Raw genomic sequence first — 56,547 nt, forward strand, 5'->3', positions numbered from 1 at the left:
GTAGAACGTCGACGCGATGTACGCGCCGATCATGACGACGCTGCCGTGGGCGAAGTTGACCAGGCCCATGGTGCGGTAGACGAGCGAGAAACCCATCGCGACGAGCGCGTAGATCGCGCCCAGACTCATCCCGCCGATGAACGTCTGCAGAAAGACTTGCATACCTCTCCCCTGAACCGCGTGCTGCGACGTCGATGGTCCGGGACGGCCCAGGCGCGGGCCGACCCGGACGGTGCTCAACCCGCCGCCGGGACCAGCTTGCCGCTGGTGATGGTGCCGATCGAGGTGGCGAAGATGCCGACACCGGTGTCGTCGTACGCGAAGTCGCCGAGCAGTCCCTTGTGCTTGACGGCCCGGATGGCGTCGGCGAGCTCCTTGCCCTTCGCCGCGTTGCTGTTCTTCAGCGCGGTCAGCAGGATCTGCGCGCCGTCGTACGCCTTGGCGCCGTGCATCTCGGCCTCTTCGCCGGTGGCCGTCTTGTACGCCGCGGCGAAGGTCTTGGACGCGTCGTCGACCTCGTTGCTCAGGTAGGGCGTGCTGACGATGGTGCCCTCGACGTTGGCCGCACCGGCGGTGTCCAGGAACACCGGGGTGCCCTGCGGGGCGGCGCCGGCGAACGGTGCCTTGATGCCGAGGTCGCGGGCCTGCTTGACGATCAGGCCGGACTGCACCTCCTCGGCGCCGACGAAGATGAGCTGCGGGTTCTTCTGCCGGATGTTGGTGAGGGCGGCGCTGAAGTCCTTCTGGTCGGTGGTGACGACCTGGTCGGCCACCGGCGTGACGCCTCGGGTCGCGAGCGCCTTGGTGAACGAGTCGTGCTCGCCCTTGCCGTACGACCCGTTGTTGGTGATCAGCGCGATGGTCTTGAGGCCCTTCTGGTCGACCACGTGCTTGGCCAACGTCTCGTCGTACGTGAGGCTGGTCGGTCCGTTGAGGAACAGGAACGGGCTCTTGACCGCGATCAGACCCGGCGACTGCCCGGAGGTGATGTTCGGGATCTGTGCCTGTTGCAGGATCGGCGCCATCGCGATGGTGACCGCGCTCTCGGCGGTGCCGAGCATCGCGACGAAGCCCTCGCTCGCGATCTTGCGGGCCACGTTGGTGCCGACCGTCGGGTCGCCCTGGCTGTCGAAGACGCCGATCTCGATCTGCCGGCCGTTGATGCCGCCCTTCGCGTTCCACTCGTCGATGGCGAGTTTGGCGCCCTTGAGCTCCCAGGCGCCCAGCGAGCTGAGCTGCCCGCTCTGCGCGTTGGCAATAGCGATCTTGATGGGTCCGGTGTTCTCGCCGCCGCCGCCGGTCTGCTCCTCGCCGGGCGGGGAGCAGGCGGCGACGAAGAGCACGCCGAGAGCGAGCAAACCTGCGGCGAGGGGGCGCCGCACACGTCCGAGCATGGGGATCACCTCGTTGTCGTAGTCAGTCGAACAGGCCGTGGTAGATGTCCTTGATATTCCAGTGGCCGGGGGTCGGCACCGGTTCGTTGACCATCGGTACGTCCAGCACCGCCGGGCGGCGGGCGGCAATGGCGGCGCGCAGTGCGACACCCAGGTCGTCGGCACTCGCGACGGTGTAGCCGTCCGCACCACACGCCCGGCCGTACGCGGCGAAGTCCGGGCTGTAGGGCGCACCGTCCGGCCCGGTGAAGTCGCAGCCGAAGCTGCGCCCGAAGTTCGCGGCCTGCAGGTCGGAGATCGTGCCGTGCGAACGGTTGTTCATCACGACGAAGATGACCGGCGCGCCCTGCTCGACGGCCATGGGCACGGCGGGAAGCTGCGCGCCCATGCCCCCGTCGCCGATCAGCGCGACCACCGTGCGCTCCGGCTGGGCGATCTGCACGCCGACCGCCGCCGCCGGCCCGAATCCCATCGTCGAGGCACCGCCGGGCGTGATGAACCGGCCGTCGTCGGGAAGCTCGTAGCACTGGGCGACGCCGTTCTTGTTCCAACCGACGTCGGTGACGAGGATGGCGTCGGACGGCAGGGCGGCCCGCAGGTCGGTCAGGATCCGCTCGGGCCGCAGCGGGAACTGGGCACTGGTCCCGCGCTCGCGGCTCTCGGTGAACAGGGTGCGGCGGGTCGTGGTGATGGTGTCCCGCAGTCCCGGGCGGGTCGACGGTGCCGGTTGGCGCTCCCGCACGGCGGCCTCGATGGCCAGCACGGCGTCGGTGACGTCGGCGACCGCGCCGACCGCGACCGGGAAGTTGCGGCCGATCTCGGCGGGGTCGATGTCGATCTGGATGAGCTGCCCGGGCGGGAACTGCCAGGTGTAGCGGGGGTCCCACGAGCTGGCGTCGGTCTCGGCGAACCGGGTCGCCAGGGCCAGGACCACATCGGCCTCGCGCGTGTACTGGTTGGTCAGCTCGAGTCCCCAGAAGCCGGGCATGCCCAGCAGCAGCGGGTGCGTGTCGGGCAGGGTTCCCTTGGCCATCAACGAGTGCGCGACGGGGATGTCGAGATGTTCGACGAGTGCGCGGAGCGCGTCGGTCCCGGCGCCGCGCCGCAGCCCGCCGCCGAGATACACCAGCGGCCGCTGCGCGCCGACCAGCAGGTCGGCGATGCGCGCGGCGACGTCGGCCGGCAGTGCGGGCCGCTCCTGGACGGCCAGGGGGTACGCCGTCGCCGTGTCATCCGGCACCGGGCGCGAGAAGTGGTCCATCGGGACGCTGAGCAGCACCGCACCCGGGCGCCCGGACGTGGCGGTCCAGAAGGCGCGCTCGGTGAACCTCGGGAGGTCGGCGACCCGGTGCACCTGCCACGCCCGCTTCACGAACGGCCGGTAGACGGCGGTCTGGTCGGCGTCGGCGTGGAGGTTGATCTCCTGGTGCGGGTGGCGGCCGTAGTAGTAGGACGGGATGTCGCCGGTGATGGCGACGAGCGGCACCGAGTCCATCGCCGCGGTGAGCACGCCGGTGACCGCGTTGGTCATGCCGGGGCCGACGTGCATCAGCAGGACGCCGGGCTTGCCGGTGGCCCGGGCGTAGCCGTCGGCGGCGTGGGCCGCGGCCTGCTCGTGGCGGGCGATGACGAACCGGATGCTGCTGCGACCCATCGCGTCCAGCAGGGCGATGTTGGTGTGGCCGCAGGTGCCGAAGACGTACTCGACGCCGTACGACTCGAGTTGGGTGACCATCGCCTCCGCCGCGGAGACCGTGTCGCTCATCGGGTTCCCTCCTGATCGCCGAACAACGACATGCCGCGCAGCAGGAGGGTCTTGACCACGGTGTAGTCCTCGACCATCCAGCGCGGCGACTCCCGCCCGAACCCGGAGTCCTTGACCCCGCCGAACGGGACGTGGTCGAGCCGGAAGTTCGAGGAGCCGTTGACCACCAGGCCGCCGACCTCGAGCTCGCGCCACGCGGTCAGGATCCGGCGGATGTCATAGGTGAACAGGCCCGCCTGCAGGCCGTAGCGGCTGTCGTTGCAGGCCGCCACCACGTCGTCGAAGTCGTCGTAGGGCAGCACGCTGACCGCGGCGCCGAACACCTCCTCGCGGACCAGGCGGGCGTCCGGCGGCGGCGACGCGACGACGGTGGGCGCCACCGTGGCACCGTCCCGGTCGCCGCCGGTGGTGATCGTGGCGCCGGCCGCGGCCGCCTCGGCCGCCCAGGTGACCACCCGCTGCGCGGCGTCGTCGTCGACCATCGAGCCGATGTCCGTGGCGGGGTCGAGCGGGTCGCCGAGCCGCAGCCGGCGGACCGCGTCGGTCAGGGCCGACACGAACTCGTCGTAGCGTCCATGGTGGACGTAGACCCGCTGCACCGAGATGCAGCTCTGGCCGGAGTTGCTGTATCCGGTGGCCGCGCAGACGCGGGCGGCGGCCGCGATGTCCGCGTCCTCGCAGACGATCGTGGCGGCGTTCCCGCCCAGTTCCATGACCAGGCGCTTGGCGCCGGCGGCGCGGGCCACCGCGGCTCCGGTCGCGACGCTGCCGGTGAAGCTGATGACGCCGACCTCGGGAGCCGCGCACAACGCGGCTCCCACGCTCCCGTCACCGTGCAGGAGCTGCACCGCCTCGGGTGGCAGGCCGGCCTCGAGCAGGATCTCGACCACGGCGGCGGACGCGGCCGGCGCCTGCGGTGGTGGCTTGACGATCGTCGTGTTGCCGGCGGCGAACGCGGCGGCCAGCTTGTGTGCCAGCAGGTTGGCCGGGGCGTTGAACGGCGTGATGGCCAGCGCCACCCCGACCGGCGCGCGGTGCGTGAACGCCGTGTTGCCCACACCGCGGGCGAAGCCCGCGACCGGCAACACCTCTCCGCCGATCCGGCGGGCCTCGGCGGCCGACACGGTGAACGTGTCCGCGACCCGGTCGGCCTCACCGAGCCCGTCGCGGACCGGCTTGCCCAGCTCGAGTGCCAGCAACCGGGCGATGCGGTCGCGGTGCGCGGTGGTGACGACCGCCGCCCGCTCGAGCACGGCGGCCCGCGCGGCCGGTGACATCCGGGCCACCTGCCTGGCGCCGCTTCGGGCGTAGGTGAGCGCCGCTTCGAGGTCCTGCTGGTCCACCTGGTGGGCCGTGCTGACGACACCGCGGACCCAGGGGCCGATCCGGTCGGCGTGCGGTCCCGCGGTCACCCACTGGCCCGCGACCAGGCTCGGAGCCTCGACCACCTCGGCCGGCGGCGGAGTCCGAATGAGGTTGTCGAGCATCACCGCTCCTCCGCTTGAACCGCTTGGTGGACCTTATGGACCGACCTGCGGACTAGGTGTAACGTACGGGCGGCGAGGTCCCCTGGCAATAGGTGGTTTCAAATCTGTTACGGGGACGGGAAGCCGTGCGGGAGGGCTCGAAAGGGGACCATGGAATCCGTGGCCGAACAACACTCACCGCTACGGCGGTCGTCATCCACCGAGCCGTCCGACGCCGGCGGTGTCCGAAGTGTCCAGCGCGCGATGGAGATTCTGTCGCTGCTGACCGAGACCCAGCCGTCGGTGACCATCCGCGAGATCGTGGACCGCACGGGTCTCGCCAAGACCACCGTCATCCGCCTCGTGCAGACGCTCGAGCAGAACGGTCTACTGTGGGCGACCAGCCGCGGCTACACGGCCGGACCGGGCCTGTGGCGGTGGGCGCACCTGGCCCAGCGGAGCTGGGAGGTCCCGCCGGAGACCCGCCAACTCATGCGTGACCTCGCGGCGGCGCACCGGGAGACCGTCAACCTCTACATGACCCGCGACGTCAACCGCGTCTGCGTCGCGCAGGAGGAGAGCCCGCAGGCCCTCCGCCACGTCGTCCGGGTCGGCGACGAGCTGCCCATGTGGGCCGGTGCGTCGTCGAAGGTCCTGCTCCACGACGCGGGCCCGGCGATGCTGGTCCGCATCGCCACCAACTCGCCGTGGGGCGACGGGCACGCCGACACGCTGCGGGAGTGGGCGCGGGAGGCCACCGCCAACGGCTACGCGACCAGCGCCGGCGAGCGCGAGCCCGGCCTGTCGGCGGTCGCGGTCCCGGTCACGGGACGCTCGGTGTCCGTCGTCGCCGCACTCTGCCTCAGCGGGCCCACCCTGCGGTTCACCCCGGAGCGGGTCGCCGAGTTCATCCCGGCGCTCCAGGAAGCCGCCGCCCGGATGTCCGAGAAGGGGTTCGACCACCCACTCGCCGGCTGAGAACGAGATCCCCCACCACCGACCGAGGGATGCACGCATGGACGATCGACCGCTGCGCGGCGTACGGGTCCTGGATCTGACCAACGTCCTGGCCGGGCCCTACTGCAGTTACCAGCTCATGCTGCTCGGCGCCGAGGTCGTGAAGATCGAAAGACCGGGACAGGGCGACCTCGCCCGCCGGCTCGGCCCCGAGCCGGGTCTCAACCGGGCAGGCGTCGGCGCGTCGTTCCTCGCCCAGAACGCCGGCAAGAAGTCGGTCGAGCTGGACCTCAAGGACCCGCGCGACCGGGCCACCTTCGACCGGATGCTGGGCGACGCGGACGTGCTGCTCGAGAACTTCCGGGCCGGCGTCCTCGACCGGCTGGGCTACGGCTGGAAGGTGCTGGAGCGGGCGAACCCGGCCCTGGTCTACTGCGCGATCTCCGGCTTCGGGCAGGCCGGGCCGATGAGCGGGGCGCCGGCGTACGACCAGATCATCCAGGGATTGTCCGGGATGATGAGCATCACCGGCACGCCGGAGACCGCCCCGCTGCGTGTCGGGTTCCCGGTCTCCGACTCGGTCGGCGGGTTGGTCGCCGCGATGGCCATCTGCGCCGCGCTCGCCGGCCGGGCCCGCACCGGCAAGGGCTCCTACCTGGATGTGTCCATGTTGGAGGCCTCGATGTCGGCCATGGGCTGGGCCGCCTCCAACTATCTCGTCAGCGGCGTGCCGCCCGAGCCGATGGGCGACCAGAACGCCACCGCCGCACCGTCGGGAACCTTCGACACCGCGGACGGGCCGCTCAACATCGCCGCCAACCGGCAGGAGCAGTTCGAGGTGCTGTGCCGCCTGGTGCAGCGCGAGGACCTCGTGGTCGACGACCGCTTCGCGGACCGTGAGGCGCGGAAGGTGAATCGGGCGGCGCTGAACGAGGAGCTCAACGCGGCGCTGCGGCGGCGGCCCGCACTGGAGTGGGAAGAACTGCTCTCGGGCGCCGGCGTGCCGGCCGCACGGATCCTGACCGTGCCCCAGGCGGTCCAGCTCGAACAGCTCCGGGCCCGCGGCTTCTTCACCGACCTGCCCTTTCCCGGCGACACCGCCCGGACGCTGCGGGTCAGCGGCAACGGTGTCCTGGTCAACGGCGCCGCGCTGCGACCGGAGTCGCCACCGCCCGTGCTGGGCGAGCACAACACCGAGGTCCACCTGGCCGCCACCGACGAGGTGGCGGCGCCGTGACCGGGGAGCCGACGGTCCAGGAGGTCGCGGACTGGTGGGCGACCGCGGTCTCCCGTGTCGAGCCCGACGTCATCGAGCTGCGGGGACGGCCCATCCAGGAGGTCATCGCCGACACGAGCTTCGTCGGGGTCATCTGGTTGCTGCTGCGGGGGCAGTCGCCGACGCCGGCCCAGGAGCGGTTGCTGGAGGCGGCGATGGTCGCCTCGGTCGACCACGGGCCGCACGCACCGTCGATCGCCGTGGCGCGCATGGCGGCCACGTGCGGCATCGGCCTCAACAACGCGATGGCCACGGGGGTGAACCTCCTGGGCGACTCCCACGGCGGTGCGGGGGAGCAGTGCCTGGAGATGCTCACGGCCATCACCAGCCGGCAGGCCGACGGCGAGCCGCTCGAATCCGCGGCGGCGTCCGTCGTGGACCAGTGGCGGGCACGCTCGAAGTATTTGCCCGGCTTCGGGCACCGCTTCCATCGCGTCGACCCGCGCCGCGCACCGTTGCTGGAGCGGGTGTCGGCCGCCGTCGCTGACGGCGTCGTCGATGGCGGCTTCCTGCGGGCCGCGAACGCCGTGGAGGCGATCCTGGCCGGCGGCCGGCCCCGGCCGGTGCCGATCAACATCGACGGCTGCACCGCGGTCGTATACGGCGAGCTCGGCTTCGCGCCCCCCTTGGCGCGCGGCCTGTTCGTGCTCAGCCGCAGCGTCGGGATCCTCGCGCACGCCTGGGAGGAGGCCGGGCAGGGCCGACGCAACAAGGGACCGATTCCGCCCTCCGTCACCCCGACGTTCCTGCCTCTCTGACAAGGAGCTGCCATGCCCCTACGGCGCAGGTCCATCCTGAGCGCCACCCTCGGCGCCGCGGTCACCGCGGCCGTCCTGATCGCCGCACACTCCTTCGTGAGCTCGCCGGCCACGACCCAGGCCGCCTCGCCCCGCAGCGGTGCCGACCACCTCGGCCGACCCGACTACGGCGTGTGCCGCGGCACCGACCCCGACTGCTACCACGACTGGGGCAACTTCGACCCCGCCACCGACGGCTACCGGGTGCTGGTCTACAGCCGCACCGCCGGACCACGCCACGCCCACCTCGGCCCGGCCCTGCCCGCCGGCCTCAACCCGCCGCTCGCCCCCGCCAACGCCGCGCAGAGCGCGCTCGTCAAGCTGGGCGCGGAGCACGACTTCGCCGTCGACTGGACCGAGGACGTCACCCAGCTCTCGTCGCCGTCGCGGCTGTTCCGCTACAACGCCGTCATCTTCATGAGCACGACCCGCGACGCGCTCGACGACCCGGCGCAGACCGCCCTGCGGCAGTACATCCGTGGCGGCGGCGGTTTCGTCGGCATCCACAACGCCTTCGGCACCGAGTACAACTGGGAGTGGTACGAGGGCCTGCTCGGCGGCACCAACTACTACGACCACGGTCGCAACCAACCGGGGACGGTGGTGACCGGGAGCCGCAAGGACGCGTCCACCAAGGGCCTGCCGGCTCGCTGGGACTTCGCCGACGAGTGGTACAACCTGGTGCCGTTCCCCAGCGATGTCCGGGTCCTGGCCCGGGTCGACGAGGCCACCCTGCCCGACGGCGCCGCCGGCGGCAGCGGCCACCCCGGCCACGGCCGCGACCACCCGGTGTCGTGGTGCCAGTACTACGACGGCGGGCGCTCGTGGGTGACCACCCTCGGCCACGCCGTCGAAGCGTGGACCGACGCGCCGATGGCCGGCGACCAGCAGTTCACGTCGCACGTCCTGGGCGGCATCGAGTCCGCCATGGGCCGCAGCCCGTTCTGCCGCTAGCCCCGACGGTGCCGGGACGCTCCCCTCGGGCGTCCCGGCGCCGTTCGCTAGGCCGGCTTGCTGATCACGGCCTGGAGGTAGTCCATCCGCAGCACCAGGGTGGCGTCGTCGGAGACGTTGAAGCGCTTGACGACCTCGACCATCTCGGCCTTGAGGTCCGCCGCGCGGTCGGGCTCGAGGGCGGCCAGCGCCTTGTGGGTCGGGCCGTAGAAGCTGCCGAAGAACTCCGCCTGGTGTTCGGGCGACGGGAACCGCCACAGGAACTCGCGGACCGGTGCCTCGATGGTGACCTCCGGGCCGAACAGCTCCCGCAACCGGTCGGGGCTGCCCCACAGCGCCGGCGGAAGCAGCCCGGGCGGCGGCGGCACGTAGCGGCCGAGGGTCTGGAAGAGCGTGCCGACGTAGCTGTCCGGGGTCCAGTTCACCATGCCGATCCGGCCGCCGGGCCGGCACACCCGCAGCAGTTCGGCTGCCGTCTTCTCCTGGTCGGGGGCGAACATCGCGCCGCAGGTCGACAGGACCGCGTCGAACGAGTCGTCGGCGAAGGGCAGATCCTCGGCGTCGGCCTCCTGGAACGACGCCTCCAGGCCTTCGGCCCGGGCGCGGCCGCGAGCGCGCTCCAGCAGCGCCGCCACGTAGTCGACGCCGGTGACCTGGCAGAAGCGGCGGGCGGCGGCGAGGCTCGCGTTGCCGTTGCCGCAGGCCACGTCCAGCACCCGTTCGCCTGCGCGCAGGTCGACGGCCTCGCACAACAGCTCCGCGGTGAGCAGCAGGCGCGTGCCCACGGCCGAGTAGTCACCCGAGGCCCAGGTCGCCTGCTGCTTCTGCTTGATGACGGTGGTGTCCATCTGTGGTTCCTCCTTGGTAGTCAGGAGAAACGCTACGAATCCTCGGCCGTGGGCGTATCGGAAACGCGCCCCCAACTCCGGTTCACCGGGTCCCCATCTTTCGGCGGGGCGATCCCCAGCTCACCGGCGCGCGCCGCGGCCTCGTGCCGCGACCCCACGGCGAGCTTGGCGAGGACGGCGGAGACGTGGTGGCCCACCGTCTTGGCCGACAGCGACAGGCGGGCGGCGATCTCAGCGTCGCGGAGGCCGTCGGCGACCAGGACGAGCACCTCGACCTGCCGGGCGGTGAGGCCGGCCGGGTTGGCGGAGGTGGACCGGGTCGGCCCGCGGGGGACGGGCACGCCGCGGGTTCGCAGCTCGCGCCGCAGCCGCCCGGCCGTCTGGCGGGCACCGAGCGCGTCGAGCACGGCCAGCGCCTCCAGGACGGCCGCGTCGTCCGCGCCGTGCGCCAGGGCCAGAGCCCGGTGGTACGGGCAACCGAGCGCCTCCCACGACGAGGCCGCCCCGCGCCAGTCACCGCTGAACAGGAGCCGGTACGGCTCGGCGGCCACCAGGTCGGCCGGCACCGGCGTCCCCGCGCGCAGCAGCCAGTAGCCCAGCTCGCCCGCGAACCACGGTTGACCGGCCTCGACGGCGAGCGCGAAGGTCTCCTCCAGAGCGGCGTCCGCGCCGCCGCGCAGCCACCGGTGCTCGGCCCGCGCCGCGACCGCCGGGGCGATCCACTGCAGGTCGCCGGTCGCGAACGCGAGGTCGGCGGCCTCGTCGAGGGTGGCGTCGGCGGCCGGGTCGCCGCGCCGCGCCTGGAGCAGGCCCAGCGGCACCAGCGCGTCGACCACCCGGGCGCCACCGTGCACGAGCTCTGCGAGGGCCTCGTGCGCGTCCCGCTCCGCGCCCGGCCAGTCGCCCCGGTCGAGGCGCAGGCGGGCCCGATGGCCGAGCAGGTGCTGGGTGTAGCCGGCCAGCTCGCGGGGCCGGGTGAAGGCGAGCGCCCGATCCAGGTCGTCGCCGGCGTGGCGGTAGTCGCGCAACTCGGCGGCGGTGGTGGCCAGGTTGCACAGCGCGCGGGCGGCGTGGTCGTCCAGCCCGGACGCGACCGCGACCTGGAAACCCTCCTCGAGGTCGGCGCGCCCGCCGTCGTCACCGCCCTGGAGCCGGGCCGTGCCGATGTTGGTCAGCGCGTGGGTGAGGATCTCCTGATCCCCGAACCGCCGGGCCAGCTCGATCGCTGGTGCCGCCCACTCCCGCGCGGCCGACAGGCGGTAGGCGAGCATGTCGAGCTGGGCCTGGTTGCTGTAGGCCATCGCGAGGCGCGGGCCGGGCGGCAGCTCGCGCAGCACGGCGATGGCCCTGGCCGCCGCGTCCTCGGCCGCCCGCCGGTTGCCGTCCCACCAGTGCAGGCGCGACAACCACCGCAGCCCGTCGCCGACCTTCTCCCGGTCGCCGGCCGTCTCCCGCAGCGCCAGGGCGGCGCGGCGGGCGGTGACCGCCTCGGCGGAGAGCCCCGACAGGTAGCACTCGACCGAATAGCCTTCGAGCACCTCGGCGGGTACGGGCGCCCCGAGCCGCTCGGAGTGGGTGAGGATCGCGCGGTAGTGCCCGACGGCCTCGCGGTGCGCGGCGACCGCGGCCGCCTGCCGCGCCGCCTCCGGCCCGTAGCGCAGGACGGCAGCGTCGTCGCCGGCCTCGCGGGCGTGATGCATCAGCCTGGCCACGTCGACGCGACCGCCGGTCAGCGCCGCGAGGATCCGCCGGTTGAGCCCGCGCCGGTGCAGGACGGACAGCGATCCCTCGACCGCTCGCCGGAGCAGCTCGTGGCGGAACCCGATCGTGTCGTCGCGGACCACGAGCAGCCCGGCCGACACCGCCGCGTCGACCGCCGCTGCCGGCGCGTCCAGGACCCGCTCCAGCAGATCGAGCTCGGCCGCGGTCGGCACCACGGCGACGAATCGCAGGACCTCGCGCGCGTCCTCCGGCAGGCCGCCGAAGCGGGCCAGCACCAGGTCGCGGATGGTCAGGGGCACACCGGCGTCACCGGCGGCCAGCACCTCGGAGACCAGCAGCGGGTTTCCGCCGGTCAACGCCCGCAGCCCGGTCGCGGGGCGGCCGGCCCGCCGCGCCAGCGAAGCCACCGCCGCCTCGGACAACGCTTCGAGGGGCAGCCGCCGTACCGACTCGGCGGGGAGCCGGCCGACGACGGTGCGAAGGGGATGGTCGGCCGCGAGCTCGTCGTCCCGGTAGGTGACGACGAGCAGCGTCGTGGTGCCCGCAATCCGCCGGCCGAGGAACACCAGCAGGTCCAGCGTGGCCTCGTCGGCCCAATGGGCGTCCTCGACCACCACCACCTGTGGGCGCCCGCCGCCGAGCTCGTCGAGCAGGGCCGCGAAGAGCTGCTCGCGGGACCCGCCCGCGGCCAGCAGCGCGGCCAGCCGGCCACCCGTCTGGCGTCCGAGATCGTGCAGCGGACCCAGCGCGCGCGGGGTCAGCAGCGGGTCACAGGCACCGAGCAGGAACCGTGCCCCGGCCGCGTGCCGCCGCGTGAAGTGCCGGACGAGAGCGGACTTCCCGATCCCGGCCTCACCGGTGACCAGCACGACGCTGCCCCGCGAAGCGGTCGCGGTCAGCGCCTCGCCCAGCTCGTCCAACAGTGCGGCACGCTCGAGCAGCTCCATCAGCAGCGACGCTACCGGCTCACGGAGGCTCGATGCCTCCGTCCGGGCGGCGGATCCGGGTCGACCAGCGTTCGTGTCCGTAGTGCCGGGGCGGGTACTTCGCCGCCGCCTTCTCGTCGAGGTCGATGCCCCAGCCCGGTGCGTCCGACGGTGTCAGGTAGCCGTTCGTGTGCCGCAGCGTGCCGGGGAAGACCTCGTGCACCTCATCGGCGTACACGTGGCCTTCCTGGATGCCGAACGCGTGGCTGGACACGTCGAGCGCCAGGTTCGCGGCCATCCCGACCGGTGACACGTCGGCGGGGGAGTGCCACGCGGTGCGCACCCCGGCCAGCTCGCACAGCGCGGTCAGCTTGCGGGCCGGGGTCAGGCCGCCGATCGCGGAGATGTGCAGCCGCAGCAGGTCGACGCCGCCGGCGGTGACCAGCCGGGCCGCGTCAGGGACCGAGCCGACCTGTTCGCCGGCCGCGATCGGCACCGGCGCCGCCGCGCGCAGCTCCGGCAGTCGGTCGTAGTGTTCCGGCGCGATCGGGTCCTCGACGAAGAACAGCCGGTGCGGCTCCAGCGCGCGGCACAGCACCAGCGCCTGCTTGACGGTCAGCCGGCTGTGCACGTCGTGCAGCAGCGAGATCTCGTCGCCGAGGGCGTCCCGGGCGGCCGCGAACAACCGTGGCGTCGCCGCCAGGTACTGCTCGACGTCCCAGCCGTCCGCGTAGGGCGCGGAGGGGTACGCGCCCGGGATGCCCGGCGCCCCGTAGGTGCCGACGCCAGGGCCGCCCGTCTGCAACCGCACATGCCGCAGCCCGTCGGCGACGAGCGAACGGGCGTGGTCCACCGTGTCGGCGATCGTGGCGCCGCTGGCGTGCAGGTAGATCGGGACCGCTGCCCGGACCCGGCCGCCGAGCAGCTCGTAGACCGGCATGCCGGCCCGCTTGCCGGCGATGTCCCAGAGCGCCATGTCCAGCCCGGACAGTGCGTTGTTGAGGACCGGGCCGTTCCGCCAGTACGACGAGAGGTGCACCATCCGGGTGATGTCCTCGATGTCGGCGGGATGCCGGCCGACGACGAGCTCCGCGATGTGCTCGACAACCGCTGCCACCGCACCCGCGCGCTGGGTGAAGGTCGCGCAGCCCAGGCCGTACAACCCGTCCTCGGAGGTGTCGACCCGCACCACGACGAGCGTCGCCTCGGGCGCGGTCACGATCGCGCGTACCCGGGTGATCCGCAGCCCGTCGCGCCCCGCCCAGGGCGGTTGGGCCTCCGCCATCGTCATGCCGGCTCCTCCTCGATCAACGACCGTGAGCCTAACGGCAGGTGCCGCGTCGCAGTGAAGCCGAGCAACCGCCGGGCCGGCTCCAGCGCGACCGGCACGGTCCGCCCCGGGAACCGGGCCCGCAGCGGCACCCCCGGCAGGAAGGCGGCCAGCAGGTCCTCGGTCGGGTAGGGCGCGAGGGTCTCCGGCGCGGCGACGAACAGCACGTGTGAGCCGGCCGGCGGCGCGGTCAGCCCGAGCAGGCAGGCCGCGGCCGCGTCGTCGACGTGCAGGTAGGACCACAGCTCCTGGGCGCCCGACGCCGGGTCGGCGCGGAACTCCTCGGACCGCCGGGCCAGCCGCTCGACGCCGCCCAGAAAAGGGAAGCGCAGCGCCGTCACCGCCATCCCGTGCCGCCGGGCGACCATCGCCGCGGTCGCCTCGTCGGCCTGTTTCGACAGCGCGTACGGGTCGGTGACCTGCAGCGGATGCCGGAGGTCGACCGGCAGGTAGACCGGCTGGAGCGGGACCTGCGCCCAGGCCAGCCCGAGCACGGACATGCTGCTGGCCAGCACCACGCGCCGGACTCCCGCGAGCGCGGCGGAGTGCAGCACCACGAAGGTCGCCCGGGTGTTGCCACCGAACACCGCCAACGGCGTGTCCAGCGTCGGTGCCGGGATCGCCGCCAGGTGGATGACCGCGTCGACGTCCGCCAGGGCCCGCCGGACCACGTCCGGATCACCGGCGTCGCCCACCACGACCCGGTCCACCGGCAGGTCGCCGGGGTCGACCCGGTCCAGCGCGGTGACCCGGACGCCCGACAGCGCGTCGAGCACGGCCCGGCCGAGCAGCCCCGCGGCGCCGGTCACCAGCACCCGGTCAGTTCTTGACGGCACCGGACAGCCCGTTGACGAAGTAGCGCTGGAGGGCCAGGAACAGCACGATCACCGGAATGACCAGGATCAGCGAGCCGGCCATGATCTCGTTGTACGAGGGCACGGTGCCGGACGCGAGCCGCTCCAGCGCGAGCGGCAGCGTGTAGCGGGACTCGTCGTTGAGCGACACCCGGGTGAGCACGTACTCGTTCCAGGTCGGCACCGCGGTCAGCACGCCGATGGTGACCAGCGTCGGCCGGGCCAGCGGCAGGTAGACCCGCCAGAAGATCCGCCACTCGCCGGCACCGTCGGCGGTCGCGGCGTCGTGCAGGTCGACCGGTATCGCGCGGAACGCGTTGGTCAGCATCAGCACCGCCAGCGGCGCGGTCCCGTTGACGAACGGCAGGATCAGGCCGGCGTGCGTACCCAGGATGCCCAGCTTGTTCTCCAGGATGGTCAGTGGGAGCAGCACGGTGATGCTCGGCACGAACAGCAGCGCGACGAAGAACCAGAACACGAAGCGCCGGCCCGGGAAGTCGATCATCGCGAACGCGTAGCCGGCCAGGCTGTAGACGACCAGCACGCCCAGCACGGTGAAACCGGTGACCTGGAGGCTGTTGAGGAAGTAGTCGAAGAAGTGCAGCCGGCTCCAGGTGTCGACGAGCGTCGCCAGCGTGGGCCGGCGCGGGATCAGGTGCCCGCCTTCGAGGATCTCCAGCCGGTCCTTGAAGGCGCCGGAGACCATCCAGACGAACGGGTAGAGGCTGACCGCCGCGTAGACCGTCAACGCGAGCAAGGGGACGACGCGCCTCATCGTTGGCCCCGCAGCAGCCGGGCGTTGACCACCGCGAGCAGCAGCGCGGCCAGGAAGATGAGCCAGCCCAGGGCGCTGGCGACACCGAGCGTGGGGGACAGGCTCTGGAAGAACGCCTGCTGGTACGCCTTGAGCCCGAGTACGTCGGTGTGCCCGGCCGGGCCGCCGTTGGTCATGATCAGGAAGATCTGGAAACCCTGCATGGTGTCGCGCAGCCCGAGCAGCACGATCGCGACCGTGATCGGCACGAGCAGTGGCCAGGTGATGTGCCGCAGCCGGCGGACCGCGCCGGCGCCGTCGAGCGAGGCCGCCTCGGTCACGGCCGGGTCGATCGCCTGCAGGCCGGCCAGGTAGAGCAGCATCGCGACCGGGACGCTGCCCCAGATCATGATGACGATCAGGGTCGGCAGCGCCGTGTCCGGGTCGGCGAGGAAGCCCTGCGGCCGGGCCAGGCTGCCGAGGCCGACCGCCCGCAGGGCCAGGTTGACGGCGCCGTCGGGTTCGAGCACGTAGCGCCAGGCGTAGTAGACCGCGATGCCGGCCGTCACGTACGGCAGGAAGAAGATCGAACGCAGGGTGCCGCGCAGCCGGGTGATGCTGTTGAGCAGCGTGGCCAGCGGCAGGGCGATCAGGACGGTGCCGAACGAGACGGCGACCATCGCGAGGCCGGTGTTCAGCGCGGCGCCGCGGATCTCCGGTGCCAGCCGGGGGTCGGCGTAGAGCAGGTCGCGGTAGTTCTCCAAACCCACCCAGTCCCAGCTCGGCGAGAAGCCGTTCCACTTGGCGAAGCTGAGCCCGAAGCTGTAGACCAGCGTGTAGAGGCCCATCACCAGGAAGAGCACGACCGCGGGGGCGATGAAGGCGTAGCCCACCAGGGCCCGGCGTCCCCGCTGCCGGGACCGGGTGGCGCGGCGCGGCTCGCGTACGAGCCGCGCCGCCACACTGTCGGTGGTGACGGCCACTTACTTCGCGTCCCACATCGCCTTGATGACCGTGTCGAGCGTGCGGCCGGTGGTGGCCGCGTCGGCCTCGCCCAGGGGCGCGAGCTTCAGCAGCGGGTTGCCCATCTCGACCTCGTCGTAGTCCGGCGGGCGGAACCCCCGGTTGCCGGCGTCGTACGTGTCCTGCGCCGGGCCGGTGAAGAACTGTTGCAGCGCCGCGAGGTCCGGGCCGATCAGCGTCTCGGCCCGCGTGCCTAGGTCGGTGGCCGGCAGGTCGAGCGACCCCTTGGCGAAGATGCCGGCGCCCTCGGGAGAGGTGAGGAAGTCGACCCACTGGGTCGCCGTGGCGGCGTTGGCGCTGGTCGAGGTGACCGACAGGCCGGTCAGCGCCAGGGGCGCCAGGCGCAGGTCGCGCACCGCGCCGCCGGTGGCCGGCGGGATCGGGAAGGCCAGCACGTTCTCGGGCTTCATGCCGTTCTGGGCCAGGAAGGCCAGGGTGAACGTGCCGCCCACGTTGAACGTCGACTTGCCCTGCGCGAACGCGATGTCGGCCTCGTCGATGCCGAGCGCGCTGACGCCCGGGATCCAGTAGGGCCGCAGCTGCGCGTACAGGTCGAGGGTCCGCAGGCCGTCCGGCGAGCCGAAGCCGGCCGTGGTGCCCTTCCCGAACAGGGCTTCGAACTTCTGCTGACCGAGGTACGCGAAGGCGAGCTGCTCGTACACCCAGTTGAACCCGGTCTGGGTCACCTTGAGCCCGAGCGAGACCCCGCCCTGCGCCTTGTCGGCGGTGGTGGTGGCCTTCAGGTAGCTGAGGAACTCCTCCCAGGTGGCCGGCGGCTTGGTCGGGTCGAGGCCGGCCGCGGCCAGCTTCTCCTTGTTGGCGTAGACGATGCCGAACGTGCCGGCGGTGAACGGGACACTGTAGAGGCTGCCGACGGTCGCGCCCGACAGCTCCTCGACCGTGTCCTTGCGTTGCTGGGTGACCCGGCCGGACTCCCGCGTGCTGGGCAGGAACCGGTCGAGCTTGCCGTCGAAGTCGCCCTTGAGGTCGGCGAGCAGCCCGCCGCCGCCGACCCGCAGGTCCTCGCCGCCGGAGTGCAGCTCGAGCACGTCGGGCAGGTCCTTGGTCTGTGCCGCGCTCTGGATCTTCGCGGTGAAGACGTCGTCGGGTGTGAACGCCTCGATCTTCACGTCGATGCCGCTCTTGGCCTTGAACGCGGCGGCGGCCTGTTGCAGTGCCTCGACGTGGGTGCGCTTGAACGTCCACATCGTCAGGCTCTTGCCGGACTCGCCGCTCTCGTCGTCACCGCCGCACGCGGTGACGGTCAGGCCGAGGGCGACGGCGGCCACCGCCGCGAGGAAGCGTCTGTTTCCGATCATGGTCTGGCCCTCCCACTGGACGAAGGGGATCTATCGGGCTAGCAAATCGTTAAGACTGACCGGCAATCTACCCGCAAACAGACGGAAGTCAAGAGGTTCTATATGTACGGGCGTCAGTCAGGTGGACTGGCGGCGGACGAGTTGGGTCGGAATGACGATCTCCCGCGGCGGCCCGGCCACGCCGTTGATCCGGTCGAGCAGCAGCCGCGCGCAGGCCACGCCTATCTCCCGTGCCGGGTTGGCGATCGTGGTCAGTTGCGGTGTGACCAGGCTGGCCGCGTCGATGTCGTCGAAGCCCATCACCGCGAGGTCCTCGGGCACCCGCAGCCCGCGTTCCCGGGCCGCGTCGAGCGCGCCGATCGCCATCATGTCGTTGGCGCACAGCACCGCGTCGGGCCGCTTGCGTTGCCTGATCAGCCTTTCCACGCCGTGCGCGCCGCCGGCGCGGCTGAAGTCGGTGTGCACCAACAGGTTCTGCTGTGGACCGACACCGGCTTCGGCGAGTGCGGCGCGGTAGCCGGCGACCCGCTCGGCGGCCGGCCCCTCGGCGGCGGGGCCGCAGATGAAGGCGATCCGCCGATATCCATTGTGGATCAGGTAGCGGACCGCGTCGCGGGCGCCGCCCTCGTCGTCGCTGTGCACCAGGTCGACGCCGGGCTGCGTCTGGCGCCCGCCGAGCCGGACCACCGGGATCTGCGCGTCGATCACCGGCTGGAGGTCGTCGGTGTGGGTGTTGAAGACGGCGAACGCGACGCCGTCGACCTGCCGCGAGATCATCTTGTCGAGGGCGGCCCGTTCCAGATCGCGGACGCCGTTGGTGTTGGTGATGATCTCGTCGTAGCCGGCCGGGCCGAGCACGTCCTGCACACCTCGGGCGAGCACCGGGTAGAACGGGTTGGTGATGTCGGGGATCACCAGGCCGATCGTCAGGCTGCGGCCGGCGCGCAGGCCGCGGGCCACCACGTTGGGCCGGTAGCCGAGCTCCTCGATCGCGTCCATGATCCGCTGTCGGGTCTGGGCCGACACCGGCCGGCGCCCGTTGAGGGCGTGCGAGACCGTGGTCGCGCTGACCCCGGCGAGCTGCGCGACCTGGCCGATCCGCGGCCGGTCGCCGCGAAACGCCACCCCGGACCTCCTCGGCTCGGCGAGTCCTGCTGGCCGGATCGTACCGCGCTCGCAGTGACGTCCGTCGAACTGAGCCGGACACGCCGGGAGTGTTGATGCCTCAACGTAGTCGGACCGTGACCTAAAGTTATCGGCGTTTGCCACAACAGGGGAGTCACGGGGAATGGGATCGTCGCATGTCGCGCTGCCCTTTGAGGGGCGGCTGCACCTGCTGCGGGAGTGGGGGCACGAGCTGCCCGCAAGCTGGCGATGGGCCGCGGATCGGGACATTCCCGGGGCCGACGACGCCGACCCGCGGGCGATCCGCGCCCTGTTGCGCGCCACCTACCCGCGATTGGTCCCGACGCGGGTCCTGGCGCCGCCGTCGCACGACACCACGTTGTGGCTTCCGCCGTCCGTGGCCCTGCGGCTCGCGACGGGAGTGCGGTTGCCGCACCTCCTGACCGCGCCAGAAAGGCGCCGGCCCAGCTTCCGCCTTCGCGGAGGCCGGTCCGACCCAGAGGTGGCCGAGGCCGCGTTGGCGGCGGCGGACGAGGTCGACGAATGCGCCGTGGTGATCCGGGAGTCGGTCCTGATCGGATACCTGACACTGCTGCCGGGCTGGCACGCCGAGCCGGAGGTGCTCCGCGACTACCTGGCCACACGTCTGGCCGCGCCGCGCGTGCCGCGCAGGTTGCTGGTGCTGGAGCGGTTCCCGCGTACCCCGGACGGCGCGATCGACCGAGCGGCGCTGCCGGATTAGGCCCGGTGCCGGGTCAGGCCCGGTCGCGCTGGGCGCGCAGGGCGGCCGTCGCACGCTCGACGGACAGCGGCGGCGAGAGCAGATGGCCCTGGCCGTAGCCGCAGCCGAGGTCGAGCAGCGCGTCGAGCTGCGCCGGCGTCTCGATGCCCTCGGCGAACGCCTTCATCGACAGTGAGTCGGCCACCGCCATGATGGCGCGGACGATGCCGCGACCGTTGTTCTCGGACTCTCCCATCGCCGCCACGAACGCCCGGTCGATCTTCAGCCCCTCGACCGGGAACCGCTGCAGATAGGCCAGGCTGGAGTACGACATCCCGAAGTCGTCGAGCGCGAAGTGCACGCCCGCGTCGCGCAGCGCCGACACCTGGCTGGAGATGTCCTCCGCGGTGTCCATGTGCTCGGTGACCTCGAGCCAGATGTCGGCCGGGTCCACCCCGGCCGCACGGATCACGTCGAGCAACTCGCCGTGCCCACGCTCGAGCTGCACGGCCGAGATGTTGACGCTCATCGTCAGGCGCTCGGACGGGAACTCGCGCTGCCACGCCGCGAGCTGCCGGCACGCCTGGTCGAGCACCCAGGCGCCGATCGGCACTATCGCGCCGGTCTCCTCGGCGAGCGGGATGAACACGTCCGGCGGCACGTTGCCGCGCTCCGGATGGCGCCAGCGCGCCAGCGCCTCGAACGAGCGGATCGTGTCGCTCTTCAGCTCGACCATCGGCTGGTACGCCACCGAGAGCTCGCCGTGGTCGAGTGCCTCGGACAGGTCGGAGCGCAGGTCGAGCCGGTCTATCGAGCGGTGCGAGGCCTCGTCGTCGAAGACCTCCAGCCGGCCGGTGCCGCGGGCCTTGGCCGCGTACATCGCGGCGTCGGCGTCGCGCAGCATCGCGCTGGCGGAGGCGGTGCCGCGCCGGCCGAGCACCGCGCCGATGCTCGCGGTGACCTCGACCCGCTCGCCGCGCAGCGGGAACTCGTCGGCCAGCGCCACCTGGATGCGGCGGCCCATGTCGTTGACGTCGGTCAGGTCGGTGGCGCCGTTGACCAGCAGGACGAACTCGTCGCCGCCGAACCGGGCCAGCATGTCGCCCGGGCGCACCACCTTGCGCAGCCGCTGGGCCACCTGCTGGATCAGCTCGTCACCGGCCTCGTGGCCGAGCCGGTCGTTGACCGCCTTGAACTTGTCGAGGTCGAAGAAGAGCAGCCCGGCCGCGCCGGTCGGCGAGTTGGCCAGCGCCTCGTCGATCCGCTGGGCGGCGGTCATCCGGTTGGCCAGCCCGGTCAGCGGGTCGCGCGAGGCCCGCCGGTGCAGCTCCTGCTCGCGGGCCTTGAGCCGGCGGTAGTGCTCGCCGTTGCTCATCGCCACGCTCAGATAGCTGGCCAGCACCTGGGCGACCTCGACGGACGACTTGCCGAACGACCGGGCGCGCCGGCCCCTGGCGGCCAGGACCGCGATCACCGTGCCGTCGCGCATCACCGGGACGAGCAGCATCGGGTCGTCGTTCGTGGTGCCCGGCCCGACGTACGCCTCGCCGGCCGCCAGCCGAGGCCAGCCGGGCAGCTCGGCAGCGGGTCTCGGCCACCGTGTTCCCGTGTCGACGTTGGTGTCGGCCGCCGCTGCCACCTCGGCGAGGTCGTCGCGCACCGTGAGCACCCAGGCGGAGTCGGTGCCGGTCAGCTCGCGCAGCAGCACCACGGCCTCGTCGAGCAGCGACCCGACGTCGAGGTGGCGGGCCAGGCCCGGGCCGGCCTGGGCGAGCCGTTCGATCGCCGCGCCGCGCTCGCGCGACTCGACGGCCGAGTACATCCGGTAGGCCATCGAGAGCAGCACCTGCAGGTCGGCCGGCGTGAACAGGTCGCCGCCGCTGCGGTAGAGCACGAGCATGTCGCCGGCGAACTCGGTGCCCACGCCGGACAGCGGAATCCAGGCCGCCGACGTGCTCTCGACGTCACGCAGCGGCGGCGGACGGTCGTCGACCGGCACGCTGTGGCGGGCCGCGGCGCTGCCGGAGGTGATCACCCGGCGGGCGGTCGGGCCGACCGGCCAGCCGGTCGTGAACGCCGGGTCGTCCTCGGGTAGCCCGCAGGACGCGGTGACGAACAACCGGTCGTCGATGGCCTCGGCTATGCAGACCACGTCGGCGGCGAACACCTCGGACAGCACGGTCAGGGTGCGGTCGATCAGCCGGGCCGGGGACGACGGCGTGCCGATGACGGTCAGCAGCCGGATCAGCCGGGCGGTGTCCCGGTACGCCGCCGCGGCAGCGCCCTCCGCACGGGAGAGGGCGGCGCGGAGGGTCTCCGCCTCGGACTCGAAGCGGGGTGTCTGTGCGTCCCCGTAGGCCACCACGGCCGGTCAGAGCGCCATCGCCGCGATGGTGGCGTTGTGGTAACCCGCGACGCCGGTGGTCCGCGCGAACTCGCCGTACGTGTAGTAGCCGAACGTCGGCGCGTTGCCCGCCGCCCGCTGAAGCCGCCGGGCCTCCTCATGCCCGCGCTCGCCCAGGATGTCGAGCCGGGCGACGCAGTCGAACACCAGCACCACCGCTGGTTCCTCGTCGTCGACGACGCCGGCCACCACCTGCTCGCCGACCTCGAGGAGGTCCTCGGTGTCGCAGGAGACCACCTGGACGGCTGAGAAGGGCGGCAGCGGCGAGAAGGTGCGCAGGTCGCCGTCGCTGTCGATGAACGCGCCGCGGATCAGCAGCGATCCGTCCGGCTGGATGAGCCCGAAGGCGTGCTCCGAGTGGTATCCGCCAGCCCGCGGATAGAGCTTGTGGCCGGTCTGGACGGGCCGGAAGTTCTCCCTGTAGACCTCCAGCGCGGGCCGGCCCCCGAGCTCGCGGACTATCTGGCCGTCGACCCCGCTGAGCATCAGCGGCAGGCTCGTCGGCTGCCAGCCGTGCCCACCGATCACCCGTAGCGGCCGGTCCGAGCCGATCCAGATGGCCACCGCGGCGTCCCGGAGCACCTTGTCGCCGGCGAACACGAACGTCTCGGCGAGGTTGCGGTCGTCGGCCGCCGCTCCGCCGATCACCGGAATCTGGAACCCCGTGACCTTGTGGATGCCGTTGAGTAGCTCCTGCTGGTCACCGGCCAGACCGTCGGAGAAGATCAGAACCGCCTCGTGCGGGGAGCGCACCGGTCCCACCGCGTCCAGCGCGGCCCGCGCCAGCGAGCGCCCGGCCCGGGTGGCGTCGGCCTCCACACCGGTGGCGTGCCCGAGGCCGAAGCGGTAGCCGCCGCCGGCCAGGGCCAGCACGGCGATGCCGTCACCGGGCTCGGTGAGCTGGCCGTTGTGTAGTTGACCGGAGCTCGTGGCACCGGCGATCACGGCCGAGCCGGCGGCCGCGTTGACGGTCTTCAGCATGGTCTCGAGGTCGTACCGGACAGAGGCGTACACCAGGACCAGATCGGGCTGGTGGCCCTCAAGTGGGCGCAATGCCTCGTTGACCGCCGTCTCGGCGGCCAGTCGCGTGTCGGCGCCGCTTCCGGTGCCGACGCCGCGGACAACGCGGTTGCTGGTCAGAACCCTCACCCCCACACGAATGCGTGGTCAGACAACCACCGATTGTAGTGGTGAGGTCAGTTCGCCTTCAGGGATGAGTGGCGATGGTCATAACGCGTTCTGGGGCGGGTGGCACCCGGTGGTCCCCGAGGGGCGGGAACCACCGGGTGCCGTGACTCACCCTACGACCGACTTGAGCGAGATCCCGGCCGCGCGCAGGTCACTGACCAGATCGCGCAGGTACGGGTGCTCGTCGGCCTGCAGGCCCTCGGGGTTGGGGATGACCAGCCAGGCCGAGCCGTCGGCCTGGCTGACCCGGGCGGTGTCGGTGTAGCCGTCGACCACCGACTCGGCGCGGGCCAGATCGGCCGAAGCGACCTTGATGGTGATCGGGCGCCACTCGCCGCCCAGGTTCTCCGGTGTCGGTGCGGCCGCCGCGGCCGCTCGGGCCGGGTCGACCGTCGCCGACGCCGACCTGCGCGCCACCGACTGGCCCGCCGGGTAGAGCACCGAGTTGGCGAGCATCTGGATGCCGCTCTCGTTGTACGCCCGGAACAGCGGGTTGAAGGCGAACAGCACCGCCCGACCGGCACCGGTCGGCTCGTCGACCACGGCCGCCGTGCCGGCGAGCAGGTGCTCGTCGACCGTGAAGCCGTTGTGCCAGAAGGTGTCGTCCGTGGGGTAGGTGACCACGTTGGTGCCGGTGGTGCTCGGGTTGAGGATCGGGTCCTCGTTGTTGAACTCGAAGTCCTCGGCGGGGCGACCGGCGCCAACCGGGCTGCTGCCGTCGACGTCGACCCGGAAGTGCGAGCCGATCACCGTGTAGTCCGGCGTCTGGGGCTTCTCGGTGGTCGAGGTGAGCCCAGCCGCCCGAGCGACCCGGGTGCCTTCGTTGCGCAGGCCGATGTAGGTGTTGCCGGCGGCCACCCAGTTACGCAGGTTCTGCTGGCCGGCGGCGGTCAGACCACCGGTCGCGCTGCTGCCGTCCGGCACCAGCACCACCGTGCGGCCGGTGAAGGCCGCGGTGTTGTCGTTGATGTCGGCCGTGGTGACCGGCTTCAGGTCGAGGCCCCAGCGGGCGCCGAGCACGTAGCGCGCCTCGCCGTAGGAGCCGGAGGTGGTGGAGATGCCGGTGCCCCGGAACAGGCCGACGTCCGGCAGATTGACCGCCGCGCCGACCGGCGCCTTGCGGCTGGCGCTGAGCGTCACGCCCAGGCCGAGGGCCCGGTCGTTGAGCGCACCGGTCAGGCCGGCCTCCGGGAAGGTGGCCACGTTGGCGGAGTCGCGGCTGACCGCGACGCCGGCACCGAGCAGCGCGAAGGTGAGCTCCGCGGCGCCGGCCGAGTCGAGCCGGAACTGGTAGGAGCCGCCCTCGGGTGCGGTGGCCGCCTTGCCGCCGGCCGGCCGCGCCACGCGCTGCACCTTGGGCTTGAGCTCGTCACCGGTGTAGATGGTGTCGATGCCCATCAGCAGCGGGTTGCTCCAGGAGGACACGTCGTAGAAGTACGGGAACGGCACGTACGGGTCCTCGCCCAACGTCGCCTGGATCCAGTGCTTCTGCGGCTGCGCCATCGGGATCCAGTAAGCGCCCTTCGGCACGGTCAGGTTGTCGGCGTCGCGGCCACCGAACACGTGCGCCTTCGGCACCGTGATCGGCTCCTTGACCTCGTACACCTCGACGTCCATCCCACGCAGCCGCTCGACCAGCCGGCGCACGTCGGCCTGCTGGCGGTCGGGGAGCAGGAAGTACGACTTGATGTTGACGTCCGGCACCGGGAACTGCACCGTGTTGTCGGGCTGCACGACCTCGTTGGGGGAGAGCGTGCCGGCCTTGCCCTCGGCGAGGGCGTCGGTCCAGACCTTGAACCAGCCGTTGAGCACCTCGCGCTTGTTGGCCGAGGTCCAGCCGATCGTCGACCACTGGGTGTTGAACTGCTGCTGCACCCGGTCCTGGACCGCCGACGCGCTGCCCTTCTCGTAGGTCATGCCGGCGGCACCGAAGCCGGCTGCCGGCACCGTGTCGCCGTAACCCATGTAGAAGAGGTCGTAGGTGTCGTAGTTGAAGTAGCACTCGGTGGTGACCGCGCCGGCGCAGGCGCCGTTGTAGCCGAAGCCGGCCTTGTTGGCCTCACCGATGCGGTTGATCCAGTCCACCGGCTCGCTGGCGATCTCGTGGTGGATCGGGTCGGCGTTCGGCGGGAAGAAGTACCGCCGGCTGCCCATCTCGTGCGCGTCGATGAAGACCTGCGGCGGGTACTTGCGCAGCAGGTCGATCTTGCCGTCGGTCTCCGGCTGGGTGCGGGCGAACCAGTCGCGGTTCAGGTCGAAGCCGTACTCGTTCTGCCGGCGGCTGGCGGCGCGGCCGTCCGGGTTCTGGGTCGGGATGATGACCGTGACCAGGTTGTCGTTGCGGTCACGCACGTCGCAGGACAGGCCGGCGGCGAGCTCGTAGAGCGACTTCAGCGAAGCGTCGGCGCCGCTGGTCTCACCACCGTGGACGTTGCCGGCGATGTAGACGATGGCCGGACCGTCGTGCGCGATCCGGGCGGCCTTCGAGGGGGCCATCGTGCGCGGGTCACGCAGGTCGCGGATGTTCTCCGCGATCTCGGCGAGACCCGCCTTGGTGACGTGCGAGCTGTCGGAGACGATCGCGTACGGCAGCGGTTGGCCGGTGACGCTGGTGGCCATCGTGCCGGTGACCACGCGGTCGGAGGCGTTGTCGACGGCCGCCACGTACCGGCGGATCTCGTCGTTGGTGACGACCCGCTGCTGACCGACACCGAGCGGGAAGCCGAGGAAGGCCTCCGGGCTCGGAACGTCGGCCAGGTGGGCCTGGGGGTTCGGGTCACAGGCTGGACGAGGGGGGTTGGCGCTTGCGGGGACGCCGTTGAGCATCGGCAGCGTGCCGGCGAGCAACAGCGCTGTCGCTGCACCCGCAAGCCGTTTTGCGCGGTTCGGTAGTCGCATTAAACCCGCTTCCCTTCCCGGAAAGGTGGAGTGAAAGGCAAAACGAGCCTAGGACCTGGCATTTCCCATGGTCAAGATCCGAATGGCGGATCCCATTTACTGTGGCGAATACCAGGAAATCCGGCCGAACCGGACGAAGTCTATCGTGGACCGTCCGGCCGGCAGGACGCTCGAAAAAATCTTCCCGCCGGATGTCGAAACCAGGCCGGCCCGTTCGCAGCACTGGTGAGGACCGCCCGCGGCGTGCGGGTGGCGTCGACGCAAGGAGACCGACATGTCGTTCCAGGCCTACCTCGACGCGGCGGAGGACAAGACCGGCAAGACCCCGCGCGAGCTGGTCGACGAGGCCCGCGCCCGGGGCTTCGACGCGGCTTCCGTGAAGGCGACCACCATCGTCGAGTGGCTGCGCGACGACTACGGCCTGGGTCGCGGGCACGCGATGGCCCTGGTCCACGTCATCAAGAAGGGCCCGCGGATCTCCACCAAGCACGTCGGTCGCGCCGGCTCCCACGGCGACGCCTCCGACCTGCTCTGGCTGGACGGGAAGGCGAGCCGGCCGGCATAGTCGCGGCATGTCGCTTGAACCCATCGAGCGGGCCTCGGTCGACGAGCTGCGCGCCCTCCAGTTGGACAGGCTTCGCTGGTCCCTGCGGCACGCCTACGACAACGTCCCGCACTACCGGGCCGCGTTCGACGCGGCCGGCGTACACCCGGACGACCTGAAGTCCCTCGACGACCTGGCGGCGTTCCCGACGACCAGCAAGGACGACCTGCGGGCCAACTACCCCTTCGGGATGTTCGCCGTGCCACGCGAGCAGGTGGTCCGGGTGCACGCCTCGTCGGGCACCACCGGCCGGCCGACGGTGGTGGGCTACACCAGGGACGACATCGCGACCTGGGCCAGGCTGATGGCCCGCTCGATCCGGGCCTCCGGCGGAAACCCCGGCGACATCGTGCACGTGGCGTACGGGTACGGCCTGTTCACCGGCGGCCTCGGCGCCCACTACGGCGCCGAGGAGCTCGGCTGCACGGTGGTGCCGGTGTCCGGTGGGATGACCTCACGCCAGGTCATGCTCATCCAGGACTTCCAGCCGTCGATCATCATGGTGACGCCCAGCTACCTGCTCGCGATCGTCGACGAGATGGAGCGGCAGGGCGTCGACCCGCGGAGCACCTCGCTGCGGACCGGCATCCTCGGCGCGGAGCCGTGGACGGAGGACATGCGCCGCGAGATCGAGGAGCGGCTCGGCATCGACGCGGTCGACATCTACGGCCTGTCCGAGGTGATGGGTCCGGGCGTGGCCAACGAGTGCGTGGAGACCAAGGACGGCCCACACATCTGGGAGGACCACTTCTATCCGGAGATCATCGACCCGGTCACCGGTGCGGTGCTGCCCGACGGCGAGTTCGGCGAGCTGGTCTTCACGTCGCTGACGAAGCAGGCGATGCCGGTCGTCCGCTACCGCACCCGCGACCTGACCCGGCTGCTGCCCGGCACCGCCCGCCCGATGCGCCGGATGGCGAAGATCACCGGGCGCACCGACGACATGATGATCGTGCGCGGAGTCAACGTGTTCCCGACCCAGATCGAGGAGCTGATCCTCGGCACCGCCGAGTTGTCGCCGCATTTCCAGTGCGTGCTCAGCCGGTCGGGGCGGCTCGACTCGCTGACCGTCCGGGTCGAGCGCCGACCCGGTGTGGACGCCTCCACCGCCGCCGCCGCTCTGGCCGCCGCGGTGAAGGACCGCATCGGCGTCACCATCGCCGTCGAGGTGCTGGAGCCGGACGGCGTCGAGCGCTCGATGGGCAAGATGAGGCGGATCGTCGACGAGCGCCAGGTCGTTTAGGTCGGGAGCAGGCGGGGTCTGCGGCGGGCGGAGACGTCCTCGACCCAGCCGAAGTGGATGACCGCCATGGCGAGCAGCCAGAGCGCGATCGCGGTGTAGCCGACCTCGGCGACCGTGTCGCCGAACACCCAGACGTGCAGCAGGTCGCCGATCGGGAAGGCGGCCGTGATCGCCGCGTTGTGCCACAGGTAGATGGTCACCGCCCGCGAGTTGAGCAGGGTGACCGCGGCGTCGGCGCGCCGGCGCTTGGTCAGCCAGTCCATTCGGGGCGCCAGCCGCAGCAGCACGAGCACGAAGCCGATCGAGTAGACGGCGTACGCCAGCGGGCTGTCCGCGAGGTCGATGCCGTCCGCCCCGTGGTGGGTGACCACCCAGCCGACCGCGCCGGAGGTGGCCACGACCGAGATGGCGAGAACCACCGGGAACCGAAGGCGGCGCAGGTCTCCGTCGCGGTGCGCGAAGCCGAGGACCCAGCATGCCGCGAACGTCAGCACGTCCTCGATGACGGAGGCGGACCGGTCGCCGAAGGGCCAGGGCACGAAGTCGAACAGCGGCAGGAGCGCCAGCGGCGCCAGCACCGTCAGCAGCCTGGCCCTGCGGTAGAGCGCGAGCAGCAACGGCGAGAGCAGCACCAGCCAGAGGTACGTGACCAGATACCAGAGCACGCCGCTGACCGGCTCGGCCCACGCGGCGGCCTGCGGCTCGGCGATCGGCAGCAGCCACAGCAGCAGCGCCGGCCAGCCTGGCCGGTCGTCCCAACCGAGCACCAGCATCGCGGGTACGAGCACCGCGGCGAGCAACCACAACGCCGGCAGAAGGCGTCGCAACCGGCCGCGGACGGCGCGCGTGGCCGACCGGTCGACGGATCGGGCCATCAGGGAGCCGCCGAGCGCGAACATCACGCCCATCGCCGGGAATCCCAGGCCCAGCCAGGCGACCGGGAACATGTGGTAGAGCACCACCCGCACGATCGCGGCGGCCCGCAGCAGGTCGAACCAGCGGTCGCGGCCGTTGCCGGCAGCCGTGGCGTTGGTCGCCGTGGTCTCGGCCGGGGTGGGCGCGGTGGCTTCGGCCATGGTGATTCCGGGCGCCGTGGCCCTGGCCCAGACGGTGGGCTGTGGGTGGGGTGCGGGCCGTGCCGGCGCCGGTGCTCGTGCCGGTGCCTGTGGTGCGGGTGGCGTGGCGGTCGCGGTGTGGTAGCGCGGCGGCCCGACCCAGTCGTCTTCCCTCGCGGTCACCGGCCGACACTAACCACGGCCGGTGCCGCGCGGCGGGTGTGCGTACCCCGCCCGGGGGATGGCCTTCCGGTCGGTCATCGCACCCGATAGAGCCGTAACTGTTCCTAGAGTGCCGAGATCGTCTCCGGCGCGCGCTCCCGGCGGCTCAGCGCCCGCACGATCGCGACCTGGCCGTGCCGGGCGACCGCCAGGTCGGTCAGCAGCCCGAGGACCGGCCGGAGCACCGCCGGCGGGAACTCCGGCGTCGGCACGCCGACGCTGACCGCCAGGTCGTCACTGTGGACGGTGAGCTCCATCATGCGGGTGAGCAGCAGGTCGTCGAGGGTCAGCGCCCAGCCCGTCCAGGGCAGCAGCACGCTGGTGTCCGCCGGCACCGCGGGCAGCGTGCCGCGGAGGGCGACGAGGTCCGTGCGCAACGTCTCGACCATGTCCGGGTGACCGGCGGCGGCGAACGCGTCGCTCTGTGCCCTGATCCCGACGTTGGCCGGCGTGTCGATGTCCTTGCCGAGCCAGGGCGACTCGCCGTAGTGCGCCATCAGGTCGCGCGGCGGCTGGTCGGCGTGCGGTGCGCTGAGGATCTCGACCATCATGTGCACCTGGCGCCCGAGGTGCCCGGCCAGGCCGCCGACGGAGAGCTCGGCCAGCGCGCTCGGCTCGGGCCAGCGATCGGCGACAGCCGGGTCGGCGAGCAGGTCGACGGCGATCGCCGCCGCGTCGAGATAGGCCTCGCTGTGCATGCGGCGGAGCCTATCGGTCAGTTGATCGCGACGCTGACCTCGGTGGCCTTGACCAGGGCGAGCACCTCGTCGCCCTCGCTGAGGTCGAGGTCGTTGACGGCGTCGTTGGTGACCACCGCGGTGAGCGCGCCGCCGCCGTCGACCGCCACCTTCAACGTGGTCATCGCGGCGCCGCCGGTCAGCGAGGTGATCCGGCCGGGAAGCTGGTTGCGGATGCTCACGTCGCCGACCGCTCCGGTGGCCAGCGCGACGTCGGTCGCCTTGACCAGCATCGTCACGGGCAGCCCGGCGATGAGCTCGAGCTCGTCGGCGCTCTCCCGGGTGATCGCGGCGGTCACCTCCTGACCGCTGGCGAGCTGGGCCTTCACAGCGGCCATCGCGTCGCCACGGGACACCGACAGGATCGTGGCGTCGAGTTGGTTGCGGATGCTGAGTCGCATGGGCCTGTCCATTCGCGATCATTTGGTACGCGTTTGTCCTCAACCATCCTGCCCCCGCCTCCGGACCCTCCACCGCGCGACACGCGGCGGGATGGACCTCGGCCGGCCCGTGGATGGCGTCGGCGCCGGTCGGACCAGTAGATTGCAGTCCGAGTGCAAATTCTTCTGGCACGTTCCTGACTGAGGGGGGACGCGATGGCGTCGGTGATGACCGAGGCCGACCTGCGGGCGCGGATCTCGGCTTTCCTGGCCGAGCACGATCCGGCCGCGGCGGCCGGCGGCGGCGACGCGGATCGGCTGGCGTTCCTGCGTGCGCGGTTCGACGCGGGGCTCGCCTGGGTCCACTTTCCCACCGGCCTCGGCGGGCTCGGCGCCGGCCGGTCGCTGCAACCGGTCGCCGACGACGCGTTCGCCGCGGCCGGCGCGCCCGACAACCGGCCCGGCCGCATCGGCATCGGCCTCGGCATGGCGGCGCCGACGATCCTCGTCCACGGCTCCTCGGAACAGCGCGAGCGCTTCCTGCGTCCGTTGTGGACCGGCGAGGAGGTGTGGTGCCAGTTGTTCAGCGAGCCCGGGGCCGGCTCCGACCTCGCCGGGCTGGGCACCCGCGCCCGCCGCGACGGTGACGACTGGGTGCTCGACGGCCAGAAGGTCTGGACGTCGATGGCGCACGTCGCCCGCTGGGCCATCCTGCTCGCCCGCACCGACCCGGACGTGCCCAAGCACGCCGGACTGAGCTACTTCGTGCTCGACATGACCGCGCCCGGCGTCGAGGTCCGGCCGCTGCGCCAGCTCACCGGCGAGGCCGAGTTCAACGAGGTCTACCTGACCGGCGCCCGGATCCCCGACACCCAACGGCTCGGCGACGTCGGAGACGGCTGGAAGGTCGCGCAGACCACGCTGATGAACGAGCGGGTCTCGATCGGCGGCGGCGCACTGCCGCGCGAGGGCGGCATGATCGGCGTGCTGGCTGCGGCGTGGCGGTCCGACCCGGGCGCGCGTACTCCCGGGATGCACGACACGGTCATGCGGCTCTGGGTGCGCGCCGAGGCGGCGCGACTGACCGCGATGCGGGTCCGCCAGCAGCTCGCCGCGGGCGCACCGGGGCCGGACGGCTCCGCCGTGAAGCTCTCGTTCGCCACGCTCAACCAGCAGATCTCGGCCGCCGAGCTCGACCTGCTCGGCGACGAGGGGCTGCGCCGCGACTCGTGGGCGATGGGCCGACCCGAGGAGGTCGACTTCACCGGTCGGGACGCCGGCTACCGCTACCTGCGGGCCAAGGGCAACTCGATCGAGGGCGGCACCTCCGAGGTGCTCCGCAACATCATCGCCGAGCGGGTGCTCGGCCTGCCCGCCGAGCCACGGGTCGACACCCGTGTCGCGTGGAAGGATCTGCCGCGATGAGCGACCTGGTTCTGGTGGAGTCGCCCGACGAGCAGGACCTGCGGTCAGGTGTACGCGCCATGCTCGCGGCCGAGTGCACGGGGCAGTCGGTGCTGTCGTTCGTGTCGGGCTTTAGCGACCCGTTCGACGAGAAGCTGTGGCGCACCGTGGCCAGGGGCATGGGGCTGGCCGGGTTGCTCGTGCCCGAGGCGCAGGGCGGCGCGGGCGCGCAGTACCGCGCGGCGGCGGTCGTGGCCGAGGAGCTGGGCCGGGCGGTCGCTCCCGTGCCGTTCCTGTCCAGCGCGGTCGTCGCGACGACCGCCCTGGGCTCGTCGGCCTCACACGAGCTGCTCGGGCGACTGGCCTCCGGCGAGCGGACCGCCGCGCTGGCGGTGCCCTACGGGCTGTGGTCCGCGCCGGCGCTGCTGTCCGCCCAGGACGGTGCGGTGACCGGGGCCGTCCGCGGCGTCGCCGACGCCCTGGGCGCCGACGTGCTGCTGGTGCCGGCCGACGACGGCCTCTACGCCGTCGAGGGCTCGGCCGTCCGGCGCACCCGGATCGCGTCGCTGGACGAGACGCGGCCGCTGTGCGACGTCGAGTTCAGCGCTGCGCCGGCCCGGCTGGTCGCACCGCTGGCGACCGTGCCGTGCGCGCTGCGCACCGCGGCCACCATGGTCGCGGCCGAGCAGGTCGGCCTGGCGTCGTGGTGCCTGGACACGACGGTGGCGTACCTCAAGGAGCGCTACCAGTTCGGCCGCCCGGTCGGGTCCTTCCAGGCGCTCAAGCACCGGCTCGCGGACCTGTGGGTGGAGCTGACCCAGGCCCGCGCGGTCGTCGCGTACGCGGTGGCCGACCTGGCCGCCGGCGGCGACGACGGCCTGGTGGCGGCGTCCCTGGCGAAGATCGTCGGCTCGGAGGTCGCGGTGCGGGCGGCCGAAGAGTGCGTCCAGATGCACGGCGGCATCGGCTTCACCTGGGAGCACCCCGCACACCTCTACCTCAAGCGGGCCAAGGCCACCTCGGTCGCGTACGGTTCCCCCGACCGGCACCGCGCCCGCCTGGCCACCCTCGTCGACCTACCGCTGGAGGCGTCGTGACCGCATCCCTGTCCGGCCGGGTGGCCCTGGTCACCGGCGCCAGCCGGGGCATCGGCCTGGCGATCGCGACCCGGCTGGCCGCTGCGGGCGCCCGCGTCTGCGTCACGGCCCGCAAGCCCGAGCCGTTGGCCGAGGCGGTGTCGCTGCTCGGCGGACCGTCGGTCGCTCTGGGTGTGGCCGGCCGGGCCGACGACCCCGCACACCAGGCCGCGGCCGTCGCGGCGACGGTCGAGGCGTTCGGGCCGATCGACATCCTGGTCAACAACACCGGGATCAACCCGGTCTTTGGGCCGCTTCTGGAGCTGGACCTCGGCGCGGCCCGGAAGATCTTCGAGGTCAACCTGCTGGCCGCACTGGGCTGGGTCCAGGCGGTGTACGCCGGCGACCCCCGCCCCGGCGTCGTCGTCAACGTGTCGTCGGTGGGCGGCCGCGTGCCGCCGCCGGGCATCTCCTTCTACGGGGTGACCAAGGCGGCGCTGGAACACCTGACCCGCTGCCTGGCGGTGGAACTCGCGCCGCACGTGCGGGTCAACGCGGTCGCGCCCGCGGTGGTGAAGACCAAGTTCGCGACCCTGCTGTACGAGGGCCGCGAGGACGAGGTCGCGTCCGCGTACCCGCTCAACCGGCTGGGCATCCCGGACGACGTGGCCGCGGCGGTCGCGTTCCTGGCCTCCGACGAGGCCGCCTGGATCACCGGGCAGACTCTGGTCATCGACGGTGGGGTCACGCTGACGGGACGGGGAGCATGACTTCTTCCGAGGAACGGGTCGACGGGCGCACGGCGCGGGCCGAACGCACCCGGGCCGCGATCGTCGAAGCCCACCTCGCGCTGATCGGAGAGGGCGACCTGCGTCCGACGGGCGAGCGGATCGCGGAGCGGGCCGGGGTGTCGCTGCGGGCACTGTGGACCAACTTCAAGGACATGGAGACGCTGTTCGAGGCGAGCGGCGCACGGGTGCTCGCGGAGTACGACGCCGCGTTCGCCCCGGTGCCGCCGTCGCTGCCGCTCTCTGAACGGGTCGCCCGTTACTGCCATCAGCGGGCCAGGCTGCTCCAGCTCATCTCGGCGCCGGCACGGGCGGCGGCGATGCGCGAGCCGTTCTCGCCGCAGCTACGCCGCAACCGCCAGAAGCACATCGAACGCCTCCGCGAGGAGGTCGAGGTGCTCTTCGCCACGGAGCTCGCCGCCCCGCCCGGCGGCGCGACCCTGCGCGACGCGGTGATCGCCGCGTCGATGTGGCCCGCCTGGTCGATGCTCCGCGAGGGCCTGGCCCTGTCGGCGCCCGAGGCCGAGGCCGTGATGACCCGGACGATCACCGCCCTGTTGTCAACCGCCGACGACTAGCCGGGCGGCCTCGCGGGCGCAGCCCCAGGAAAGGCTGACCCCGGTGCCGCCGTGCCCGTAGTTGTGCACGACGTGCACCTGGTTCCTTTGTTCCGTCTCCACCCGCACGGCCGGGCGCTCGGGCCGCAGCCCGGTCACGACGCCCTGAACTTTGGCGTCCGCGAGTCTCGGCTCCAGCGCGCGGCAGCGCTCCAGGATCCGGTCGGTGATGTCGTCGTCGGGCGTGCGGTCCCAGCGGTCCTGGATCCGGACGCCCCCGCAGACCACCCGCGTCGGGTGGGCCATGAAGCTGGTCCACTCGCCGTCGCGGCCGAGCTCCATGAACGCGTGGGTCAGGCCGGGGTTGTCGAGGATGACGTGCTGGCCGAACACGGGTCGGACGGTGTCGTCGCGGGCCAGCTCCCGGGCGCCGACGCCGGTGCAGTTGACGACCCGCTCGCCGGCGTGCTCAAGGTCTTCGACGCGCTGTTGCTCAACGCGCGTGCCGGCCGCCGCGAGTCGTCTCGTCAGGTAGTCGAGGTACGTCGGCATGTCCACGACAGGCATCCAGCCCCACGAGCCGGAGTCATAGCCTGCCGGCAGCTCGTCCGGCGTGGCCCTGCGCAGGCCGGGGATCAGCGCGACCTGGGGAGGTAGCTCGTCGGGCAGGTCGCCGCCGCCCACGGTGAGCACGTCGGAGATCCGTACACCTGTGCCCGGCTCGGCCGCGAGATCCTGAAAGTCCAGGAGGGACCGGGCGGTCCATTCGAGCGTCTTGTCGTAGGGCTGCTGGAACGAGGGCCCCCAGAGCGCACCGGCGGCGACGGAGGTGGTCTCCTGTGGCGGCTCGGCGGCCAGCACGCGGGTGGGCACGCCGCTTTCGGCGAGCACGATCGCGGTGGTCAGCCCGCTGACCCCGGCACCGACGACGGTGACCATTCCGGCTCTCCTCCCGCGGTTGACCTCCGAGAAGGCAGCGCAAGCGTACGTGGGCCGGGACGCCGTCGTGGTTCATTCCGTGCCGGTCACCTACGCGATCGCAGGCGGGTGGCTCCTCGCGGCCGTATCGCGTGGCTGGACAGCGGGGCCTTGGACGGCTGGCCGTCGTGACGGAGCGGCCGTCACCCGGTCGCGGCACCCACGCGGTGGAAGACCCCGTCCGGGTGACGCCGGGTTACCCGGCGGTCCCAGGCTTTGCCGCTAGAGTGCGCCAGTGCGCATGACCAGCCGACTGCTGCAGACCCTGCCTCCACCGCTGCGCAAGCACGTCTTCCGGCGCAGGGAAGCGGTCAAGTTCCTCGCCGTCGGCGGCTTCTGCTGGGTGCTGACCGCGGTGATCAACTATGCACTCAAGGTGACCTGGTTCGAAGCCAAGCCGGTCACAGCGCTGACGGTGGCCACGATCATAGCCGCGTTCGTCTCGTACGCCCTCAACCGCGAATGGACCTTCCGCACCCGCGGAGGCCGACGAGCCCACCACGAACTGGCGCTGTACATCGTCATCAACGCCGTCGGCATCGCACTCAACTCGGCGCCGCTCTACCTGGCCCGCTACGCGTTCGCGCTGCAGACCCCCCACATCTCCCGCGCCGCACAAGAGGTCTCGGACTTCCTGTGGGGCATGATCCTGGGCACCCTGCTGGCGATGGTCTTCCGCCTGTGGGCCTACCGGAAGTGGGTCTTCCCGGACGCCAGCGCACGCGCATCCCGCCCCTCCCGCCGCGCCCGCGTGGCCGCACAGACGCGAGTAGCCGTAAGCTCCGCGACGGACGACCGGGACCGCAAGGTCGCGTAGGACCTCACCATCGGCGTGGCGACACGCCGGGATTCCCCCGTGTGCCGAGCCGGTGGCAGCACGAAGAGGCCGCTGGTCGGCGGGTCACCCAGGTCGGCTTGGCCGGCCCGCCGCCGCGTGTCATGTCGTGCCGCTGGTGAGCACCGCCCTGGCCGACATCCGCGGCGGTCCAGGTCCCCGGCCTGCTCGGCCGCCGTCTTCGTCTGTGCGGTGGTTTGGTTTGGCGGCCTGCTCGGTCGCCTTGTTCATCTCTGCGGCGGTCCGGTTCGGCGGCCCGCTTGACCGCCTTCTTCGTCTCCGCGTTGGCCCCGCCCTGCGGTCTCCGCGGCCGTCTCCTCGCCTAAGTCGCTGTTTGGCCGTGGTCGCTCACGTCGCTGTTTTGGCCGTGGTCGGCTGCGTCGCTGTTTTGGCCGTGGTCGGCTTGCGTTGCTGTTTTGGCCGTGGTGGCCTGCGTTGCTGTTCTGGCCGTGGTGGCCTGCGTCGCTGTTCTGGCCGTGGTGGCCTGCGTCGCTGTCTTGGCCGTGGTGGCCTGCGTCGCTGTTCTGGCCGTGGTGGCCTGCGTCGCTGTTCTGGCCGTGGTGGCCTGCGTCGCTGTTCTGGCCGTGGTCGCCTGCGCCGCCGCCTTGGCCGCGGTCGCCTACGGCCACAACCACGATGAAGCTCGCGGCGCCGTCGCCGGCCCAGACCGCGCTAGGGCGAAGGTCCGTCGGGCCCCGCGCGGACAGGTCAGTCGAAGAGGACGACCGAGCGGGCGCCCTCGCCGCGCGCCATGCGGGCGAAGGCGTCGGGCGCGGCCTCCAGCGAGATCCGGTCCGTGATCAGAGGCTCGAGGTCGAGGGAGCCGGCCCCGACCGCGGCGGCCAGCACCGGTAGGTCGCGGTCCGGGTCGGACGAGCCGTAGACCGACGACCGCAGCGTGCGGGCCGAATGGAAGATGTCCAGGGCGCTCAGGCTGACCAGGTCGTCGTGGGCGCCCATGCCGACCACCGTGACCTGGCCGCCGCGCCGGGTCGCACGCCAGGCCGCGCCGATCGTCGCCGAGCGGCCGACACACTCGATGGCGTGGTCGGCGCCGCGGCCGCCGGTTAGGGCGCGGACCGCCTTGGGCATGGTGTCGTCGGAGACGACGAAGTGGGTGGCGCCCGCCGCCAGCGCCAGGTCGCGTTTCGCCTCGCCGAGGTCGACGCCGATCACCGGGTCGGCGCCCGCGGCCCGGGCGGCGATCAGGGCGGCCAGGCCGACGCCGCCGAGGCCGATCACGACCACCGACTGGCCCGGGCGGACCTCGGCGGTGCGGTTGACCGCGCCGGTCGCGGTCAGCACCGCGCAGCCGAGCAGGGCGGCGACATCCGCGGGTAGGCCGGCCGGGACCCCGACGACCGCGTGGCCGGGCACGACGACCTCCTCGGCCAGCGCGCCGAGGCCCAGGGTCACGTGGGTCGCCTCGCCGGAGGCCAGGTGACCGCGCGGCGCCGACGGTCTGCCGTTGCCGGCGCACAGCCACGGCTCGCCGTGGGTGCAGTGCCAGCACTCCCGGCACGGCGGTGCCCAGTTGAGCACCACCTCGTCGCCGACGCTGACCCGGGTGCCGGCGCCGACCTCGGTCACCACACCGGCGGCCTCGTGGCCCAGGACCAAGGGGAAGGAGGGCGCGAGCGTGCCGTTGACCATCGACAGGTCGGAGTGGCAGACCCCGGCCGCGCGTATCCGGACCCGCACGTCGCCTGGACCGACCGGCGGCAGCACCACGTCGGCGACGTGTGGAACCTCGCCCTTGCCCGTGACGACCAGCGCCTTCATGAAGAGGTCCTCATCGTTGGATCGACTTGGTTTCCAGGAACTCGGAAAGGCCGTGCTGGCCGAGCTCGCGTCCGACGCCCGACTGCTTGTAGCCGCCGAAGGGCGCCAGCGGGTTGAACGCCCCGCCGTTGATGTCGACGGCGCCCGTGCGCAGGCGGCGTGCGACCGCCATCGCCCGGTCTTCGTCGGCGGACCAGACGGCGCCGGCCAGGCCGTAGCGGGAGTTGTTGGCGATCTCGACCGCCTGGTCGTCGTCGGAGAACGGGATGATCGACAGGACGGGGCCGAAGATCTCTTCCTGGGCGATCGTGTCGTCGGGGTCGACGTCGGCGAAGACGGTCGGCGCCACGAACCAGCCGCGGGCCGGTACGGGTGCGTCGGGGCCACCGGACACCAGCCGGGCTCCGTCGGCCAGGCCCTTGTCGACGTAGTTGCGTACCCGGTCGCGTTGACGCTCGGAGACCAGCGGCCCGAGCCGGGTCGCCGGGTCGAACGGGTCGCCGGTCACGTAGCCGGCCGAGGCGGTCGCGGCCAGCTCGACCGCGTCCTCGTAGACGGAGCGGTGCACCAGCATCCGGGTCCACGCGGTGCAGGTCTGGCCGGCGTTCAGGAACGCGTTGCCGACGCCCACCTTGACCGCCTTGGCCAGGTCGGCGTCGGACAGGATCACGTTGGCCGACTTGCCGCCCAGCTCGAGGGTGACCCGGGCGATGCGGTCGGCGGCCAGTCGGCTGATCGCGGCCCCGGTCGCACCGGAGCCGGTGAACGAGACGATGTCGACATCGGAGTGGGCAGCCAGGGCCGAGCCCGCGACCGGGCCGGAGCCGGTGACCAGGTTGACCACCCCGTGTGGCAGGCCGGCCTCGTGGATCGCGTCGAAGAGCAGGTAGGCGGTGAGCGGGGTGAGCTCGGCCGGCTTGAGCACGACCGTGCATCCGGCCGCGAGCGCGGCGCCGACCTTGGCGACCACCTGGTGCAGCGGGTAGTTCCACGGCGTGATGGCGCCGACGACACCTACCGGCTCGCGTACGACCAGGGAGTTTCCGATCGTCTCGGGCTCGAACCCGGCGCGCGCCCGGGCCGCGTAGTCACGCAGCACCAGCAGCGGTAGGCCGGTCTGCACCCGCTGGGCCACCTTGATCGGGGTGCCGACCTCGATGGACACGGTCGCCGCGATCTGCTCGGCCCGCGAGCTCAGCGCGGCCAGCAGCCGGTCGAGGTGGTCGGCGCGGGCGCTGGGGGACAGGCCGGCCCACGGGGCGAACGCCGCCCGGGCCGCTGCCACCGCGCGATCGACGTCGCCACTGCCGGCGGCCGGCACGTGTGCGACGACCTCCTCGGTCGTCGGGTCCTGCACCGGCATCGGCAGGGCGTCCAGCGGAGTCATCCACTCGCCGTCGATGTAGAGCCGGTCGCGGTCGGCCACTTTGGCGGCGGCGCGGGCCTCGGTCTGGTCCATGCGGTTACCTCCCGGTGGAGCGGGTCGTGCCGTGGAATCGGTGGGTGGTGTCAACGACCACCTCTTCATACGTGATCTCGAGGCCCTTGATGACCGCTTCCAGCCCAAGCTCGAACGCGCCCTCGTCGACCTCGCGCTGGTGTGCCGCCAGCCGGTGGGCCTGCCCCAGGTGGGGATAGTCGGAAGAGACGTAGATCGCCGGGTCGGACGCGAAGCCGCGGGCGAACGACCCGAGTGCCGAGCCGGCCACCAGGTAGCGCATCAGCGCGCCGATGTGGGTCGCCCGCGCCGGCGGCCAGCCAGCCCGGACCAGGCCGCCGTAGACGGCGTCGGCCATCGCTAGGGCCCGCGGCCGCCGGCCGGGGCCCCTGGCTAGGTGGGGAACGATGTGCGGATGCGCGGCCAGTGCCGCCCGATAGGACCGGCCCCAGATCAGCAGCGCCTCGGGCCACTCGTGGGTCGCGAAGCAGTCGATGTCGACGTCGGCCGTGATCTCGTCGGCGACGGCGTCGAGGATCGCGTCCTTGTTGGGGAAGTGGTTGTAGAGCGAGGGGCCGCGGACCCCTAGCTGCGCGGCCAGCCGCCGGGTCGACACCGCCTCGAGCCCTTCGGCGTCGATCAGCTCGGCGGCCGTGTCGACGATGCGCTGCCGGGTGAGCAGCGCCTGACGCGGTCGGGGCATCTCGGCACTCCTCTCCCGGGTTGTGCACAACTCGCGTGGCGGGGTGGACAGAAGAAAACTACCACCGTTAGTTTATTCGCGTGGACCTCATGTTGTCACCCGAGCACGAAGCGAGTCGTTCCCTCGCCGCGGAGTTCGTCGCCCGCGAGGTCACGCCGCACGCCGCCGAGTGGGACAGGCGCGAGGCGGTCGACCAGTCGATCATCAAGCGGCTCGGTGACCTGGGCTTCCTCGGCCTGACCATCCCCGAGGAGCTGGGCGGCTCGGGCGGCGACCACCTCACGTACTGCCTGGTGCTCGAAGAGCTGGGCCGGGGCGATTCGTCGGTGCGTGGCATCGTCTCGGTCTCCCTCGGCCTGGTGGCGAAAACCATCGCAGCACACGGGTCCGACACGCAGCGGGCGTCCTGGCTGCCCCGGCTCTGCGACGGCACGGCGCTGGGCTGCTTCGCGCTGACCGAGCCCGGCACCGGCTCCGACGCCGCCAACCTGGCCACCCGAGCCGTCCGCGACGGCGACGACTGGCTGCTCACCGGCACCAAGCTGTTCATCACCAACGGCACCTGGGCCGACCTCGCGCTGGTCTTCGCCCGCACCGGCGGCCCCGGCCCGCGCGGCGTCACCGCGTTCCTCGTCGAGACCGACACGCCGGGCCTGACCCGCCGCGAGATCCACGGCAAGCTCGGCCTCCGCGGGCAGGCAACGGCAGAGCTGACCTTCGACGGCGTACGCGTCAGCGACACCGCCCGCCTCGGTCCCGAGGGGCACGGCTTCAAGATCGCGATGTCCACCCTCGACAAGGGCCGCATGTCGCTCGCCGCCGGCTGTGTCGGGCTCGCACAGGCGTGTCTCGACGCGGCGGTCCGCTACGCCGGCGAGCGCACCCAGTTCGGCAAGCCCATCGCGGGCCACCAGTTGGTCCAGCGCCACCTGGCCCAGATCGCCGTCGACACCGCCGCCGCCCGACTACTCGTCTGGCGCGTCGCCGACCTCGTCGACCGCGGCCAGCCGTTCGGCACCGAGGCGTCGATGGCCAAGCTGTTCGCGAGCGAGGCCGCGGTCCGGGCCGCCGACCGGGCGCTACAGGTGTTCGGCGGCTACGGCTACATCGACGAATACCCGGTCGGCAAATACCTGCGCGACGCCCGGGTCACCACGCTCTACGAGGGCACCAGCGAGATCCAGCAACTACTCATCGGGCGGGCGCTCACCGGCGTCACCGCCTTCTGAGAAAGGTCAGGCAGAGCATGCGACCGGTCTACTTCGCCGCGGCACGGCGTACACCCATCGGACGGCTGCGGGGCGCGTTGTCGGCGGTCCGCGCCGACGACCTCGCCGCGCGGGCGCTGTCGGGTGTCCTCGCCGACCTACCGGCGCTCGACCCGGCGAAGGTCGACGACGTCTACTGGGGCGCGGCCAACCAGGCCGGCGAGGACAACCGCAACGTCGCCCGGATGGCGGTGCTGCTGGCCGGCCTGCCCGAGACGGTGCCGGGCGCGACCGTCAACCGGCTCTGCGCGTCCGGCCTGGAGGCCGTCACCAGCGCCGCCCGGGCCATCGCCGCCGGCGACGCCGACGTCGTGGTGGCCGGTGGCTCCGAGTCGATGAGCCGGGCGCCGTTCGTGCTGCCCCGCCCAGAGGAGGGGCTGCCGCGTGGCATGGAGATCTTCGATACCCGGCTCGGCTGGCGGCTGGTCAACCCCCGGATGCGTGAGCTGCACGGCGTGCTGAGCATGGGCGAGACGGCCGAGGAGGTGGCTCGCCGCTACGGCATCGGGCGCGACCGGCAGGACGCGTTCGCGCTGCGCAGCCACCAGGCCGCGGCCGCGGCGACGGCGGCCGGAGACTTCGCCGCCGAGCTGCTGCCGATGAGCCTGCCCGACGGCGCCACGCTCGAGACCGACGAGGGCATCCGCGCCGACACGTCGCTGGAGAAGCTGGGCCGGCTCAAGCCGGTGTTCCACAAGGACGGCACGGTCACGGCGGGCAACTCGTCCCCGCTCAACGACGGCGCCGCCGCCCTGGTGCTGGTCAGCGAAGAGGCGCTCAGCGAGCTCGGCGTGGAACCCCTCGGGCGTTGGGTCGGTGGGGCCAGCGCCGGCGTACACCCGGACGTGATGGGCATCGGCCCGGTCCCGGCGACCCGGCGCGTGCTCGACCGGCGCGGCTGGACGCTCGACGACATCGAGACCGCCGAGCTCAACGAGGCCTTCGCCGCACAGGCGCTCGCGGTCGTCGACGAGCTTGGCATCGACGAGAAGCTGGTCAACCCGTCCGGCGGCGCCATCGCCATCGGGCACCCGCTGGGCTGCTCCGGCGCCCGCATCCTCACCACGTTGCTGCACCGCATGCGCCGCACCGGCGCCCGGCGCGGCCTGGCCACCATGTGCATCGGCGTCGGCCAGGGCACGGCCGTGCTCGTTGAGCGCTGAGACAACCACCTGAGCAGGGAGATTTGAGATGAGCGACAGGTTCGCCGATCGGGTCGCGATCGTGACCGGCGCGGCGCAGGGGATCGGTGCCGCGACGGCCCGCCGGCTCGCCGGTGAGGGTGCCCGGGTGGCGGTGGTCGACCTCGACGCCGACCGCAGCGCGGCCACGGCCGACGAGATCAAGGGCGCCGGCGGCGTGGCCACCGGCTACGGCTGCGACGTGACCGACCCGGAGGCGGTGACCGCCATGGTCGACGCGGTCGTCGCCGAGCACGGCCGGCTCGACATCCTGGTCAACAACGCCGGCATCACCCGCGACAACATGCTGTTCAAGATGCCGGCCGCCGAGTGGGACTCGGTGCTGACCACCAACCTGAGCAGCATGTTCTACTGCTGCCAGGCGGCGCAGAAGCACATGGTCGCGGCCCGCTACGGCAAGATCGTCAACCTGAGCAGCCGGTCGGCGCTGGGCAACCGGGGCCAGGTCAACTACGCGGCGGCCAAGGCGGGCGTCCAGGGCCTGACCGCGACGCTCGCCATCGAGCTAGGTCCGTTCAACATCAACGTCAACGCCGTCGCACCCGGCTACATCGCGACCGCGATGACCGCCGCGACCGCGACCCGCGTCGGCGCCGCGCCCGAAGACCACCAGAAGATGGCCGCCGAGCTCACCCCGCTGCGCCGCGTCGGCCAGCCGGAGGAGGTCGCGTCCGTGATCGCGTTCCTGGCCAGCGACGACGCGTCCTACGTAAGTGGCCAGACGCTCTACATCAACGGCGGCGCGCGCTAGCCGGCGTCTCGTGGACCATGGCGGCGCCAGACCCGAACGCGGCACCTGATCCTCGAGAAACGCACTAATCGCTTTTGCCGACGACGGTCGGGCGCCGCCACGTGTGACGCCCGATCACTAATCCGGACGCCAATGGCCCGGATCAGCGCGTACCACCGGCCGGTTCTGGGGAGGACCATCGTGGACTTTTCGCTCAGTGACGAGGAGAAGGCGGTCCGGGAGACCGCCCGGACCTTCATCCGCAAGGAAGTGATGCCGCTCGAGCAGGAGGTGCTGCGCCGCGAACGCGCCCACGAGCACGGGCTGCGCCTCGACGAGCTGCGCGAGCTGCAGACCAAGGCGCGGGCGTTCGGCTTCTGGGGTCTGGCGACCCCGGAGGAATACGGCGGTATGGACCTGCCGGCCGTCATGCAGTCGCTGATCTGGACCGAGATCGGCCGCTCCTGGGTGCCGTTCCGGTTCGGTGGCGAGGCCGACAACATCCTGTTCTTCGCCAACGACGAGCAGAAGGCCGAGTTCCTCCGCCCCACCATCGAGGGCGACCGGATCTCCTGCTTCGCGATCACCGAGCCCGGTGCCGGCTCGGACGCCGCCAACATCCGGATGACCGCGCGCCGCGACGGTGACGACTGGATCCTCGACGGCGAGAAGACCTTCATCACCAACGGCAACGACGCCGATTTCGCGATCGTGGTGGCGGTGTCGGACCGTGACCAGGACGTACGCGCCGGCGGCAGCACCGCCTTCCTCGTCGACCGCTCGATGGGCTGGCGTTCGGAGTTCATCCAGACGATGGGCGAGGGCGGGCCGGCGTCGCTGGTCTTCGACTCCGTCCGCGTCCCGGGGCGCAACGTGCTCGGGGAGGTAGGGCAGGGCTTCGCGCTCGGCATGCAGTGGATCGGCAAGGGTCGCTACATCATCCCGTCGCACGCGGTCGGCGTCGCCGAGCGCGCCCTGCGGATGGCGATCGACCACGCCAACACGCGCGAGACGTTCGGCAAGCCGCTGGCCACCAACCAGGCGATCCAGTGGATGATCGCCGACTCCGAGACCGAGCTCGAGGCCGCGCGCTGGCTGATCCTGCGCGCGGCGTGGACGGTCGACCAGGGCGCCGACGCCCGGCACGCCTCGTCGATGTCCAAGCTGTACGGCGCCCGTATGGTCAACGACGTCGTCGACCGCGTGCTCCAGATCCACGGCGGCATGGGCTACACCCGCGAGCTGCCGATCGAACGCTGGTACCGGCAGATGCGCCTGCTCCGCATCTTCGAAGGCACCGACGAGATGCAGCGCCTGATCATCTCCCGTGACCTGCTCCGCGGCTTCACCGAAATCGGAGGACACCTGGCATGAAGCGTGAGTTCGCATCCGTCGACGAGCTGGCCGCCGCCGTGGGCGAGACTCTCGGCCCCGGCGAGTGGTTCGAGGTCGACCAGTCCCGGGTCAACCTGTTCGCCGACGCCACGGACGACCACCAGTGGATCCACGTCGACCCGGAACGCGCCGCCGCCGGCCCGTTCGGCGGCCCGGTGGCGCACGGCTTCTTGACCCTGTCGCTGCTGCCGTCCCTGGTCGGCGACCTCTACACGGTCAAGGGCACCCGGATGGGCGTCAACTACGGCCTCAACCGAGTCCGCTTCCCGGCCCCGGTCCGCGTCGGCACGTCCGTCCGGGTCCACGCCGAGATCGCCTCGGTCGACCCGGTCCAGGGCGGCGTCCAGCTCGTCGCCAAGGTCACCGTCGAGAACAACGCGAGCGAGAAGCCCGTCTGCGTCGCCGAGACGGTAAGCCGCCTCTACGTCTGACCGACAGCTCAGACCCGCGCCACCCCCGCCACGCCGGGGGTGGCGCGAGCACAGCAGCCCGACCCTCCGCGACCACGATCACAACGACGCGGCTCGTGAGGGGGCTGCGTTGCGATGAGCGACGGCGGCCGAAGTCCGAACGCGTTCGAGAGCAGATCCGCATCGGTCGTCGCGACGCGTGGGCTTCGCCGTCTGCTGTGACTCGGGCGCGGGCACCAACTCCGCGACGTCGCGGTTCTCAACGACCTGGGTCTGGTTCCGGGGCAGCCGGCTGGTGCGCTGGAGGATTGCGCCCGGCCAGGGCGCGACTCGCGGAGGTGCCCTTCCCCGGCGATCCTGGCCGTCGACCGCGGTCCGCGAGATCGCCCTTCGGTTTGTGCAGGCGACCAACCCTCGGTTCGAGCGGCATTCTCCGTTGCCTTTGGATCATCTCGACATAGTTCGATTGCTCGATGTCTCAAGCGAAGTTGATCGAGAACAATTCGGTCCGAGCGCTGGAGCACCACGTAGGGCACGAACCTACCCCGTCGAGTCATCGCATCCGGAGGAAACGTATGCACGTGAGTCGCCCGAAGGTTCTACTCGGCACCACCATGGCGGTGGTGCTGACGTCGTCGATTATCGGTGGTGCCCCCGCCGCCGCACGTGCGGCTGATGCCGACCTCGCCCCGCTGGCCGGGCCGGCCGCTATGGCCGCCCCAGCGGACCTGGGCCAGGTGGGAGCCGAGCTACTCGACGGCCTGGCCCCTTCGACGCACGGCGGCGTTCACATCGACTCAGCGGATCGCTCGATCACGCTCATGGTCACGGCCGGCGCCAGCGCCACCGCGGTTGGTGCCCGCGCGGCGCGGATCAACCGACCCGGCGTGACGGTCAAGGTCAAGAAGGTCGACCGGAGCCGGGAGGTGCTCGAGCATCTCCGTGACGACGGAGTGTGGAACAACCTCCCGGCCGATCTCGCGGGGCAGGTGACCAAAACGCAGATCGACACACTCGACAATCGAGTTGTGGTGGAGGTCGCCAACCCGACGAGAGAAGTCCGACGGTCGTTGAAGAAACGCTTCGGGGACGCCGTCTCCGTCCGGGCCGGCTCCGCGCGCACCGCGATGACCCGTTACGACGACTTCTCGCCGTACTTCGGAGCGGATCGAATCTTGATGCGTTTCCCGAACGGGCAGCACTACGGGGCCTGCACCGCTGGATTCGGCGCGACGTACGCGGGAACTCAGGTAATGGTCACCGCAGGTCACTGCGCGCCGTACGGCAACATGGCCACGCCGACGTCGGTCACCAACGGCCGAATGAACGGCGAGAATGGTTGCACTGCGGTCGGCGGCTGTAGCACCGCTCCGATCGGCTCCTTCGGTAACGTCTGGCAGACCCGCATGCGTACCCACGACACGCAGGCGCAAGCCAACGCCGGCCCCCTGAGCGTCGATCTCGCCTTGATCGCCACACTGACCGTTCCGACGATCTGGCGTGCGGACTCAGACAACCTGACCAGCCCGGTTCTGAGTTTCCCCGGCGCCGCTACCCTTCCCAGCCAGAGTGGGGCGGTCATCTGCCACTCTGGCGCGACGTCGTCGGGAGACTGCGGGTTCTCCCTGCAGGCCGAGATCGCCACCGTGACGATCGACCTTGATCCTGGCGCGCCGGGACGGTGGGCCCGGTTCCAGAACTGGGATGCCGTTTCGACGAACCGACAGGTCTGTGGCGGCGACTCGGGCGGCCCGGTCTATACGCAATTGGGCAGCGGAGTTTCAATGATGGGCGTCGTCAGCACGGGGTGGGGGCCGGTCGCGGGAACTGTCAAGGGGCAGCCGTGCAACCGCAATCTCGGCTTCGTCTTCTGGGGCCAGGGTCGGGCGGTCTTCCCCAACTACACGCCACGGATCCAGTGACTCTCGACCGCGCTTCCAGGTAGGGGATCGGCCTGCTTCGAGGACGCGCCTCGGAGCAGGCCCTCTCCGTTACCGGCCAGCACCGGAGCGATCCTCAGCGGTCGCCTGCGATGTAGTGGCTCATCGCGGTCCGTTCGGACTCCAGCTCGTCGATCCGGTTCTTGACGACATCGCCGATGCTGACGATGCCGACCAGCCGGCTCTCGTGCACCACCGGCAGATGGCGGATGCGGCGCTCGGTCATCAGCCGCATCAGGTCCTCGAGCTCGGCGTCCGGACCCAACGAGTAGACGTCGCTCGTGTGGATCGCGGCCACCGGTCCGAACAGGGCCGCCTCGCCCTGCGCGGCCAGCGCACGCACGACGTCACGCTCACTGGCGATCCCGTCGACCGTGGTGCCGTCCCGCGACACCACGACCGCGCCGATCCGGTGTTCGGCCAGCACCTCGAGCAGGCGCCGAACACTCGTATCGGGGGTCACGGTGATGACGTTGCTGCCCTTGACACGGAGCACATCGCTGATTCGCATGCGGTCTCCCGAAACGTTCGACGGCGTTGCCATGCGGCCAAACCGACGGTTAAGCCCCCATCAGGGCCCGATGCGGTCAATCCCCGCGCCCCACCCCGAACAGGCTAGCGTCTTCCGCTGGTTTCACCAGCCGGCCAATGCCTGGTCAGTCATCATTTCCATCTTGCGACTTCGACCCGGTCCGAAGTCAACCCTCGACGACCCTGCGGGCAGGACTCGACTTCGTCACCGGGATCGTCATCGACTGGAACGCTGCCGTTGTCCACAGGCGAAATCGAAGATCCCAAAACTTAACGTACGACTGTCAGACTGACCGCATGTACGACTTCGACGTGCTTGTGCTGGGGTCGGGGCCTGGCGGACAGAAGGCGGCGATCGCGGCGGCGAAGTTGGGCCGGCGGGTCGGGGTGATTGAACGCGACAACATGATCGGCGGCGTGTGCATCAACACGGGCACCATTCCGTCGAAGACGTTGCGCGAGGCGGTGCTCTATCTGACAGGTCTGAGCCAACGGGAGATGTACGGGCAGAACTACCGGGTCAAGGAAGACATCACGGTCGCGGATCTCGCGGCGCGCACACAGCACGTCATCGGCCGTGAGATCGACGTGATCCGCAACCAGCTCACCCGCAACCGGGTCTCGCTGCTCAGCGGCTTCGGCAAGTTCGCCGATCCCAACACCCTGACCGTCACCGACTCGCGGGGCCGCGAGTCACACGCCAGCGCGGCCAAGGTCGTCATCGCCTCCGGCACCAGGCCGGCGCGGCCGAGCACGGTCGACTTCGACGAACGCACGATCATCGACTCCGACGGCATCATCAACCTCGAACGCGTGCCGCGGTCCATGGTGGTCGTCGGCGCGGGTGTGATCGGCATCGAGTACGCGTCGATGTTCGCCGCCCTGGGCACCAAGGTCACCGTCGTCGAGCGCCGCGACCGGATGCTCGAGTTCTGCGACCTGGAGGTCATCGAGGCGCTGAAATACCACCTACGCGACCTGGCGGTCACCTTCCGCTTCGGCGAGTCGGTCGCGTCGGTCGAGCGCTACGCCGAGGGGGCCGTCGCGGTGCTGGAGAGCGGCAAGAAGATCGCCGCCGACACCGTGATGTACTCCGCCGGCCGCCAGGGCACCGCGCCCGAGCTTGAGCTGGCCGCCGCAGGCCTGTCCTCGGACGCGCGCGGCCGCCTCTCGGTCGACGAGCATTTCCGCACGTCGGTCCCGCACATCTACGCGGTGGGCGACGTGATCGGCTTCCCGGCCCTCGCGTCCACGTCGATGGAACAGGGCCGCCTGGCCGCGCACCACGCCTGCGACGAGCCGGCCCGGGCGATGCCGGCGCTGCAGCCGATCGGCATCTACACGATTCCCGAGATCAGCTTCATCGGCCGCACCGAAGACGAGCTCACCGAAGCCAAGGTCCCGTTCGAGGTCGGCATGGCCCGCTACCGCGAACTGGCCCGAGGCCAGATCATCGGCGACTCCTACGGCATGCTCAAGCTCCTGGTCGCCCCGGACGACGGCCGCTTGCTAGGCGTCCACATCTTCGGCACGGGCGCGACCGAGCTCGTCCACATCGGCCAGGCCGTGATGGGCTGCAACGGCACGGTCGACTACCTGGTCGACGCGGTCTTCAACTACCCGACCTTGGCCGAGGCCTACAAGGTCGCGGCCCTGGACGCAATGAACAAGATGCGCCACCTGTCGCGCCTCCAATGACCGCGGCGGCGGGGATGGATCTCATCCCCGTGGCCCGGGCGTTCATTCGATTCGCCCGGGCCAGCCGCGGCATGCCCGCTGGCCCGGGTAAGACAGGAGGCAACGCGCCCCGCGGCGGGCATGGCGGGGCCAGCCCGAGGTGAGCTTGGCCGGCGTCGCGGTCTGCGGCGGGCCGGGGGCACGTTCTTCTTCTGCGGTGACGGTGGCGAGGAGATGACGTCCTCGGCAAGCAGGTCGGGAACCTCCATCGCGGCGAAGAGCGAGCTGATCAGAGTCAGTACGGCGGTCACCCCTGAAGCCGTGCCGACCATTGTCCTAGGACGCCTTGCGGGAAGTGATCGCTGTCGAGCAGCGCGGTGCCGCGTGCGGGCCCCGGGGCCGGCATCAGCAGCGGTGGTGAGCACGCCACGGAAATGCGTTGCTGGGGTGGACGCCCGCCTTTACCTTGGATGCAGACGTTCGAGGACGACCGAGGAGCTCGACATGTTGTGGCAGCCCATTTCGCAACCGCGGCGGTTCAGGCCGTGCGGTTTCGTGGGCGTGCCCTTCGCCGGGCTATCCATCGATCCCTTCGTCGGCGAGAAGCGCCCCGGGCGGCGGCCGACGTAAGCGCTCACTGACGCGCTGACGCCGCCCATCCGGACAGGATCGGGCGGCGTTTTTTGTTCTCTTGAGAACTCCATAGTGGATGACGTGAGACAACCCTCGGCGGGCGGCCGCGGGATTCGGGAACGACCGGCTTGGTGACCGGACCTGCTTTGGGTGCAGGAAGCGCGGGGTTCGATTCCCCGGTTCCCGACGTGTTGATGGGGCTGTAGCTCAGCCGGGGAGAGCGTCGGTTCGGCAGACCGAAGGCCGCGGGTTCGAGTCCCGCCTGCTCCACCAACGACCGGTCCGCCTGCACGCACTGTGATCAGCGACGGGAGGGCGTTGCCCGAACGCCCGTGGTCACCTGTATCCGACTACCGCGCCGGGGTGAGGACGTCGACGGGCCGGTGCCCCAGGCGCAGCGACTCCGCGAGCTCGTCACGCCGACGCAGCGCCGCGCGCCAGCCCACGACCTCTGCGATGGTCCTCTCGCCGTTGACTGCCGTCGCCTCCACCGTCCAGGGCCGGCGGAACAGCACTCGCCCTACAAGCGTCACGACCAGCAGCACGAGCACGATCATGAGGTCGATGGCGATCAGTAGCAGCGGAAGCAGCACCCACCAGAACAGCGCGGCGGCAGCGATGAGCGCGAAGAAGACAAGCACGATGACGATGATCGCGTCGCCAAGGTCGAAGCCGTCCGACCCGCCCCCGCTCCCGCCCGAACCCGACGTTGCCGCGTCACCGATCCGCAAGGCGCCGTCGACGACATCACCGGAACTGCCATCCCGGTTGTTCTTTCGCTTACGGCGCCAGCCGCCGAAGCGTCGGGCGAGCGCTCGCCAGCGTGGTTCCCAGACCACCCGCACCGTCCACCGTGTGTCGTCGGGAGCCACTACCTGAACACTTCTCACGGCGACAAGATATCTGCCGGCACCAAGGTGCGGGCTCAGCGGCGCAGAGCGGTCTCGCGCCGCAAACGCGACAACCTCAGCGGATTGCGTACGGAGTAGAGATCAGTGACGAGGCGTACCGCCAGGACGGTGTCGAGCTCCATGAGCAGTGCCGGATAGCCGTTCACCTGTGCCAGCCGCAGCGACCTCGCGGCAAGGTTGGTCAGCGCTGCGGTCAGCACGCTAGCCACCGCGTCGGCCCCGACAGCGGGCGTCAGCGCGGCCTGCGCGGCTCCGCCACCATCCGCGGCAACCCGTTCCGGGCCAGGCGGGCCGCCAAACATCGGCACCCGCGCCATGATCGGCTACAAGCGCCGGACCCGGACGGGTGTGACGGTTACGAACTGGCCCTGAGCTGCTGGACTGCGGTTCGGATCCTGCTGCCACATTGGATCCGCTCCACGCCCGTCGAGCTCGGTTGGTCGAGCGTCCGGTTGAAGCCCGGAAGGTCGCTGGTTCGAATCCAGCGGCGGGCACGTTCGTCGGCGACCCACCCCGCATCTCGCCGAGCAGGCAACCGGCCGCCGGCCGGTCCCGAGCGGATCGAGCCGAACGCCGCGCCGACGCGGCGAGTCCAGCGCGGCTCGAGCCGAACCCGGATCTCGCCGAGCAGGCAGCCGGGAGCCGGCCGCCGGCCGGACCCGAGCGACTCGAGCCGAACCAGAAACGCCGCGTCGACGTGGCGAGTCCAGGTTCATCGCGGTTGACCGACATTCCGGGTTACGGCGCTGGCGTCCGTGGCCGCGCTTTGGACGCGGAGCCCGCAGGTTCGATTCCTGCACCCGGAGCGGATCCGCACCAGCGTCCCGAGAGAGCAAAGCGCCGCCATGACTCCCGCTAGCTCATCGGACAGCCCGGCGCGGTCCTAACACGACGGCTCGAATCCCCGGCGGGAGACCAGCAAAAACATGAGCGGCGCGGTGGGTCGCGGCCGTCGTGGCCGGGGAGTACACCCACTGGTGATCCAGCAACCACCGGGGGAGCACCTTTGTCGCATCATCTCGACTCCGACCTCGCGCGGCAGGACAGCCGGCTTGATCTGACCGACCAGTATGTGTTCCGGGGCACTAGCGGCACCGTGCTCGTCATGAACGTGAACAGCACCATTCTCGGCGACGACTACCGGGAGGGGTTCCATCCGGAAGCCCGCTACGAGTTCAAGGTGCACCTCGACGGCCACGCCGTCGAGGACCTGACCTACCGGGTCACTTTCGGGCCCGTCGAGAACGGCCGCCAGGCCGTGACGCTGTGGACCCTGACCGACAAGGACGCCGAAGACGACGCCGCGATCGGCCAGCAGGTCGCTCAGGGACGCACCGGCGAGACGATCTCCGGACCAGACGGCCTGAAGATGTGGGCCGGCAAGGTCCGCGAGCCGTTCTACAACGACCTCACCCTCCTGCCTGCCCTGGCCGCGGCGGTGCAGAACGGCACCCGGCCCGACCTCGGGAAATGGCGCCCGGACCAGGCGAAGAACGCCTTCGAGACGGTCAACGTCAACTCGATCGTGCTGGAGATCCCCGACGGCGGGCCGCTGCGACCAGGGCGCGACATCGCCGTCTGGACCGTCACCAAGCTCGCCACCGACGCGGGCGGCTGGCAGCAGGTCAACCGGCAGGCGACTCCGATGCTCTGGCCGCTGATCCGGACCGCCCATCGCGACTGGGCCATCGCCGCCAACCGGGCTCATCCCCAGAACGACGTCCGCGACGATGGCGCGCGGCTCGCCGGCATCATCGCCGCCGTGGTCGAGGCCAGCGGGACGGCGCAGGATCCGGCGGCCTACGGCAAGACCTTGGTCAAAAGGCTTCTACCGGACCTGATGCCGTACTCGGTCGGCACCAAAGCCAGTTTCGCCCTCGCCGGCGTCAACGGCCGCAACCTGGCCGACAACGCCGTCGAGGTCATGTTCAGCCTGGTCTTCAACGCGGCGATCCCGCTGGGCCTGCGCCCCGAGCAGACGGCGGCGACCCGGAGCGCCGACTTCCCCTACGTCGTACCAATATCATCCTAGGACGGGCTAGGCGATGTGCCGAACTGGGCAAGGCTGGTAAGACTTTGGGGATGGGCATCGTCTCACCGGGGTTCTTCGGCCGCAGAGGGTCCGGGGACACCAAACTGCCGCCTGGGCAGTACCAGACGCGCGACTTTCCCGTCCTCTCCGCCGGCCCGACGCCGCGGGTCGATCTCGACCGCTGGCAGTTCACCGTCAGCACCGAGACCGGGCAGCGCAAACAGTGGTCCTGGCAGGAGCTGACCAGCCTGCCGAGCGAGGACATCACCACCGACATCCACTGCGTGACCAAATGGTCGAAGTTCGGCACCCACTGGAAGGGCGTGCCGGTCGAGACGCTGCTCACCGACATCGAGACCGCGGCCGACTACGTGATGGCGCACTCGTATGGCGGCTACACCACGAACCTCCCGCTGGAGGACCTGCTCAACGGGCAGGCGTGGGTGGCCTACCAATATGACGGCGAGCCGCTGGCGCCCGAGCACGGTGGCCCGGCCCGGCTCCTCGTACCCCACCTGTATTTCTGGAAGTCCGCCAAGTGGGTCAACGGCCTCGAGCTGATGCTCGCCGACGAACCGGGCTTCTGGGAGACCGCCGGCTACCACGATTACGGGGACCCATGGCGCGAGCAGCGGTACCAAGGCGACTGACCGGCGGCCGGCTGCTGTGGCGGGTCGCCACGCTGACCGATCGCCGCCGGGAGTCCGCGACAGCGAGCACGCTGGTGTTCGACGTGCCTGACTGGCCCGGCCACCTGCCGGGGCAGCACGTCGACGTCAAACTCACGGCCGAGGACGGCTATTCGACCGAGCGCTCCTACTCGATCGCCAACCCGCAGGACGGCGACCGGGTCGAGCTCACCATCCAGGCGGTGCACGACGGGGAGGTGTCCCCGTATCTGCTGGAGGGCATGAACGTCGGCGACCCGATCGAGATCCGCGGGCCGATCGGCGGCTGGTTCGTCTGGCGGGACACCGACACCGACCCGGTCGTGCTGATCGGCGGCGGCTCCGGCGTCGTGCCGCTCATGGCGATGGTCCGCGCCCGCGCCGAGGCGCGCAGCCGGGTGCCGTTCCGCCTGATCTACTCGGTGCGCACGCCGGAGGACATGCTCTACGCCGCCGAGCTCAGAACACGGTTGCGGGACGACATGGGGCTCGACATCGCGTACGCGTACACGCGTGAGGCCCCGCCCGAATGGCCCGGCGAGGTGGGCCGGCTCAAGCTCGCGTCCGTCGCGACCCACGGCTGGCCGCCGGACCTGCAACCGGCGTGCTTCGTCTGCGGGCCGACCGGCTTCGTGGAGGCCGTGGCCGACATCCTCGTCGCACAGGGCCACGACCCGCGCAAGGTCAAGACCGAGCGCTTCGGTCCTAGCGGCACCTAACCAGGGGAGAGCCCCATGTCTGACCTGTACACCGACGGCAACGCCATGGCCGGGCCGCTCACCGAGATCTTCTCGGTCGACATGTCGATGGCGAAGGGCACCTGTGCCTCCTGCGGAGACCAGGGCATGCTCGCCCAGCTACACGTGTACGACCACGCGCCCGGCATGGTCGCCCGCTGCCCGAACTGTCAGGAAGTGAACATGCGCCTGGTCCGGGGTCCGGATCGCGCCTGGCTCGACCTGCGCGGCATGGTCGCGCTCGAAATACCGCTGGCGGCGCCCACCGATCGGGCGTGAAGGGCCGTACGATCGGCGTGATTGGTGGGTGAGCACGCGTTGAAGCAAGGCGAGGTGTGGACGATCGGCCAGCGCGCCGATCTGCGCTACCGCGTAGTGGTCCTCTCCTCTGAAGCCCACAACGACCGGCCCAGCGCCGCACCGTTCTGCGCGCCGGTCGTCCGCCAGCGCGGCTCCGCCGACGACCTGCCGCCGTTCGCGATCGCCCTCGCCGAGACCGACCCGATCTCCGGCGTCGTCGTCCTCAACCGGATGCGCCGCCTGCCCGCCAGCATCGGCGCCGAACGCCTCGGCCTGCTCACCGGCGCCAGCATGGCGAAAATCAACGCCAGCCTGCGGGAACTCTTCGATCTTTAGAACCTTCTTGCCCGGGTTCGTCGGCGGCACGACCGTCGCTCCCGCCGGGGAAATCGACGCTTCGCGTCGAGCCAGGTCCGCTGTGACAAAGGCGAAAACCGGTCGTGCGGGGGAGCCGGGACGGGTTTACTGACCGGCGAATCTGTAGCTCGATCGAGGAGTGTCGTTTGTCGGACATCCGTGCCGTCGTCGAAGGAGCCGGTTCGCCGGTCGTACTCATGCACAACGGGGTCTCGGACCACCACTGTTGGGATCGGGTAGCCGCCGGGCTGGCCGAGCAGCACACCGTCATCCGCTATGACATGCGCGGGTTCGGGCAGACCCCGGCCGCGAGCGCGGGCTTCCGGCACCGCGACGACCTCGCCGCGGCGCTCGACTCGCTCGGCGTGCAGCGGACCGCGGTCGTGGGCAACTCGCTCGGCGGCTACGTCGCGCTGGAGTTCGCCACGCGCTGGCCGGAGCGGGTCTCGCACCTGGGGATGCTCGCCGCGCCGCTGGGCGGCTGGGACTGGAGCCCGGTGGTCCGCGACTACGGCGCCGCCGAGGGCAAGCTGCTCGAAGCCGGCGACCTCGACGCGGCCTTGGCGCTGAACCTCGACATGTGGGTGCGCGGCCCGGACCGCGAATGGACGCCCGAACTGCGGGCGATGGGCGCCGAGCTAGCCCCGGCGATGCGGATCGCGCTGGCCAACCAGACCGAGAACGAGTCGTTCGAGCTGCCCGACGACACCGCCCTGCCATCGACGCTGCTCGACCTGATCCAGGTTCCGGCGCTGGTCGCGGTGGGTGACGCCGACGCGCCCGACTTCGTGGAGATCGCCCGCACGGTCGCCGGGGGCATCGCCGGCGCCCGGCTGCTGGAGCTCGCCGGGGTGGCACACATCCTGCCCGTCGAATGCCCGGAACAGATCACCGCGGAGATCGGCGAACTGCTGGCCCGGTGAGCGTGGCCACGGTGGGCTCGGCGTGTCATGCCATGGCCGATATAGTGGCACGGCCAATGATCAGGGGGTTGGTCCGCGCGCCCGCCGCGTTCGTTCGCGGCCGCCGGTGGCGGGCGGCACTGCCTAGCCAGTGCCAAACAGGCCCGTCGCGGTGGAGGAGGCAGCGGTGTCGAGTACGCCCGCCGTCGCGTCGGATCGTGTCCTCACCCTGCCCAATCTGATCAGTTTCCTGCGCCTCGTGGGCGTCCCGATCTTCCTCTGGCTGATGCTCGGGCCGCACCACGACGTCGCGGCTGTCATCGTGTTGGCGGTCGGCGGCAGCAGCGACTGGATCGACGGCTGGGTCGCCCGCCGGCTCGGCCAGGTCAGCCGGCTCGGTGAGCTGCTCGACCCCCTGGCCGACCGGCTCTACATCCTCGCGGTCCTGGTCGCCTTCACCTGGCGCGAGATCGTCCCCTGGGAGTTCACCGCCGCCCTGGTAGCCCGCGAGCTGATGATGATCGTCTGTCTCGCGGTGCTCCGGCGCAACGGGTTCGGCCCGCCGCAGGTGCACTACCTGGGCAAGACGGCCACCTTCATCCTCCTCGCCGCGTTCCCGGTGCTGCTGCTGGCGAAGGCGGTCCCGGCCATCGAGACCGGCGCCGCCGCGGCCGGCTGGGGCCTGGCCTGGTGGGGCATCGTCCTCTACTGGATCGCCGGTTTCCTCTACGTCGGCCAGGCGTCCCGCGTCATCCGCGCGGGCCGGGCGGAGAGTGCCGCTGCCGCCCGCACGGGGGAGCCGGCATGACCGAGCGGGCGGACAAGCCGCCCCAGCGGCGGTGGATGTCGCCGGACTTCCTCTCCGAACTGTTCAGCAACCCCCTCGATCCCGGGTACGCGGACGCGGCCGCCCGCCGTGCGAAGTCCGGCCCGCCGACCGGCTGGCGGCAGTCCACCCGGCGGACTGCCGCGGTGCTGGTGGCCGGGCTGATCGGCCTGCTGTTCGCGGTCGCCTACCGGCAGACGATGGCCGACGAGCCGCGCCGCAGCCAGGCCCGGGCCGACCTGGTCAGCCAGATCAAGGCGCGCCAGGAGACCACCGACAACCTGCGCGGCCAGGCCGACCGGCTGCGTGACGAGGTGGCCCGCGAGCGCGACGCCGCGCTCGGCGCCAACCAGGCCGCCCAGCGCCGCGAGACCGAGGCGGCCACCGGACTGCGCCGGGTCACCGGGGACGGCCTCATCGTCCGGCTGACCGACGCCGCGGACGCCGCCGAGGACGGTGGCGAGCACGAGCTCGGCCGGATCTTCGACCGCGACCTGCAGCTCGT

The 56,547-nt window shown here is 71.4% G+C and carries 52 protein-coding genes and 4 tRNA genes (2 of these 56 only partly in view); 31 read left to right on the forward strand and 25 right to left on the reverse strand.

The genetic code is table 11. The annotated features are described in order from the left end of the window. From BLV39_RS25410 to BLV39_RS25425, 4 genes are all read right to left on the reverse strand, one after another. Positions 1–162, reverse strand: the beginning of a protein-coding gene (locus BLV39_RS25410) for a branched-chain amino acid ABC transporter permease (protein ID WP_090798355.1). It extends 708 nt beyond the left edge of the window; 162 of the gene's 870 nt are visible here — the first part of the coding sequence; its start codon is at positions 160–162; its stop codon lies off the left edge, out of view. A 74-nt stretch (positions 163–236) separates the two neighbouring features. Next, positions 237–1,394, reverse strand: coding sequence for an ABC transporter substrate-binding protein (locus BLV39_RS25415; protein WP_090798357.1), 1,158 nt, complete (start codon positions 1,392–1,394; stop codon positions 237–239). Positions 1,395–1,416: 22 nt separating this feature from the next. Beyond that, entirely contained in the window at positions 1,417–3,159 is a 1,743-nt protein-coding gene (locus tag BLV39_RS25420; RefSeq protein ID WP_090798359.1) for a thiamine pyrophosphate-binding protein, read from the reverse strand. After that, the gene (locus BLV39_RS25425; protein WP_090798361.1) at positions 3,156–4,646 is read right to left on the reverse strand and encodes an aldehyde dehydrogenase family protein; all 1,491 of its coding nucleotides are present in this window, start codon (positions 4,644–4,646) and stop codon (positions 3,156–3,158) included. Before BLV39_RS25425 ends, BLV39_RS25420 begins: the two co-directional genes overlap by 4 nt. Before the next feature lie 150 nt (positions 4,647–4,796). Here BLV39_RS25425 and BLV39_RS25430 point away from each other — a divergent pair, with 150 nt between their 5' ends. From BLV39_RS25430 to BLV39_RS25445, 4 genes are read left to right on the forward strand one after another with little or no spacing between them, the layout of a single operon-like run. Beyond that, positions 4,797–5,603: an IclR family transcriptional regulator gene (locus tag BLV39_RS25430; RefSeq protein ID WP_090798363.1), complete on the forward strand. Its 807-nt coding sequence runs from the start codon at positions 4,797–4,799 to the stop codon at positions 5,601–5,603. A gap of 37 nt (positions 5,604–5,640) precedes the next feature. Continuing rightward, on the forward strand, positions 5,641–6,819 hold the full coding sequence (locus tag BLV39_RS25435; protein ID WP_090798365.1) for a CaiB/BaiF CoA transferase family protein: 1,179 nt from the start codon (positions 5,641–5,643) through the stop codon (positions 6,817–6,819). Next, a complete protein-coding gene (locus BLV39_RS25440) occupies positions 6,816–7,616 on the forward strand; it encodes a citryl-CoA lyase (protein ID WP_090798367.1) in 801 nt (266 codons plus the stop codon). The genes BLV39_RS25435 and BLV39_RS25440 overlap by 4 nt, the downstream gene beginning before the upstream one ends. Positions 7,617–7,628: 12 nt before the next feature. Continuing rightward, positions 7,629–8,609, forward strand: a complete 981-nt coding sequence (locus BLV39_RS25445) for a ThuA domain-containing protein (RefSeq protein ID WP_090798368.1) — start codon at positions 7,629–7,631, stop codon at positions 8,607–8,609. Between the two features lie 47 nt (positions 8,610–8,656). Here the strand turns inward: BLV39_RS25445 and BLV39_RS25450 are convergent, their stop codons facing one another. From BLV39_RS25450 to BLV39_RS25485, 8 genes are all read right to left on the reverse strand, one after another. Then, complete coding sequence (locus tag BLV39_RS25450; protein WP_090798369.1) at positions 8,657–9,457, reverse strand: class I SAM-dependent methyltransferase; 801 nt, start codon at positions 9,455–9,457, stop codon at positions 8,657–8,659. 32 nt (positions 9,458–9,489) lie between these two features. Then, a complete protein-coding gene (locus BLV39_RS25455) occupies positions 9,490–12,126 on the reverse strand; it encodes an ATP-binding protein (RefSeq protein WP_090798371.1) in 2,637 nt (878 codons plus the stop codon). Between the two features lie 19 nt (positions 12,127–12,145). Beyond that, a complete protein-coding gene (locus BLV39_RS25460; RefSeq protein WP_090798373.1) occupies positions 12,146–13,396 on the reverse strand; it encodes an enolase C-terminal domain-like protein in 1,251 nt (416 codons plus the stop codon). Then, positions 13,393–14,271 carry an NAD-dependent epimerase/dehydratase family protein gene (locus BLV39_RS25465; protein WP_204082640.1) on the reverse strand — a complete coding sequence of 293 codons (879 nt, stop codon included), beginning with the start codon at positions 14,269–14,271 and terminating at the stop codon, positions 13,393–13,395. The genes BLV39_RS25460 and BLV39_RS25465 overlap by 4 nt, the downstream gene beginning before the upstream one ends. After that, entirely contained in the window at positions 14,255–15,064 is an 810-nt protein-coding gene (locus BLV39_RS25470; RefSeq protein WP_090798375.1) for a carbohydrate ABC transporter permease, read from the reverse strand. Before BLV39_RS25470 ends, BLV39_RS25465 begins: the two co-directional genes overlap by 17 nt. After that, a complete protein-coding gene (locus tag BLV39_RS25475) occupies positions 15,061–16,026 on the reverse strand; it encodes a carbohydrate ABC transporter permease (RefSeq protein ID WP_204082639.1) in 966 nt (321 codons plus the stop codon). The genes BLV39_RS25470 and BLV39_RS25475 overlap by 4 nt, the downstream gene beginning before the upstream one ends. Beyond that, complete coding sequence (locus tag BLV39_RS25480) at positions 16,027–17,385, reverse strand: extracellular solute-binding protein (RefSeq protein ID WP_090798377.1); 1,359 nt, start codon at positions 17,383–17,385, stop codon at positions 16,027–16,029. A 117-nt stretch (positions 17,386–17,502) separates the two neighbouring features. Continuing rightward, a complete protein-coding gene (locus tag BLV39_RS25485) occupies positions 17,503–18,510 on the reverse strand; it encodes a LacI family DNA-binding transcriptional regulator (protein ID WP_176985076.1) in 1,008 nt (335 codons plus the stop codon). Positions 18,511–18,673: 163 nt separating this feature from the next. Between BLV39_RS25485 and BLV39_RS25490 the strand changes: the two genes are divergently transcribed. Next, a complete protein-coding gene (locus BLV39_RS25490) occupies positions 18,674–19,252 on the forward strand; it encodes an AMP-binding enzyme (RefSeq protein WP_090800572.1) in 579 nt (192 codons plus the stop codon). Positions 19,253–19,265: 13 nt separating this feature from the next. On the opposite strand, the gene BLV39_RS25495 is transcribed toward BLV39_RS25490, so the two are convergent. The 3 genes from BLV39_RS25495 to BLV39_RS25505 all read right to left on the reverse strand — a co-directional run bounded on the left by BLV39_RS25495 (position 19,266) and on the right by BLV39_RS25505 (position 25,670). Further along, positions 19,266–21,593: a putative bifunctional diguanylate cyclase/phosphodiesterase gene (locus BLV39_RS25495; protein WP_143049881.1), complete on the reverse strand. Its 2,328-nt coding sequence runs from the start codon at positions 21,591–21,593 to the stop codon at positions 19,266–19,268. A 9-nt stretch (positions 21,594–21,602) separates the two neighbouring features. Next, on the reverse strand, positions 21,603–22,784 hold the full coding sequence (locus BLV39_RS25500) for an FIST signal transduction protein (RefSeq protein ID WP_090798382.1): 1,182 nt from the start codon (positions 22,782–22,784) through the stop codon (positions 21,603–21,605). A gap of 147 nt (positions 22,785–22,931) precedes the next feature. Next, positions 22,932–25,670, reverse strand: coding sequence for a M14 family zinc carboxypeptidase (locus BLV39_RS25505; protein ID WP_239083480.1), 2,739 nt, complete (start codon positions 25,668–25,670; stop codon positions 22,932–22,934). A 325-nt stretch (positions 25,671–25,995) separates the two neighbouring features. Between BLV39_RS25505 and BLV39_RS25510 the strand changes: the two genes are divergently transcribed. Continuing rightward, a complete protein-coding gene (locus BLV39_RS25510; RefSeq protein ID WP_090798386.1) occupies positions 25,996–26,286 on the forward strand; it encodes a DUF4287 domain-containing protein in 291 nt (96 codons plus the stop codon). 7 nt (positions 26,287–26,293) lie between these two features. Further along, on the forward strand, positions 26,294–27,568 hold the full coding sequence (gene paaK, locus BLV39_RS25515) for a phenylacetate--CoA ligase PaaK (RefSeq protein ID WP_090798388.1): 1,275 nt from the start codon (positions 26,294–26,296) through the stop codon (positions 27,566–27,568). Here paaK and BLV39_RS25520 read toward each other — a convergent pair. From BLV39_RS25520 to BLV39_RS25530, 3 genes are all read right to left on the reverse strand, one after another. Continuing rightward, on the reverse strand, positions 27,565–28,806 hold the full coding sequence (locus BLV39_RS25520; RefSeq protein ID WP_218137093.1) for an acyltransferase family protein: 1,242 nt from the start codon (positions 28,804–28,806) through the stop codon (positions 27,565–27,567). The genes paaK and BLV39_RS25520 overlap by 4 nt on opposite strands. A gap of 104 nt (positions 28,807–28,910) precedes the next feature. Further along, positions 28,911–29,543, reverse strand: coding sequence for a maleylpyruvate isomerase N-terminal domain-containing protein (locus BLV39_RS25525; RefSeq protein ID WP_090798392.1), 633 nt, complete (start codon positions 29,541–29,543; stop codon positions 28,911–28,913). A 17-nt stretch (positions 29,544–29,560) separates the two neighbouring features. Continuing rightward, the gene (locus BLV39_RS25530; RefSeq protein ID WP_090798394.1) at positions 29,561–29,983 is read right to left on the reverse strand and encodes a TOBE domain-containing protein; all 423 of its coding nucleotides are present in this window, start codon (positions 29,981–29,983) and stop codon (positions 29,561–29,563) included. Positions 29,984–30,178: 195 nt separating this feature from the next. On the opposite strand from BLV39_RS25530, the gene BLV39_RS25535 reads away from it, so the two are divergent. Genes BLV39_RS25535 through BLV39_RS25550 form a run of 4 tightly spaced genes read left to right on the forward strand, consistent with a single transcriptional unit; the run spans position 30,179 to position 33,808 of the window. Next, entirely contained in the window at positions 30,179–31,387 is a 1,209-nt protein-coding gene (locus tag BLV39_RS25535; protein WP_239083479.1) for an acyl-CoA dehydrogenase family protein, read from the forward strand. Next, entirely contained in the window at positions 31,384–32,463 is a 1,080-nt protein-coding gene (locus tag BLV39_RS25540; RefSeq protein WP_090798396.1) for an acyl-CoA dehydrogenase family protein, read from the forward strand. The genes BLV39_RS25535 and BLV39_RS25540 overlap by 4 nt, the downstream gene beginning before the upstream one ends. Continuing rightward, positions 32,460–33,212, forward strand: coding sequence for an SDR family oxidoreductase (locus tag BLV39_RS25545; protein ID WP_090798398.1), 753 nt, complete (start codon positions 32,460–32,462; stop codon positions 33,210–33,212). Before BLV39_RS25540 ends, BLV39_RS25545 begins: the two co-directional genes overlap by 4 nt. Beyond that, on the forward strand, positions 33,209–33,808 hold the full coding sequence (locus BLV39_RS25550) for a TetR/AcrR family transcriptional regulator (RefSeq protein WP_090798400.1): 600 nt from the start codon (positions 33,209–33,211) through the stop codon (positions 33,806–33,808). The genes BLV39_RS25545 and BLV39_RS25550 overlap by 4 nt, the downstream gene beginning before the upstream one ends. Here the strand turns inward: BLV39_RS25550 and BLV39_RS25555 are convergent. Beyond that, positions 33,791–34,726, reverse strand: coding sequence for an FAD-dependent oxidoreductase (locus BLV39_RS25555; RefSeq protein ID WP_090798402.1), 936 nt, complete (start codon positions 34,724–34,726; stop codon positions 33,791–33,793). The genes BLV39_RS25550 and BLV39_RS25555 overlap by 18 nt on opposite strands. Positions 34,727–35,006: 280 nt before the next feature. Here BLV39_RS25555 and BLV39_RS25560 point away from each other — a divergent pair, with 280 nt between their 5' ends. After that, positions 35,007–35,582, forward strand: coding sequence for a GtrA family protein (locus BLV39_RS25560; RefSeq protein WP_090798404.1), 576 nt, complete (start codon positions 35,007–35,009; stop codon positions 35,580–35,582). A 726-nt stretch (positions 35,583–36,308) separates the two neighbouring features. On the opposite strand, the gene BLV39_RS25565 is transcribed toward BLV39_RS25560, so the two are convergent. From BLV39_RS25565 to BLV39_RS25575, 3 genes are read right to left on the reverse strand one after another with little or no spacing between them, the layout of a single operon-like run. Continuing rightward, positions 36,309–37,382: a zinc-binding dehydrogenase gene (locus BLV39_RS25565; protein WP_090798406.1), complete on the reverse strand. Its 1,074-nt coding sequence runs from the start codon at positions 37,380–37,382 to the stop codon at positions 36,309–36,311. Positions 37,383–37,392: 10 nt separating this feature from the next. Next, entirely contained in the window at positions 37,393–38,841 is a 1,449-nt protein-coding gene (locus tag BLV39_RS25570) for an aldehyde dehydrogenase family protein (RefSeq protein WP_090798408.1), read from the reverse strand. 4 nt (positions 38,842–38,845) lie between these two features. Further along, positions 38,846–39,523 (reverse strand): TetR/AcrR family transcriptional regulator, encoded by a 678-nt coding sequence (locus BLV39_RS25575; protein ID WP_090798410.1) that lies wholly within the window; start codon positions 39,521–39,523, stop codon positions 38,846–38,848. Positions 39,524–39,603: 80 nt separating this feature from the next. Here BLV39_RS25575 and BLV39_RS25580 point away from each other — a divergent pair, with 80 nt between their 5' ends. The 6 genes from BLV39_RS25580 (at position 39,604) to BLV39_RS25605 (ending at position 46,450) form a co-directional block, all read left to right on the forward strand. Continuing rightward, positions 39,604–40,752 (forward strand): acyl-CoA dehydrogenase family protein, encoded by a 1,149-nt coding sequence (locus BLV39_RS25580; RefSeq protein ID WP_090798412.1) that lies wholly within the window; start codon positions 39,604–39,606, stop codon positions 40,750–40,752. A 17-nt stretch (positions 40,753–40,769) separates the two neighbouring features. Continuing rightward, positions 40,770–41,954 carry a thiolase family protein gene (locus tag BLV39_RS25585; RefSeq protein WP_090798414.1) on the forward strand — a complete coding sequence of 395 codons (1,185 nt, stop codon included), beginning with the start codon at positions 40,770–40,772 and terminating at the stop codon, positions 41,952–41,954. A 28-nt stretch (positions 41,955–41,982) separates the two neighbouring features. Further along, positions 41,983–42,744 (forward strand): 3-oxoacyl-ACP reductase FabG, encoded by a 762-nt coding sequence (gene fabG / locus BLV39_RS25590; RefSeq protein WP_090798416.1) that lies wholly within the window; start codon positions 41,983–41,985, stop codon positions 42,742–42,744. Positions 42,745–42,924: 180 nt separating this feature from the next. After that, on the forward strand, positions 42,925–44,097 hold the full coding sequence (locus BLV39_RS25595; protein WP_090800578.1) for an acyl-CoA dehydrogenase family protein: 1,173 nt from the start codon (positions 42,925–42,927) through the stop codon (positions 44,095–44,097). Further along, positions 44,094–44,549, forward strand: coding sequence for a MaoC family dehydratase (locus BLV39_RS25600; RefSeq protein WP_090798419.1), 456 nt, complete (start codon positions 44,094–44,096; stop codon positions 44,547–44,549). Before BLV39_RS25595 ends, BLV39_RS25600 begins: the two co-directional genes overlap by 4 nt. 560 nt (positions 44,550–45,109) lie before the next feature. Then, positions 45,110–46,450, forward strand: coding sequence for a chymotrypsin family serine protease (locus BLV39_RS25605; protein WP_143049882.1), 1,341 nt, complete (start codon positions 45,110–45,112; stop codon positions 46,448–46,450). A 94-nt stretch (positions 46,451–46,544) separates the two neighbouring features. Here the strand turns inward: BLV39_RS25605 and BLV39_RS25610 are convergent, their stop codons facing one another. Further along, complete coding sequence (locus BLV39_RS25610) at positions 46,545–46,979, reverse strand: CBS domain-containing protein (RefSeq protein WP_090798423.1); 435 nt, start codon at positions 46,977–46,979, stop codon at positions 46,545–46,547. 317 nt (positions 46,980–47,296) lie between these two features. On the opposite strand from BLV39_RS25610, the gene sthA reads away from it, so the two are divergent. The 3 genes from sthA to BLV39_RS25625 all read left to right on the forward strand — a co-directional run bounded on the left by sthA (position 47,297) and on the right by BLV39_RS25625 (position 49,582). Continuing rightward, positions 47,297–48,697, forward strand: a complete 1,401-nt coding sequence (gene sthA, locus BLV39_RS25615) for a Si-specific NAD(P)(+) transhydrogenase (protein ID WP_090798425.1) — start codon at positions 47,297–47,299, stop codon at positions 48,695–48,697. 726 nt (positions 48,698–49,423) lie between these two features. Continuing rightward, a tRNA-Pro gene (locus BLV39_RS43130) sits at positions 49,424–49,496 on the forward strand. A 9-nt stretch (positions 49,497–49,505) separates the two neighbouring features. Further along, positions 49,506–49,582 (forward strand) — tRNA-Ala (locus BLV39_RS25625). 77 nt (positions 49,583–49,659) lie between these two features. On the opposite strand, the gene BLV39_RS25630 is transcribed toward BLV39_RS25625, so the two are convergent. Further along, positions 49,660–50,199, reverse strand: coding sequence for a hypothetical protein (locus tag BLV39_RS25630; protein ID WP_143049883.1), 540 nt, complete (start codon positions 50,197–50,199; stop codon positions 49,660–49,662). A gap of 35 nt (positions 50,200–50,234) precedes the next feature. Beyond that, positions 50,235–50,528 (reverse strand): hypothetical protein, encoded by a 294-nt coding sequence (locus BLV39_RS25635; protein WP_176985077.1) that lies wholly within the window; start codon positions 50,526–50,528, stop codon positions 50,235–50,237. 113 nt (positions 50,529–50,641) lie between these two features. On the opposite strand from BLV39_RS25635, the gene BLV39_RS25640 reads away from it, so the two are divergent. From BLV39_RS25640 to BLV39_RS25680, 10 genes are all read left to right on the forward strand, one after another. Beyond that, positions 50,642–50,714: transfer RNA gene (locus tag BLV39_RS25640), tRNA-Phe, on the forward strand. 238 nt (positions 50,715–50,952) lie between these two features. Next, positions 50,953–51,026: transfer RNA gene (locus BLV39_RS43135), tRNA-Gln, on the forward strand. A 200-nt stretch (positions 51,027–51,226) separates the two neighbouring features. Then, positions 51,227–52,252, forward strand: coding sequence for a DUF4331 family protein (locus tag BLV39_RS25645; protein WP_090798433.1), 1,026 nt, complete (start codon positions 51,227–51,229; stop codon positions 52,250–52,252). A 50-nt stretch (positions 52,253–52,302) separates the two neighbouring features. After that, positions 52,303–52,902, forward strand: coding sequence for a sulfite oxidase-like oxidoreductase (locus tag BLV39_RS25650; protein WP_090798435.1), 600 nt, complete (start codon positions 52,303–52,305; stop codon positions 52,900–52,902). After that, positions 52,872–53,639, forward strand: coding sequence for a ferredoxin reductase (locus BLV39_RS25655; RefSeq protein ID WP_090798437.1), 768 nt, complete (start codon positions 52,872–52,874; stop codon positions 53,637–53,639). Before BLV39_RS25650 ends, BLV39_RS25655 begins: the two co-directional genes overlap by 31 nt. Before the next feature lie 15 nt (positions 53,640–53,654). Next, entirely contained in the window at positions 53,655–53,936 is a 282-nt protein-coding gene (locus BLV39_RS25660; RefSeq protein WP_090798439.1) for a DUF6510 family protein, read from the forward strand. Positions 53,937–53,960: 24 nt separating this feature from the next. Next, a complete protein-coding gene (locus BLV39_RS25665) occupies positions 53,961–54,293 on the forward strand; it encodes a type II toxin-antitoxin system PemK/MazF family toxin (RefSeq protein ID WP_239083474.1) in 333 nt (110 codons plus the stop codon). A 167-nt stretch (positions 54,294–54,460) separates the two neighbouring features. After that, positions 54,461–55,237 carry an alpha/beta fold hydrolase gene (locus BLV39_RS25670; protein WP_090798441.1) on the forward strand — a complete coding sequence of 259 codons (777 nt, stop codon included), beginning with the start codon at positions 54,461–54,463 and terminating at the stop codon, positions 55,235–55,237. A gap of 166 nt (positions 55,238–55,403) precedes the next feature. Next, entirely contained in the window at positions 55,404–56,024 is a 621-nt protein-coding gene (clsA, locus tag BLV39_RS25675; protein WP_239083473.1) for a cardiolipin synthase ClsA, read from the forward strand. After that, positions 56,021–56,547: the 5' portion of a DUF881 domain-containing protein gene (locus tag BLV39_RS25680; RefSeq protein ID WP_090798447.1), read on the forward strand. 367 nt of this gene lie beyond the right edge of the window; only the first 527 of its 894 coding nucleotides appear in the window; it begins with the start codon at positions 56,021–56,023; the stop codon falls past the right edge of the window. The genes clsA and BLV39_RS25680 overlap by 4 nt, the downstream gene beginning before the upstream one ends.

The sequence above is a fragment of the Asanoa ishikariensis genome (assembly GCF_900107455.1).
GTDB classification, from domain to species: domain Bacteria; phylum Actinomycetota; class Actinomycetes; order Mycobacteriales; family Micromonosporaceae; genus Asanoa; species Asanoa ishikariensis.

Coding starts and splice junctions, on each gene's coding strand:
- BLV39_RS25415 (WP_090798357.1), bottom strand. CDS start 1,394: ATGCTCGGACGTGTGCGGCGCCCCCTCGCCGCAGGTTTGCTCGCTCTC.
- BLV39_RS25420 (WP_090798359.1), bottom strand. CDS start 3,159: ATGAGCGACACGGTCTCCGCGGCGGAGGCGATGGTCACCCAACTCGAG.
- BLV39_RS25425 (WP_090798361.1), bottom strand. CDS start 4,646: ATGCTCGACAACCTCATTCGGACTCCGCCGCCGGCCGAGGTGGTCGAG.
- BLV39_RS25430 (WP_090798363.1), top strand. CDS start 4,797: ATGGAATCCGTGGCCGAACAACACTCACCGCTACGGCGGTCGTCATCC.
- BLV39_RS25435 (WP_090798365.1), top strand. CDS start 5,641: ATGGACGATCGACCGCTGCGCGGCGTACGGGTCCTGGATCTGACCAAC.
- BLV39_RS25445 (WP_090798368.1), top strand. CDS start 7,629: ATGCCCCTACGGCGCAGGTCCATCCTGAGCGCCACCCTCGGCGCCGCG.
- BLV39_RS25450 (WP_090798369.1), bottom strand. CDS start 9,457: ATGGACACCACCGTCATCAAGCAGAAGCAGCAGGCGACCTGGGCCTCG.
- BLV39_RS25455 (WP_090798371.1), bottom strand. CDS start 12,126: ATGGAGCTGCTCGAGCGTGCCGCACTGTTGGACGAGCTGGGCGAGGCG.
- BLV39_RS25460 (WP_090798373.1), bottom strand. CDS start 13,396: ATGACGATGGCGGAGGCCCAACCGCCCTGGGCGGGGCGCGACGGGCTG.
- BLV39_RS25470 (WP_090798375.1), bottom strand. CDS start 15,064: ATGAGGCGCGTCGTCCCCTTGCTCGCGTTGACGGTCTACGCGGCGGTC.
- BLV39_RS25480 (WP_090798377.1), bottom strand. CDS start 17,385: ATGATCGGAAACAGACGCTTCCTCGCGGCGGTGGCCGCCGTCGCCCTC.
- BLV39_RS25490 (WP_090800572.1), top strand. CDS start 18,674: ATGGGATCGTCGCATGTCGCGCTGCCCTTTGAGGGGCGGCTGCACCTG.
- BLV39_RS25510 (WP_090798386.1), top strand. CDS start 25,996: ATGTCGTTCCAGGCCTACCTCGACGCGGCGGAGGACAAGACCGGCAAG.
- paaK (WP_090798388.1), top strand. CDS start 26,294: ATGTCGCTTGAACCCATCGAGCGGGCCTCGGTCGACGAGCTGCGCGCC.
- BLV39_RS25525 (WP_090798392.1), bottom strand. CDS start 29,543: ATGCACAGCGAGGCCTATCTCGACGCGGCGGCGATCGCCGTCGACCTG.
- BLV39_RS25530 (WP_090798394.1), bottom strand. CDS start 29,983: ATGCGACTCAGCATCCGCAACCAACTCGACGCCACGATCCTGTCGGTG.
- BLV39_RS25535 (WP_239083479.1), top strand. CDS start 30,179: ATGGCGTCGGTGATGACCGAGGCCGACCTGCGGGCGCGGATCTCGGCT.
- BLV39_RS25540 (WP_090798396.1), top strand. CDS start 31,384: ATGAGCGACCTGGTTCTGGTGGAGTCGCCCGACGAGCAGGACCTGCGG.
- BLV39_RS25550 (WP_090798400.1), top strand. CDS start 33,209: ATGACTTCTTCCGAGGAACGGGTCGACGGGCGCACGGCGCGGGCCGAA.
- BLV39_RS25555 (WP_090798402.1), bottom strand. CDS start 34,726: ATGGTCACCGTCGTCGGTGCCGGGGTCAGCGGGCTGACCACCGCGATC.
- BLV39_RS25560 (WP_090798404.1), top strand. CDS start 35,007: ATGACCAGCCGACTGCTGCAGACCCTGCCTCCACCGCTGCGCAAGCAC.
- BLV39_RS25565 (WP_090798406.1), bottom strand. CDS start 37,382: ATGAAGGCGCTGGTCGTCACGGGCAAGGGCGAGGTTCCACACGTCGCC.
- BLV39_RS25570 (WP_090798408.1), bottom strand. CDS start 38,841: ATGGACCAGACCGAGGCCCGCGCCGCCGCCAAAGTGGCCGACCGCGAC.
- BLV39_RS25575 (WP_090798410.1), bottom strand. CDS start 39,523: ATGCCCCGACCGCGTCAGGCGCTGCTCACCCGGCAGCGCATCGTCGAC.
- BLV39_RS25585 (WP_090798414.1), top strand. CDS start 40,770: ATGCGACCGGTCTACTTCGCCGCGGCACGGCGTACACCCATCGGACGG.
- fabG (WP_090798416.1), top strand. CDS start 41,983: ATGAGCGACAGGTTCGCCGATCGGGTCGCGATCGTGACCGGCGCGGCG.
- BLV39_RS25600 (WP_090798419.1), top strand. CDS start 44,094: ATGAAGCGTGAGTTCGCATCCGTCGACGAGCTGGCCGCCGCCGTGGGC.
- BLV39_RS25610 (WP_090798423.1), bottom strand. CDS start 46,979: ATGCGAATCAGCGATGTGCTCCGTGTCAAGGGCAGCAACGTCATCACC.
- sthA (WP_090798425.1), top strand. CDS start 47,297: ATGTACGACTTCGACGTGCTTGTGCTGGGGTCGGGGCCTGGCGGACAG.
- BLV39_RS25650 (WP_090798435.1), top strand. CDS start 52,303: ATGGGCATCGTCTCACCGGGGTTCTTCGGCCGCAGAGGGTCCGGGGAC.
- BLV39_RS25655 (WP_090798437.1), top strand. CDS start 52,872: ATGGCGCGAGCAGCGGTACCAAGGCGACTGACCGGCGGCCGGCTGCTG.
- BLV39_RS25660 (WP_090798439.1), top strand. CDS start 53,655: ATGTCTGACCTGTACACCGACGGCAACGCCATGGCCGGGCCGCTCACC.